Consider the following 57671-nt stretch of genomic DNA (forward strand, 5'->3'; position numbering starts at 1 on the left):
GATCCGCCGTACCAGGGACGGCTTTCAACTCGGTCGCGGGTTGCTCGAACTCGGCTCGGCCTATGTCTCCAGTGTCAATCTGGTCGCCGAGTTCTACGACGTCGCCCGCAAGGTCCCGCTCGACCTGGGCGCGACCGTCCAACTCGCCGTGCTCGACGACGACCTGCAAGCCGTCTACCTGGCCTATCAGGACTGCGGCAGCGGCCTGCGGCTGGGACTGGCCGGCAGCATCGGCCGACGGGTACCGGCGAACTGCAGCGCCTGCGGCAAGATACTGCTGGCCCTGCTGCCGCCCGCAGAGCTCGACCGGCGCCTGACGGACCGGCCCACACTGCCACGACTGACACAGAAGTCGGTCACTTCACGCGCTCACCTGATGCGCGAGATCTGCGCGGCGAGGGACAGCGACCATGCCATGGACGAGGAAGAAGCGGTGCCCGGGCTCTCCTGCGTCGCCTCCGGTTTCGCGACAAGCCATGCGGATGGTGGCTATGTCGCGGTCAGTATCACCACGGCCATGGACACTCTGGACGATCAGAAGCGTCGAACGGTGATTACCACGTTGGACTCTCTCGTGGGCGAACTGAAGGCACGCCTGTAGGTACCTGCGCGCAGCACGCGGTCGAACACCACCACGAGGTCATGATGGAGCACCTCGAAGCGGCGATCACACGGCCGCAGCCACCGAAACGCCGCAGCCGCAGCCAGACCGCACCAACTATTGGCTACGGCTGGGCCGCCCCGACCTCACCGTTTCGGTCGGGGTGGGGCCGGTCCCCGTGCCGTGGGCGAAAGTGCCATCTGGGCAGCATGCCGGTGAGTTGGCACGTCACCGCAGGTCGGGCACTGTCCAGTGGCGGGTTTGGGCGGGAATGCCCGTCGCGCAGTTCGTCGCTTTCGGTGATGTACCGGCGGAGGGCGAGAAGCAGCAACGGAGACCCGGCGGTGAGTGTGTTTCATCCTTGCGTTGTACCTGTTCAGCAGCGGTGTCAGTGCCGGTCCACCGGGATATCGGTCGGTATTGCGCACGCTGACCGAGAACTGCGGCATCTGCCGGGCCTGTGCATGCAGCGCCTTCCCACCAGTTCGGCCTTGACCCGGACTCGGCAGCGGCGGGGCGTCAAGCCGTTCCAGGCCCTGGTCGAGGGCAGCCGCGTATGTCAGGACCGTTGACGCATGCCTTGTGTAGGCATACCTTGACGCCCTCTTGAGGGGCTCGATGGCTCGCTTCGTTGAGCCCCGGCGATGCCTGTTGCATCCCTCTTCCTTTCTTTCTCCCTCCTGGCCATGGAGCCACGAGCTCGGAGATCACCTCACATAGAGGAGTGACGTCATGTCACCGTCATCCCTTCCCCTGAACAGCAGCGAGGACGAGACCACAGCCGATCCGGAGGCTGAGATCCGCAAGTTGCGCAGAGTCGCGTACGCGAGTCTCGTCGGAACCGCCATCGAGTGGTACGACTTCTTCATCTACGGCCTTGCCGTGGTCCTGGTCTTCGCCCCGCAGTTCTTCCCAAGCTCGGCCCCCTCGGCCGGGGCTCTGGCGGCGTTCGCGACCTTCGCAGTCGGGTTCGCGGCCCGCCCTCTCGGCGGTATCGTCGTGGGTCACCTCGGCGACCGCGTCGGTCGCAAGAAGATGCTCGTGGCTAGCCTGCTCATGATGGGCGTCAGCACGACCTTGATCGGAATGCTGCCCACCTACGCCACGGCGGGTGCCCTCGCACCGATTCTCCTCATCCTGCTGCGCCTCGTCCAAGGAGTCGCGGTCGGCGGTGAATGGGGCGGGGCGGTGCTCATCTCCGTGGAACACTCGCCTGAGGGCAAGCGCGGCTTCTACGGCAGCTTCACTCAGGTGGGGTTGTCCGTGGGCCTGATCACGTCGAACCTCGTGTTCCTGACCCTTTCGCTGACGACCACGCGGGAGCAGTTCGCTGCATGGGGCTGGCGGATCCCGTTCCTGTTCAGCGGGGTTCTGGTGCTGGTCGGCCTCTATATCCGATCCCAGGTGGAGGAGAGCCCCGAGTTCGCTGCGCGCCGGAACACCGCGCGAACCCTGCGTCTGCCGATCGTCGCTGTTCTGCGCACGTACTGGCGTCAGGTCTTGCTGATCACCGCGATGTTCTCCGGGCTGACGGCGATGGGCTACATTGCGGCGGTGTACTCGGTCAGCTACGGCACGACCCGGCTGGGCCTGAGCTCGACGTTCATGCTCGTCGTGGTACTGGCTGCGGCGGTCATCGAGCTCCCGGCGGTGCTGTATTTCTCGGCAGCTTCCGACCGGCGCGGCCGATCCCATGTGATCATCTGGGGATCGGCTGCGTCCGTGTTGGTCGGTCTGTTCTTCGTGCCTGTCCTCGCCACGGGAGCGACGGTACTGGTCGCGCTCGCAGTGGTGTTGGGACGGCTGGTCCTCACGCCGCTGAGCGGACCATCGGCGGCGATGGCCGCAGAGAGCTTCCCGGTCGAGATGCGCTACAGCGGTGCGTCGATTGGTTACCAGCTTGGCTCGATAGCCGGCGGTGCGCTGGCGCCCCTCGTTGCGACGCTGCTGGTCGCATCGCCGGCCGGCACGTGGGGCGTGTCGATCTACCTCGTCGTGCTGATGGCAGTCTCCGGCCTGGGCGCATATGGTCTCGGCCGGATCGGCGCGCGCTCTGCGTCGACGTCTGGGACCGTCGCTTCAGCGCCTGCGCCATAGGCAGCTCTCGTGCCTGGCGCCGCACACGCGGAGCCAGGCACGACTGCACGGCGTTCTTCAGGTGGGTAGCCAGTATGGCCAGACCCTTTCCGGACTGCGGGGTCGTCGACCAGCAGCGGTAGTAGGCGAGTTCACCGGTACTGCGGTTGCGGCGGATCACCGCTGATGGCTGCCCGGGCGGGGTTTGGGCAGGTCGATGGCGGCCCAGTCGTAGAAGCGGTGCGAAGCCCCAACCATCCTACCTCAGCACGGAATTGAGCTGAGGTGTATTCGCTTCCGCGGTCGCTGTGCGTGATGCAGCCAGGTTCCAGGCTGCCGCGGCCGTGGGCCATCCGCAGCGCGTCCTCTGGGTTGCATGTGACCCCGAGGTGCGGCCTCGTACCAGAACATGGTGGCGTGCACCCGTCGTTCACCCAAGGCGCGCAATTCGCGCTATTTCCTATGGGTTTTAGCAGTATCAGTCGCGACATGCTTCGGAGAGCCTCGTTCCCGCACCGGTGTAAGGAGCCGGTACTGAGAGGGAGAACCATGCACGACACGCGCAACAGGTCAGTCCCCGGCCACCGCCGCACGCTGCCCAGACGACGCCGGTTCCTCGGACTGGTCACGGCCGGGGCGGCCGCGGTCGGCGCGGCCGGGATCGGCCGGGCGGCCTTGGCCACGGACCCGGCCACAGCGCCGCGGACGTTCCGCTCGCAGCGGGACATCAACAGCCGCAAGCGGGCCATCGCGAGAATCCTGAACGCCGCAGACCCGACGGCCGTCGCGGCCTGGATCACCGGCGCGGGGTCCGCGCCCGACTCCATCAATATGGAGCTGGACACCCAGGTCAACGGCTTGGCCGACGCCGCGGCGGCAGGCACGGGCACCGCCCGCGACGCGGTGCTCGTCTCCTGGGTGCGCACCGCGGCGACGCAGCGCACGATATGGGACCGCAAGTACGAGTTCCTGCGCACCGATTCGGGGGGCGCCGGAACCTTCGGCATCGTCACTGACGAGGTGAGGGCCAAGTACGCCGCCCAGCTGGGCTCGGCCGAGCAGTGGGACCCGGACAACGACTCCCACCGTGAGGTGTGGACATCCCTGACCTCCGAGGAACGCCAGATCGAGATACTCCGCACGTCGACGGCGCCGGGTGTCTCGCGCCATCATCTGGGCTCAGACGCGGACTTCTTCGGCACGAATCCCCAGGACTGGACGGACGACGGCCCGCAGGCCGCCAGCTACAGGTGGCTGCGTGCGAACGCGGCCCACCACGGCTTCCTCCAGACCTACACGGCGGAGTCGACAAAGACCAAGCCCGCGATCAGCGAGGAGCGCTGGCACTGGTCGTACGCGCCGGCCTCCCAGGCAGTCCTGGACTTCGTCGGTGCGAACCAGGACCTGATCGCCGACTCGCTGGACAAGCTGTGGAGCTATGACCCGACGCGGTTCACATACATCAAGGCGAACTGGCGCGACTACATGTTCCACGTGAACGAGAAGGCATACTTCGGCTGAGCCGGGATATGACAGGGCAGCCTGGCCAGGGGCGTGACCGCGGGCCGCTCTCCCCGCCGACTTGGGAGCGTTCGGTACACCGAGGCCACCGGCCCACGCCACCCTGACCGTCTCCTCGGGAACTCCGCGACCTTCTTGGTGTGCAGTGACACCGACACCCTCCCCAGAGGCAACGTCGGCCTTTCATGACCACAACGGGAAGTGAAGGCCGACGTCACGCCGGACAAAGACTTTGCCAACCGTCCACCCGGGTGAGCGAGTCCGATGTTTGTGCCGGCCGCGACCGTGGCGAAGGACATCCCTTGGAGTGCCCGGATGGCGTCGGTCGTGAGCTTGCCGGAAGCGCTGGAGGCTGATGCCCAGGTCCGGGTCGAAGCACTGACTCCCAGGTATCTCGGTCGCATGACGGATGTTGCTCGACGGCCCAACCACCATGCTGAAGCATCGATCCTGCGGTGCCTGCCACATCAGTCGAGGAATCGTTCATCCGTCATGTCGCTCGCAGTTGAGTGGTATGCGCCGTGGAATGCCCAAGGGGGAGATCTTGAATCCCAACGGCCGGATCAGTTCGCGGGTTAAGAGAGTAGGAGGATATCTGGCTCTGGCCGCGGCTCTTGCGGGAACATTGCTCTTCCTTATGGCGGAGGTGGAGCTGAATTCGGATTACGGCCCTCCAGCCGACGCCTATCGCTCGATCGCTGTTGGACAGACATGCGCGACGAAGCTTGGACCAGAATATGACGTCTCGTGCGGACGTGCGGGACTAGGAGACATGCGGTACACCTGCCCCAAAGGAACCTTCGGGAGATGCCCGGAAACGACGGCTATCACGGTGAGAAACGTTGGAGGATCCGATGTACACGTCAGCGTCATCAGCGGTCCTCGTCAGGGGCAACGAAACACTGGAGGACTCTCCCGGCTGCGGCCTGGGGACACAGTGACCCTGACTCCCGCCGCCGGAGATCTCTATCTCTTCGATATAACCATGCAGGCGGTAGGCGCAAGAGGCGGTGCGATAGAGGTAGTCAATATCTTCTGACTTCCACTCAGGAATCTCCCTATGGCTGGGCGGCGTAGCGGCTCGGCTGGGGTGGAGCGCCAGCAAGGCAAAGTCGCGACTCGTGTACTGACAACTCCGTTCGGAGTGGAAGATCGCTGAACCCTCGGAGGCGCGTCGCCTGTCCCGGAATCCGGGACAGCGGCGTGAACAGCGGCGCGCCGGAGCCGTAGACTCTGCGGCACCACGACCACTTCCGCCATCGAGGAGGTGGGCCCGCCGCAGTAAGTCCGGCACGTGCTGAGGCAGGCTCCTGACGGCTCGTCGGCCTGCGGAAAACCGATAAGCCGGCCGCCCAAGAACTCAAAGTGGCCCCGTCATCTGCGGGTACAGCTACTGCGTGAGTAAGTGCCGCACAGCCCTCACCGCTTCGCACCGATCACTGACCTCGAACTTTCGTGACGGTCCGTCGGTTCTTTGGCGGGCCGTCACGAAGATTCGAGGCTAAGGAGAAGAGTGCGCCGAAACAGGAACCCAGGACCGACCCGCGCCCGTGACACCAGCTCGCGGGCAATGCGACGGACAGCCAACTGGCCGGTTCCGTGGCGCAGTGTGTTCCTATGCACATCCTCGAGAGCCAGTTGACTCTTGCCGTGATCCAATCAGCCTGCAAAACTTATGGAAGGGTCGTGGTCCCCTTCCGGAGGAAGGGCCCCCCGCATTGACTTCCCGCCGGCCGAGGCCCCGGCGGACCCCCCACGCGATTCAAAACGTTCCCCCCAACCCCGATGGAACCCCCAGCCTCCCCCACCATTATCCGGCTTTTTCTCGTCCGTCTTTTCTTGTTCACACCGTGTTAACACAGAATTGATGGATCAGGAGCGTCACCACGTCCCCTCGCCGCGGTGCTCGCCCGCACACCTGAGCCAATCGCACGGCCCGTCCGGTCCGTCGCGGCTGTGAGAGGAAAACTCATGAAGTTAGACAATGCAGACCTTGAACTCTTGCTGCTGATACGTCACTTCGAGCGCGCGTTACTGGAACTCTTCGAAGCCGGCCAACTGAACGGCACCACCCACACCTGCCTCGGCCAGGAGTACATCCCCGTGGCCCTGCGCACGCTGCTGGCCGAAGAGGACTACGTCTTCAGTAACCACCGCGGCCACGGGCACTACTTGGCGCGGTTCGGAGAACCGCACGGGCTGCTAGCCGAAATCATGGGCCGCGAGGGCGCGGTCTGCCACGGCGTCGGCGGCAGCCAGCACATCCTGCGGGACCGCTACCTGTCCACGGGTGTCCAGGGCGAGAGCATGCCGGTCGCCGTCGGCGCCGCGCTGCACCTCAAACGCACGGGCTCGACCGGGCTCGCGGCCGTGTTCGTGGGCGACGGGACCTGGGGGGAGGGCTCGGTCTACGAGGCACTCAACATGGCCGCGTTGTGGCAGGTGCCGCTGCTGGTCCTGGTGGAGAACAACGGCATCGCCCAATCCACCCCGACCACGACGCAGTTGGCGGGCAGCATCGCCGACCGCGCCGCGGCCTTCGGAGTGCGCCACCACCTCGTACGGTTCCAGGACCTCGATGAGATCAGGACCGTACTGGGCCCGTCCATCGCCCGAGTTCGCGAGGCCGGTGAACCCCTCGTGGTCGAGTTCCTGACCTCGCGTGTGGGGCCGCACAGCAAAGGCGACGACACGCGACCCGCCGAAGAAGTGGAGCGGGCCGCCGCCCGCGACTGGTACCGCCGGTACGCGGCCGCCATCCCCGACCGATTCGGGGCCTGCGACAAGCGCCAGCGTGAACTGGTCGAGCAGATCGTGCACGAAGTGGCGTCCCGGCCACTGTCCACCTGGGATGAGCGATGCCTGTCACCGAACGCGTAGTGGAGAACCTCAACCACGCCCTGCACGGCCTCTTCGAGCGGGACGGGAGCGTTTACCTCCTCGGCGAGGACATCAAGGACCCTTATGGGGGCGCCTTCAAAGTCACCCGCGGGCTCTCCGAGCGCTACGGCGACCGGGTACTCGCCACCCCGCTCAGCGAAGGCGGCATCGTGGGCGTGGCCGCCGGACTCGCGCTCACCGGCGACAAGGCCATCGTGGAAATCATGTTCGGCGACTTCATCGCGCTGGCCTTCGACCAGATCCTGAACTTCGCCAGCAAGTCGGTTTCCATGTACGGCCGCCGAGTGCCCCTGCGCCTTGTGGTCCGGTGCCCCACCGGAGGCAACCGCGGCTATGGCCCGACCCACAGCCAGAGCCCCCAGAAGCACTTCGTGGGTATCCCAGGCCTGTCTTTGTACGAACTGTCCCCGTTCCATGAGAACGACGCGGTTCTGGAGCGTATGTTCCGCAGCGCGGAACCCTGTGTGCTCTTCGAGGACAAGGTGCTGTACACCCGGCGCATGTACCGGGACGGTGTGGTCGACGACCTCTTCCGGTTCGACTACGCCGATCCCGACCGCGAGTTCGCGCGGGTGCACATCGGGGACCCGGACGACGCCGACGTCGTCCTGATCGCGCCGGGCGGGCTCGTCGACCGCGCGCTCGCCGCCATGCGCGGGCTGCTGCTGGACCAGGAAATCACCTGCCAACTCGTCGTCCCCTCCCGGCTCTATCCCTTCGACCCCGACCCTCTGTTGCCCATGCTGGCGGCCGCGGGCCGGGTCTGCGTCATCGAGGAGAGCACGGCCGGCGGAACCTGGGGCAGCGAGATCGCGCAGGCCGTGCACAGTCGGCTGTGGGGCAAACTCGCGGCGCCGGTGCGGCTGGTGCACTCGGCGGACAGCGTCATCCCCAGCGCCGCCCATCTCGAACGCGACGTCCTGGTGCAGAGCGACACCATCTACCACGCGGTGCAGGAGATGTTCGTTGGCTGAGATCGCCATACCCAAGCTGAACAACAATGACAGTTCCTACCTCCTCCTCGAGTGGCTCTTCGACGACGGCGACGAGGTGCCCGCCGACGCGGCCGTCGCTGTACTGGAGACGTCCAAGGCCACCGAGGACCTGATCGCACCGAGCGCCGGCGTGCTCGAGCGCCTCGTGCCCGCCGGTACCGAGTGCGCGTGCGGCGAACTGATCGGCCGACTGCTCCCCGCCGCTTCCGAGAGCGCTCCCGCCGAGCCTGCCGTGGCGCGCGCAGCAACGGCGGAGAGCACGGCGATCCCCGGCACGGCGACGGATGCCGGGAAGGTGTCCGTGCTCGTGACCGCCCCCGCCCGTGCGCTGATGGACCGACTTGGCCTGGACGAGGCGGCGTTGGCGGAGCTGGACACGAAGGTCGTCAAGCGGGCCGACATCGAGAGGCTGGCCGGGACACGCGGGGCGAGCGCGGTGAGAGATGCCGCCACGCCCTCCCATCGCGAACCCGCCCCCGACCCCGAACCCGGCCTGCACGAGCTGAGCCCGAACCAGCGCGCCGTATGGACCGTCGTCAGCGAGTCGCAGCGCACCGTCCCCGCCGCGTTCACCGTCGTGCACGTCGACATGGGACCCGTCGAGGCGAGCGCGGCTCGGCTCGGCGCCATGGCCGGCGCCCCCGAGTACGTCATCGCCGCCATGGCCCGGCTACGCACCGACTTCCCCCTGTTCTTCGCCGCCCCGGCGCACCCCGGCACCGTGCGGCCGGCCGACTCCGCGCACATCGCGGTGACCATCGACGTCGGCAAGGGGCTGTTCACCCCGGTCGTCCGCGATGCCGAGCGGCTGACGGTCGCCGACATCGCCGACGTGATGATGGAGTTCCGCATCAAGGCGATCCGCGACGGCTTCCGCGGCTCCGACCTCTCCGGCGGTACCGCGCTGCTCGCGCTGAACAACGATGCCGAGGTGGTCGTGGCGACGCCCCTCGTCTTCCCCGGCCACACCTGCGCGGCGTCGCTCGCCGACACCCGTGACGAACTGGTGGCCGACGAGAGCGGCGGAGTGCGGGTGCGGCGGGTGGCCGCGCTCGGCCTCGCCTACGACCACCGGGTGATCAACGGCCGGGACTCCGTGCGTTTCCTCCACGCCCTGCGGCAGCGCCTCGAACAGCCTGAAGGACTGACCGCCACGCCCAGCGACGCCGGCTGACAGGCGCGGTGCAGGGCGCGCCGTACGCCCGCCGGGGACCTGAAGGCCAAGCCAGGAAGAGGATTGATGTCCACGCTCGACTCACAGCGCGACCGGGACCCGCTGACCGCGACCGGGACCGAGGCGGCCCTCGTCGTGGTATCCGCCGACACCGCACGGGGACTCGACGCCGCGACCACCGACCTCGCCCGACGCCTGAGGCGGCTCCCGTCCGGTGAACTGGCTGACGCGGCCTACACCCTCGCCATCAGCCGCAGGGCCCGTGCCCACCGGCGTGCCGTGCTGTGCACCAACCCGGAGAAGGCAGCCCGGCAGCTCGCGGACGCCTCGTCCGACGGCGACGGCACCCGCCGCCCGCTCGTCTTCGCGCTCCCCGCCGTCATCCCGGACGCCGCCCGGCTCGCGACCGACGCCATCACCACCGACCCACGGTTCGCCCGCTACCACCGGGCCTGCCGCCGCGCCGGCGCCCTCAAGCACGGCGACGCCGGCGCCGTCTTCGCCTACGCGTACGCGACGGCCCGGCTCTGGCAGCACTGGGGCCTTCAGCCGGACGCCCTGCACGCGGCAGGCGTCGGGCAGGCCGTCGCCGCCTGCCTCGGCGGCACGCTGAGCCTGGCCGACGCGATCGCCCTGCTCGGCTCCGCCTCGCCGGGCCAGCAGGAGCCCACCGCCCCGCGTCGCCGCCGCACGCCGCGCTTCCCGGTCGAGCCGTTCGGCACGCGGACCGACGCCGTCATCCTGACACCGGGCGCGGAGGGCCCGCTCCACACCCTCCGGCGTGCCTGGCTGGCCGGTGCCGACATCGACTGGCAGAGCGTGTACGAGGGCCAGGACCGCCGGCGTGTCAGGCTCCCCGGACAGTCGGACGAGACACGCCGGAACGACGCGGCCGAGCCTCCCCGGCACAACGAGACCGAGGCCGACCAGGACCGTGCGGCCGAGGTACGTGAGGGAGGCGGGGACAGCAGGACCGAGGCTCACCGGGAGCCCGCGGCGGAGCCGCGCGAGGGTGACACGGGCGAACTCCCCACCGTCCCCTGGGCCTTGGCGGCCGGCTCCGCGGGTGCGTTGCGGCAGCGGGCGGCCGAGGTGAAAGCCGCCGTCGAGGCGCAGCCCGGACGTTCGGCTCCGGACATCGCCCGGTCGTTGGCGGCCGAGGCCGCCGACGTCGCTCCGGCGGGGCATCGGGCCGTGGTGGTCGGTGGGGACCGTGCGGATCTCCTGCGGGGCCTCACCGCGCTCGCGGCGGGCCGGCCGGCCCCCGGCGTGGTCCGTGGCGCGGCGTCCGTGACCGACAGCCGACTCGTCTTCGTCTTCCCGGGCCAGGGCGCCCAGTGGCGGGGCATGGCCGCCGATCTGATGGAGTCCTCCCCGGCCTTCCGTGCGGAGGCGGACCGGTGTGCAGAGGCGTTCGCACCGCATCTCGGCTGGTCGCTCACCGACGTGCTGCGCGACCGGCCGGGTGCGGCCCCCCTGGAGCGGACGGATGTGGTGCAGCCGGTGCTGTTCACCGTCTCGGCGGCGCTGCACGCCCTGCTGGACTCGTGGGGAGTGCGTCCGGCGGCGGTCCTCGGGCACAGCCTCGGCGAGATGGTCGCCGCCTACGTCAGCGGCGCCCTGTCGCTGGCGGACGCGGCCGTGGTGTGCGCGTGCATGAGCAAGGCCCAGGCGGCCCTGTCCGGCACCGGCGCCATGGCTTCCGTCGAGCTCCCGCTGGACGCCGTGCGCGAGCGGCTGGCCGACTACGGCGGCCGGGTCGGGCTGGCCTCGGTCAACGGCGTGGAGTGGGCCGTCGTGTCCGGCGATCGCGACGACGTGGCCCGCCTGGTTGCGGAGCTCACCGCCGACGGCGTACGGGCCCGTACCGTCAACGTGGACCTGGCCGCCCACTCCGCGCACCTCGAAGCCGTCCGGGACCGCATGCTGCGCGATCTCGCTCCGATCACGCCCCGCCCCGTCCGGCTGCCCATGCGCTCCTCGATGACGGGCGAGCCGCTGACCGGCACGGAACTGAACAACGCCTACTGGTACGGCAATCTGCGCCACACCGTCGAATTCGCCCGCACGGTTGGGGCCATGGTGGACGACGGCTACCGAGCCTTCGTCGAAGTGAGCCCCCATCCGGCCCTGACCATGGGCGTCTCCGGTGTCCTGGAGGCCGCCGGGGCCGAGACGGAGAGCATCGTCGTGGGCACGCTGCGGCGCGGCCAGGACGGCCGGGGCGCGCTGCTGTCGGCCGTGGCCGAGCTCTACGTACGCGGCCTGCCGGTGGACTGGACGGCGGTATTCGACGGCAGTCGTCCGGCGGCCGGGCCGGTCGGGCGGGCCGACACGCAGGCAAGGGCGGCGCGGAGGGACGCACTCGAGGACGCCGGGCAGGCCGACGCGGGCGCGTCGCCGACGCGGGCCGACTCCGCCGGTGCAGCGGCGCCCGACGCCGCCCCCGCCATCATGGCGACGCACGAACCCACCGCTCCCGCGAACCCGGGCGACGCCGCACCTCCTGCGGACCCGGACGAGCCCGGCGACGGCCTCCGGGCCCGTCTGGCCGGGCTTCCGCGGTCCGCCGCCGAGCGTGAGGTCCTGGAACTGGTCGCCGCGCATACGGCCGCGCTGCTGGGCGTGGACTCGCTCCACGAGGTGACCCCGGACTGGGCGAGCGCCTCCCTGGGCACCCTGGGCTTCACTTCGCTGCTGGCGGTGGAGCTGCGCGGCAAGCTCGCGCAGGAGACGGGGCTGCGGCTGGCCCGCACCCTGGTGTTCGACCACCCCACCCCGCAGGGGCTGGCGCGTTTCCTCGCCGGCGAGTTGCTCGGCGCCGCCTCCGAGGAACGGCCCGCGCGGCCGGAACGTTCCACCGCCGAAAGCGGCGGCAACGAGACTGTCGCCATCGTCGGAATGGCCGCCCAGCTGCCCGGCGCCGCGGATCTGGACGCGTACTGGGACCTGCTGAGCACCGGCAGCGAGGCGATCTCCCAGTTCACCGACGAGCAGCTGGCCGCCGCCGGGGTGCCGCAGGAGCTCATCCGCGACCCCCGCTATGTGAAGGCTTTCGGTGCGATGCCGGAGGCGGAGCTGTTCGACGCCGCCTTCTTCGGGATGACCCCGGCCGAGGCGGAGGTGACCGACCCGCAGCAGCGGCTGTTCCTCCACGCCTGCCACACGGCGCTGGAGCACGCCGGGTACGACCCCGCTCGCCACCCCGGCGCGATCGGCGTCTTCGGCGGGTCCGCCAACAACACCTACCTCCAGGACAACGTGCTGACCGGCACCGACCGGACCGCGACGTCCGACTACTTCCGCGTCCTGGTCGGGAACGACAAGGACTACCTGGCCACCCGCGTCGCCTACAAGCTGAACCTGAAAGGCCCCGGCTGCACCGTCCAGACCGCCTGCTCCACCTCGCTGGTCGCCCTGCACCTGGCCTGCCAGGCGCTGCGGGCGGGCGATTGCGACCTCGCCCTGGCGGGAGGGGTGTCCGTGCGCACACCCCAGACCAAGGGCCACCTGTACGAGGAAGGCTCGATCCTCTCGGCCGACGGCCACGTCCGCGTCTTCGACGCCGCCGCGAGCGGCACCGTCTTCGGCAGCGGCGTCGGCGTCCTGGCGCTGAAGCGGCTGTCCGACGCGGTGGTCGACGGCGACACCATCCACGCGGTGGTCCTCGGCACCGCCACCAACAACGACGGTGCGGAGAAGGTCAGTTACGCCGCGCCCGCTCGCGACGGCCAGGCCGCCGTCATCGCCCGCGCGCAGGAGGCGGCAGGCATCGACGCCGGGTCGATCAGCTACCTGGAGGCCCACGGCACCGGCACCAGGCTCGGCGACCCGGTCGAGGTGTCGGCGCTGGACCAGGCGTTCCGGCGTACCACCGACAGGACGGGCTACTGCGCCATCGGCTCAGTGAAGCCGAACATCGGCCATCTGGACGCCGCCGCGGGCGCAGCCGGCGTGATCAAGGTGGCGCTGATGATGCGCCACCGGACGATCGTGCCGAGCATCAACTACGAGACTCCCAACCCGGCGATCGACTTCGACAGCACCCCGTTCCGCGTCGCCACCGGACTCGCACCCTGGCTCCTGGACGGGGTGCCGCGCCGGGCCGGCGTCAGCTCCTTCGGCATCGGGGGAACCAACGCCCACACGGTGCTGGAGGAACCGCCGGTGCGGGCGCCGTCCGGGCCGTCCCGCCCCGAGCAACTGCTGCTGCTGTCGGCCGCGACGCCGACCGCCCTGGCCCAGGTCACCGCCCGGCTCGCCGCGCACCTGCGACGCCACCCCGAGGTGCCGCTCGCGGACGTCGCCCACACCCTCGCGACCGGTCGCGCCGGCCACCACCACCGGCGGGCGCTGCTGTGCCGGGACACCGCGGACGCCGTACGCCTCCTGGAGGATCCGCTGCCCGCCGCACAGGCCGGGTACACCGCCCCCTCCGTGGCGTTCGCCTTCCCCGGCGGTGACCTCGATCCCGAGGGTCGGCTCGCCGCCGAAGTCGCCGCCGCGGAGCCCGGGTTCGCCGAGCGCTACGAGGCGTGCGCCGCCGCCGGTCCGGGCGGCCGTGCGTTCGCCTTCCCATACGCGCTGGCCGGGCTCTGGCAGGACTGGGGACTGCACCCCGAGGCCCTGTTCGCCGACGGCGACGGGGAGTTGGTGGCCGCCGTGCTGGCCGGTGCGCTCCGGCTGGAGGAGGCGCTCGGCGCGCTCGCGGAGGGCATCACGCCGCCGTCGGGGGGCACTCCCCGGCTACCCGTCCTGCCGTTGGCCGAGGCCGGCGCGGACTCCCGACGGGTGGTGCTGGCCGCGCGGGCGGAATCCCCGCTGATCGCGGTGCGGGACGCATGGCTGGCGGGCGCGGACGTCGACTGGGCACGCTTCTACGCCGGCCAGCGGCGGCATCGTGTGCCGCTGCCGACGTATCCGTTCGAGGGACGGCGGTACTGGCTGGAGGCACCCGCCCGCCCTTCAGCGTCCACCGCGGGTGAAGCCCCGGCCGAGGCGCCGCCCGGCGACAACGCCACTGCCCTCCCCCGCCTGCTCCCCGACCCGGACCGCCCGGACCCCTTCGCGCAGATGGCTGCCTTCACCGGCGTCGAGCCGTATCTGACGGACCACGTCATCGGCGGCGCCCCCGTCCTGCCCGCCGCGGTGCATCTGGAACTCGGCCGCGCTGCGGCCGAGTCGGTCTCCGGTGGCCGGCAGACCGTGACGATCCGCGACGCCGACTTCCAGCGGATGCTGTCCTTCCCGTCCGGCCCCCGCACCGTGGGCGTCCGCCTGGAGCGGCACGGTGACACGGCCCTGCGCTACACCGTGACGGCATCGGACGGCGCGGACGAGGAGACGTACGCATGCGGCGAGGTCGTCCTGGCCGAGACCGCGTTGCCCCGACCCCGGCCGCTCGACCTCGCCGCCCTGCGCCACCGCTGCGAAAGCACTGTCGAACCCGCCGCCTGCTACGGCTTGTTGGCCGAGCGGGGCGTCCAGCACGGGCCCGGCCTGCGCGCGCTGCGGGAGTTCGCGCACCGCGCGGGCGAGGAGGCGCTGGCCGTCCTTGACGTGCCGCAGGCCGAGACAGGGCCGGACTTCGCCGGGCCGGGCACCACGGTGCTGCATCCGGCACTGCTCGACGGCGCCCTCCAGGCGGCGGTGTGCCTGCTCGCCGCGTCCGGCGCGGACGGCGGCGCGGCCCATCTGCCGCTGCGGCTCGGCGCCCTCCACCTGTACGGCGCCCTGGACGGCCGGTGCACCGCGCACGTCACCCGGTCCGCCGGGGCGGGCGGCCAGGTCGTACGGCTCGATGTGACCCTGGCGGGCGAGGACGGCACCATCGTCGCGCACCTGTCCGACCTCGTCCTGCGCCGAGTGCCGGCCACCACGGAGCACGCCCCTGTCTTCCTGCGCGGCCACTGGTCTCCCGCGCCGCTCGCCGCGGGCGGCACCGGCAGCGGCCCGTTGCTGCTGCTCGCCGACGGCGAGGGGACGCGGGAGGCGCTGGGCCGGGCGCTGCGGGACGTCGGCGAGCACGACACCCCGGTGATCCTGGTGAGGCCGGGCTCCGGCTTCCGCCGTGTCGACGGCCGCACCTACGAAGCGGATCCGGCGCGGCCGGGCGACTTCGCCGAGCTGCTGGCCGCGCTGACCGCCGACGGCGTGCCGCCCCGCCGCATCCTGCACGCCTGGACCCACGCCGCGCAGCCGTCCGAGGGGTACGGCGGCGACCTCCTCGACCTGGGCGTCGGCTCGCTGTTCCACCTCACCAAGGCGCTGCTGGCACGCCGGCCCGTGGAGCGGACGCCGCTGCTGTTCGTCCACCCTGAGTCGGTGCCCGCGCACGAGGCGGTCGCCGCGTTCGCCCGCACGGCGCGGCTGGAGAACCCGACACTGGCCTACCGTGCGGCGGGCGTCGCACGGGAGGACCTCGCCGCGCAGCTGCCCGCGCTGCTGCGGGAGTTCGGCGCGGAAGGCGGCCGGGAGGCCGAGGTCCGCTACGAGGAAGGCGCCCGGCTGGCGCGCGGCTATCAGGCGGTCGACCCGGCCGCCGAGGCCGTCGGCGGGCCGGTACTGCGCGACGGTGGCGTCTACCTGATCACTGGTGGAACCGGCGGCCTGGGGCTGCTCGTCGCCGAGCACCTCGCCGCCCGCGTGCGCGCCCATCTCTACCTCGTCGGCCGGTTCGAGCCGGACGCGCGCGCCCGCGCCCGGATCGCGGCCCTGGCGGCGTCCGGCGGGTCCGCCCGCCATCTGCGGGCGGACGTCTCCCGCGAGGACGACGTGCGAACCGTCCTGGCGGCCGTGGAGGCCGGGCACGGCACGCTGCACGGCGTCGTCCACTCCGCCGGGGTGCTGCGGGACTCGTTCCTGCTGACCAAGGAACAGGGGGACCTGTGGGCCGTCCTGGCCCCCAAGGTCCAGGGAACCGTCCACCTCGACCGGCTGACGGCGCGCCACCCCCTGGACTTCTTCGCTGCCTTCTCGTCGGTCGCCGCGCCGCTGGGCAACGTCGGCCAGGCCGACTATGCCTACGCCAACGCCTTCCTGGACGCCTGCATGGCCGTGCGCCAGAAGCTCGTGGCCGAGGGGCGGCGCAGCGGCGTGTCCGTGTCGATCGGCTGGCCGCTGTGGCAGGAGGGCGGTATGCGGGCCGACGCGGAGTCGACGGCCGTCCTGGAGCGGCGGCTCGGCTCCGCCGCGTTGCCCACGGCGGTCGGTCTCGCGGCGTTCGAGACCGCGCTCGGGCTGGGTGGCGGGCCCCTGGTGGTCGCGCTCGGGGAACCGGAGACCGTGGCGGCGGCCCTGTCGCCTGCGGCCGGGCCCGCACCGCGTCCCGAGGGGCCGGTCCCCCTCGCCGCGCCGGAGCCGGACCTGCGGCGGACGGCCGAGGACCTGCTGCGCGCGATCCTTGCCACCGAGACCGGGCTCGACCCGGCCATCCTCGACCCCGAGACCCCGCTGGACCGCTACGGCATCGACTCCATCCTGATCGTCAAGCTCAACAGCGCGGTGGAGAAGACCTTCGGGGAAACGTCCAAGACCCTCTTCTTCGAGTACACGACCCTCGCCGACCTCGCCGGCTACTTCGCCGAGCAGCACGCGGGACGGCTCCGGGAGCTGGCCGACGCCACCAGGGGCGAACCGGCCCCCGGCACGGCGGAAGCACCCGTCGATGTCACGGCGGACGAGCACGCCGCCTACCCCCGCGCGTCCGCCGAGGCCCTTGTGGACGGGAGCCCCGCCCCCGGAGCCCACCCCGACGACGCCATCGCAGTGATCGGCCTCAGCGGGCGCTACCCCAAGGCCGCCGACCTGGACGAGTTCTGGCGGAACCTGGAGCAGGGCCGCGACTGCGTCACCGAGATCCCGCGGGACCGGTGGGACCACGACCGCTTCTTCCAGGACGGCTCGCCGGTCCCCGGCCGTGCCTACGCCAAGTGGGGCGGCTTCCTCGACGACGTCGACCGCTTCGACCCGCTGTTCTTCGGCATCTCGCCGCGCGAGGCCGAAGTGATGGACCCGCAGGAGCGGCTGTTCCTGGAGACCGCGTGGCACGCCGTCGAGGACGCCGGGTACCGGCCCGCCGACCTCGCGGGCAGCCCGGTCGGGGTCTTCGTGGGCGCGATGTACGCCGAGTACCAGCTCTACGGCGCCGACCGCGTCCTGCGCGGCGAGGGCCCGGTCCCGGCCTCGCTGCACGCCTCCATCGCCAACCGGGTGTCGTACGTGCTGAACCTGTCCGGGCCGAGCCTGGCGGTCGACACCATGTGCTCCTCCTCGCTCACGGCGATCCACCTGGCCTGCCGGAGCCTGCGCGACGGCGAGAGCGAGCTCGCGATCGCGGGCGGGGTGAACCTCTCGCTCCATCCGCACAAGTACGTCTACCTCAGCCAGGGCCGGTTCGTGTCGACCGACGGCCGCTGCCGGTCCTTCGGCGCGGGCGGCACCGGCTACGTGCCCGGCGAGGGCGTCGGCGCGGTCCTGCTCAAGCCGCTACGCCGGGCCCTCGCGGACCGCGACCACGTCCACGGCGTCATCCTCGGCGCCGCCGTCAACCACGGCGGCCGTACCAACGGCTACACGGTGCCCAGCCCCAACGCCCAGCAGCGGGTCATCGAGCGCGCTCTGGAGCAGGCCGGCACCGACCCGCACGACATCGGCTATGTCGAGGCCCACGGCACCGGCACCGCGCTCGGCGACCCGATCGAGATCACCGGGCTGCGCAAGGCGTTCGGGTCCTTCGAAGAGGGGCGGTACTGCCCCATCGGCTCGCTGAAGTCGAACATCGGCCATCTGGAGGCGGCAGCGGGCGTCGCGGGGCTGACCAAGGTGCTGCTCCAGTTCCGGCACGGGCGGCTCGTGCCGTCGCTGCACTCCGCGGAACTCAACCCGAACATCGACTTCGCGCACTCCCCGCTACGCGTGCAGCGGGAGCTCACCGACTGGCCTCGGTCGTCCGGCCCGCGCCGGGCCGCCCTGAGCTCCTTCGGCGCGGGCGGCTCCAACGCGCACCTGGTGCTGGCCGAGGCGCCGTACGCCGAACCGGCCCCGGCGGTCCCGGCGGCCGGGCAGCGCACCCCGGAACCGCTGCTGTACGTGCTGTCGGCGCAGGACGAGAAGCGGCTGCGCGAGTACGCCGGACGTGTCGGCCGGTTCCTGCGCACCGCGCACGTGGATCTCGCGGACGTCGCCCACACCCTCCGGTGCGGCCGCGAGCCCATGGCCGAGCGGCTGGCCGTGGTCAGCGCCGACGGTGCGGCCGTGGCCGACGCGCTGGTCGCGTTCGCCGAGGGCGCGCCCACCCCGGCGTGGCTGTGGCACGGCTCCGCGCCCGAGCCGGGGCCAAAGACCGGCCGCGCCGAGGCCGCGGCCGGTCAGTGGCTGGCCGGGGCCGACCCGATCGGCGCCGCGCCCGTGCGCGCCGACGGCCGCCCGCCGCGTCGGATCCCGGTGCCCGGCTACCCCTTCGCCCGTGAGCGCTACTGGCTGGGCGGCCTCGACGAACCGGCCGGCACGGCGGTCCTGCACCCGCTGCTGGACGCCAACGAGTCCACCCTGGCCGAGACCCGCTTCCGCACCACCCTGCGCCGCACGTCCGCCCTGCTGCGCGACCACGAGGTGGCCGGTCGGCGCCCGCTGGCCGGGACCGCGCTGCTGGAGATGGCCCGCGCGGCCGTCGAGCAGGCGGCCGGCGAGGCGCCCGGCGGGTTGCGGAACGTGGTGTGGGGACGGCCGGTCGAGGTCGTGGACGACAGTCTCGACGTGTACGTCGCCCTACGCCCGGACGGATCCGAGCCCGGCACCGTCGCCTTCGAGGTGTTCAGCGGCGACCGCGTCGCCCACGTCCGCGGCGTCGCGCTCACCGGGCCCTCCGCACCGGCCCAGGGCGCCGTCGACCTCGCCGGGCTGCGCAAGCGCTGTGCCGTATCGCGCACCGCCGCCGAGGTCCGGCGTGACTACACACGGGCGGGCTTCCGCTACGGCCCGTCCTTCGACGTGCTGCGCGAGGTGCGCACCGGCACGGACGAGGTGCTGGTGGAGGTCCGGCTACCCGAGGGGAGCCCGTCCGCTGGTTTCACCCTGCATCCGGCCCTGCTGGACGGCCTGCTGCGGGCCGTTCACTGGCTCAACCGGCACACCGCGCCCGAGCCCGGCGACCTGGTCGTGCCGTTCTCCCTTGGACGGATCGACATCCTCCGGCCGCTGCCGCCGGTCTGCTTCGCCCACGCGGTCCCGGCCGCCGGCTCCGGCCTCCGTGCGGCCGCCGTGCAGCGGTTCGACATCGTTGTCGTCGACGAGCAGGGCGCCGAACTGGTCCGGATCCGCGACTTCGCGGGCCGGGTGCTGCCCGCCGCCGACGCACCGGCGCCGGGCGAGGCGCCCCGGTTCTACGCCTACGACTGGGAGCCCCGGCCCGCCGACGGGCCGCGCGCCCATGCCCCGGGCAGCGCGCTGCTGGTGCTCGCGGACGACCCGGAACCGGCCCGGCTGCTGGCCCGCTCCGGCCGGTGGGCACGTGTGGTGCGGGTCGAGGCGGGCGGCCGGTTCCACGCCGACGGCCTGGACGCGTACACCATCGACCCGCTCGACGCCGGGCACTACCGGCGGCTGCTGGCCGAACTCGGTGACGGCGGGCTGGACGTCGTACACCTGTGGGACCTGGACGACGACCGGCGCGAACCCATCCGGCTGGACACGGCGTTGAACACCGGCCTGTTCCCGGTGCTGCACCTGTTGCAGGCCGCTCGGGGCCTTGAGGGCGGCATCCGGGTGGTCTACGGCCACGGCGCGCCGACCGGTGAGCCGAGTCCCGAGCGGGAGGCCACAGCCGGGCTGTGCCGCATCGCCGAGGCGATGCCCGGCTCATGGCTGCGCACGGTGCGCCACGACGGCGGCGTGCCGGGGGCCGAACGGCTGGTGCGCACGCTGCTCGACGAGTTCGCGACACCGGCCCGCACCGCCCAGGTGCGCTACGACGAGGACGGCCGACGGCTGGTGCGCGTGGTGCGCTCCGCCACGCCCGCGCGGGCCGGTACGGACGCCGTGCCGCTGAAGGACCGTGGGGTCTATCTGCTCACCGGCGGCACCGGCGGGATCGGGCTGGTCTTCGCCCGGTACCTGGCCGAGCGGCACCGCGCCCGGCTGGTGCTGCTGGCCCGCTCCCCGCTGAGCGGAGCGGCACGGGCCGAGGTGGAGCGACTGACGGCGCTCGGCGCCGAGGTGCTCGCGGTCCAGGGCGATGTCGCGGTGCGCGAGGACGTACAGCGGGCGCTGGACCGGTGCACGGAGCGCTTCGGACGGCTGGACGGGGTGTTCCACGCGGCCGGCGTGTACGACTCGGCCCCGGTCGCCGAGGCGGACCGCGAGCGGTTCGAGCGGGTGCTGGCGGCCAAGACCCACGGCACCGTCAACCTCGACGAGCTCACCCGGGACGAGCGGCTCGACCTGTTCGTGGTGTTCTCGTCCATCTCCAGCATCCTCGGCGACTTCGGCGCCGGCAGCTACTCCGTCGCCAACTCCTTCCTGGACGCCTACGCGGTCCGGCGCGAGCAGTGGGTACGGGAGGGGCGGCGCCACGGGCGCACCCTGTCCCTCGGCTGGCCGCTGTGGACCGTCGGTGGCGTGGACTCGGCGCTCGGCGAGGCCGAGGTGTGCCAGTACAGCGCCAGCACCGGGATACGGCCGGTGACCGCGGAGCAAGGGATCGAGGCGTTCGAGCGGGCCTGGGAGTACGGGGCGCCGCTGCTGATACCGGCCGGTGGGGACCGGGAGGTGATCGAGCGGACGCTGGGGGTCGTGCCCACCACCGCGGCACCGATCGCACAAGCACCCCACGCCGTGTCGGCGGGATCGGTGGCACCGGCGGAACCGGCCGGGGCCATGGCCGGCCTCTCCCGGCTGCGCCGCCGGCTCCTCGACCATGTCCGGGCCCGGCTCGCCGAGATCCTCAAGCTCCCCATGGGCCGGCTCGACAGCGGCGCCACGCTGGACTCATACGGTCTCGACTCGGTCCTGATCATGGAGGCCAACACCCTGCTCGGGCGGGACTTCCCCGGGCTGCCCGGCACACTCTTCTTCGAGTACCGCACGGTTGGCGAGGTCACCGACTTCCTGCTGCGGGAACACCCGGACGCGGTGACCCGGCTGTTCGGCCCGCAGCCAGAGGTGGCACCCGCGCCGGATCCCGCCCCCACGCCGGACACGGCACCGGGGCAGGCGCTCCCCTCCCCCGTGTCCCGGCCGCGGCCGGTCACCGCCCACGTCGTCCCGGTACCGGACCCAGCCGATGAGGACATCGCGATCATCGGCATCAGCGGCCGCTACCCCAAGGCCCGCGACCTGGACGAGTTCTGGGAGAACCTGCGCAGCGGCCGGGACTGCGTCACCGAGGTGCCCGCCGACCGCTGGGACGCCGACGCCCTGTTCGACGCGGACCCGGCCGCACCGGGCCGCAGCTACAGCCGCTGGGGCGGGTTCCTGGACGATGTCGACACCTTCGACTCGCTGTTCTTCCGCATCTCCCCGATGCAGGCCAAGACCATGGACCCCCAGGAGCGGCTCTTCCTGGAGACCGCCTGGGCGGCCCTGGAGGACGCCGGGTACCCGCTGGACGCCCTGCCCCGGCCGCGCTTCTCGGCCGAGGGCCGCGACGTCGGCGTGTTCGTCGGGGTGATGTGGGGCGACTACGCGGTGCTGGCCGTCGAGGAGTCCTTCCGCGGCCATCACGTCACCGTCCCGGCCAACCGCTCCTCGATCGCCAACCACGTGTCCCACTTCGGGGACTTCCGGGGACCGAGCATGGTGGTGGACACCGCCTGCTCCTCGTCCCTGGTCGCCCTCCACCTGGCCTGTGAGAGCATCCGCCGGGGCGCGTGCGCGTACGCCGTCGCGGGCGGGGTGAACATCTCCGCGCACCCGGCCAAGTACGTCCACCTCAGCCGGATGAACATGCTCGCCAAAGACGGCCGGTGCCGCTCCTTCGGCGCCGGGGGCACCGGCTACGTGCCCGGCGAGGGCGTCGGCGCGGTCCTGTTGAAGCGGCTGTCGCAGGCCGAGGCCGACGGCGACAGCATCCACGCCGTCATCAAGGCCGGCGCGGTCAACCAGGGTGGGCGCACCAGCGGCCTGACCGTGCCCAACCCGCGCGCCCAGCAGGCCCTGGTCGAGGAGGCCCTGGCCCGGGCCGGCCTCGACGCCCGTACCATCGGCTACGTCGAGGCCCACGGCACCGGCACCGAACTCGGCGACCCCATCGAGCACACCGCCCTGGAACGGGCGTTCCGGACCCACACCGAGGATGTGGGCTTCTGCGCCCTGGGCTCCGCGAAGTCCGCGATCGGCCATCTGGAGGGCGCGGCGGGCATCGCGGGCGTCACCAAGGCGATCCTCCAGCTACGGCACGGGCAGTTCGTCCCGTCGCTGCACGCCGACCACCTCAACCCCGTGATCGACTTCGCGCGCTCCCCGTTCCGGGTGCAGCGCGAACTCGCCGACTGGGCCCGGCCGCAGGACGGCGGACCCCGCCGGGCCGCGGTCAGCTCCTTCGGCGTGGGCGGCACCAACGCCCACGTCATCCTCGAGGAGTACCTCGGCGCACCGGACCGCTCCCCCACGCCGGACCGGCCCCGCGCCGAGCTGCTGCCCCTGTCCGCCCGCACCGAGGACCGGCTCCGGGCCCACGTGGCACAGCTCGCCGCGTTCCTGCGCCGCGAGCGCGACGCGGGCCGGGCCCCGGCGCTCGCGGATGTGGCGCACACCCTCCACGCGGGCCGGCAGGCCATGGCCGAACGGCTGGCGGTGACCGTGTACGACGTGGACGAGGCCGTGGAGACGCTCGACGCGTTCGCCCGCGGCGAGCCGGACCACCGGGTGGTACGGGGCGGCACGAGGACGAACGAAGCCCTCGGCGACCTGCTCACCTCGGTCCGCGAGGGCCGGGATCTGGCGTTGGCTCTCGCCCGGTCCGGCGACGTGGACCGCCTCGGCCGCCTGTGGGCCTCGGGCCTCGCCCTGGACCCGGAGGTCCTCCAGCAGGTCCGGCCGCACCGGGCCCGCCGGATCTCCCTGCCGACGTATCCCTTCACTCCGGAACGGCACTGGATCGCTCGGCCGGATACCGCCCCCGGCACGGCGGCTGCCGTCGAACACCCCCGTGCGGGCACCGCCCCCGCACCGGCCGTCCACAGCCTCGACCCCGCCGACCCGGTGCTGCGCGATCACGTGGTCCAAGGCCGCAGCATCCTGCCCGGAGTCGCCCACCTGGACCTCGCCCTATCCGCGGCGCCCGCCGCCCAACGCCCCCGCGTGCTGCGGGACGTCCGCTGGCTGACCCCCATCGTGGTGGACGGCGGGCCCGTTCGGCTCATCCTGCGCACCGAGGGCGACGGGTTCGAGATCCGCGGCGAGGACGGCGCGGTCCTGCACTCCCAGGGCCTCCTGGCGGACGCCGAGACGCTCACCGCAGACCCGGACGCACTGTCCGTCGAGGCCGTCCGCACACGCTGCCGGACCGCCGTCGCCGGGACCGAACTGTACCGGCGACTCGCCGACCGCGGCCTGCGCTACGGCCCGTACTTCCGCGCCGTGGACATGGTGTGGACGGGCGCGGGCGAGGCGCTCGCGCGGCTGGCCCTGCCCACCGACCACCGGGACGGGGCCATCCGCCACGCCCTGCACCCCGGCGTCGCGGACGCCGCGCTGCACACGGTCGGGGCCCTGCTCGCCCCCGACGACGGCGTGCTGCTGCCCTTCGCCGTCGAGCGGGTGGAGCTGCTGCGCCCGGCCCCGGCGGACGGCTGGTCACACGTGAGCGCGCGAGGCGGACACCGCTACGACGTCACGCTGCTGGACGCGGCGGGCCGGGTGTGCGTGCGCTTCCTCGACCTCGCCTGCCGACCGGTGCGGGAGCCGGTCCGTCAGGAGGACGGCGGATACGAGCAGTTCGGCTACCGGCCCCACTGGATACCGGCCCCCGCCGCAGACGGCGAGTCCTCCGCCGGCCGCCGGGAGACGGTCCTGGTCGCCGCGCCCGAGTCGGCCCGCACGCCGGCCCTGGCCTACGGGCAGGCCCACCGCGACCGGGGCGACGAGGTCCGCCACCTGTGGCCGGCGGAGGGCGCGCACGCCGAGGGCCCCGCGCCCGGCCTCATCTACTTCCTCGGCGCCGCCGACGACGTCCCCGCGGGCGGCGAGGCCCGCCGGGCGCGGGAGGAGGTCGCCGCGCTGCACCGCCTGGTGCGGACCCTCCTTCAGGCGCACGGCCGACTGGACGGCGTACGGCTGAAGGTGGTCACCACGGACGCCTTCCCGCTCGACGCGGACGAGGAGTCCCGGCCCTGGGCGGCCGGTCTGTGGGGCTACTGCTCGGTGCTGGACAAGGAGTTCCCGGCGCTCAAGGTCGCCTACGTCGACGTCCGGGGCGCAGAGGCCGCCGACGCTGTCGCCCGGGTGATCGCCGAGCCGTTCCCGGTGCGGGCACAGGCGGTGTCCCTGCGCGGCGGGGTGCGCCGTGCCCGGCGCCTGGAACCCGTCGAACTGCCCCCGGCCGGGGCAGGCATCCGCTTCCGCGACCACGGCGTCTACCTCATCCTCGGCGGCCTGGGCACGGTCGGCTACGACACCGCCCTGCACCTGGCCCGCACCCACCGGGCCAAGCTGGTCCTGATGGGCCGCAGCGAGCCCGGGGAGCAGTACCGGGCGCGGCTCGCCGAGCTCGAGCGGGCGGGCGGCGAGGCGCTCTACCTCGCCTGCGACGCGACCGACCCGGCGGCCCTGAAGGACGCCGTGGCCCGCGCCACTCGGCGGTTCGGGCCGCTGCACGGCGCGATCAACTCGGCGATGGTGCTGGGCGCCACGCCGGTGCGCGACCTCGACGAGACGGCCCTGCACGAGGTCCTCGCCGCCAAGGCCGACGCGGGCTGGAACCTGGCCCGGGCGGTGTGGGACCAACCGCTGGACTTCCTGCTCCAGTACTCCTCCGGTGTCTCCTTCGCGGGCAACTCCGGCCAGGCCGGGTACGCGGCGGGCTGCGCCGTCGCCGACGCGCTGGCCCATCACCTGGCACGCACCGCGCCCTTCCCTGTGCGCGTCCTCAACTGGGGCTACTGGCACTCGGGGGGCGACCAGGAGCGGGAGGCGGCCCTGGGCCGGCTCGTCGCGGCCGGCATCCGGCCGATCGGCGCCGCCGAGGGCATGGAGACCGTGACCCGCTTCCTCGCCTCCGGGCTGTCCCAACTCCTCGCCACCCGCGCCTCCGGGACCATCCTGGAAGCGCTCGGCGTCGACTGGGACACACGGGCCCGGGTACGCCCCGCGCAGCTTCCGGCCCACGCCGTGCCGCCGCTGCGGATCGACTCGGCCGACCGGGCGCACATCGACGGACAGCGCACCGCCTCGCGGGCCCTGGAGCGCCTGGGCCGGCTGCTCCTGCTGGGCGCCTTCCAGCGCGCGGGCCTGCTGCGCCACACCGGCGAACGCCGCTCGGCGGCGCAGCTGCACCGCGAGCTGCGCGTCGTCCCCGGCCACGACCGGCTCTTCGAGGTACTCCTGGACATGCTCGCCCAGGGCGGTCTCGTACGGCGGGACGGCGACGAGGTGGTCGCGCTGGCGGGGGTGGAGGATCCCGAGGCGCGGCAGGCCGCCGCCGAACCCGAGGCCGCACGGGCGGCACTGCCGGCCGAGACCCCGTGGACCACCGCCGTGGCCGACCTGCTGCTGCGCTGCACACGGGAGCTGACCCGCGTGCTCGCCGGTACGACCGCTGCGACGGAAGTGCTGTTCCCCGACGGTTCCCTGGACGCGGTGACCGCCGTCTACCGGGGCGATCCGATCACCGACCGGCTCAACAGCCGGCTGGCCGCCGTGGTGCGCGCGTACGTCGAGGAGCGGACGGGCGGCGTGCCGGTCCGGATCCTTGAGATCGGCGCGGGCACCGGAAGCACCAGCCGGGAGGTCCTGGCGGCGCTCGCCCCCTTCGCCGGGCGGGTCCAGTACACCTACACGGACATCTCCGCGGGCTTCGTGCGGCATGGGCGGAAGTTGTTCGCAGACGCCCACCCGTACGCCGACTTCCGCGTGCTCGACATCGAGGGCGACCTCCGGGCGCAGGGATTCGCCCCGGACTCCTACGACATCGTGTTCGGCACGAACGTCTTCCACGCCACCCGGCGCATCCACCGCACCCTCGCCCAGGCCAAGCTGCTGCTGCGCCCGAACGGACTGCTGCTGGCCAACGAGGGCACGCGGGCCGACCACGTGATGGCCCTCATCTTCGGCCTGACGGACGGCTGGTGGGCGTACGAGGACCCCGAGCACCGCATCCCTGGCACCCCGTTGCTCGGCGAGCGGTCCTGGCGTGACGTCCTGCACGACTGCGGTTTCCAGGGTGTCGTCACCCACGGGCTGCCGCAGGACGGCGAGGTCGCCCAGAGCCTGATCGTCGCCGAGAGCGACGGGGTGATCGTGGAGGCCGACGCGGTACCGCCCGTCGCGGAGCCGCCCGTCGCGGAGCCGCCCGTCGCGGAGCCGCCCGTCCGGGCCGCCGAACCGGCACCGGCCGAGGCGTCGGCCGAGGATCGGTACGCCGCCGCCGAGGAGTTCGTACGGCAGGTCTTCGGGCGGGTGCTGGAGATGGCTCCGGACCTGCTCGACCCGGACGCGACCTTCGAGAACTACGGCGTCGACTCCCTCGTGGCGCTCCAGCTGAACAAGGCCCTGGAGCAGCACGTGGGCGGGGTCCCGGCGACGCTGCTGTTCGAGCAGATCACCATCGGACGGCTCGCCCGCTGGCTGCTCGCACAGCGGCCGGAGGCGCTGAGCCGGGTGGCGCCGGCGACGGCGCCCGACGCGCCGGATCCCGTGCGCGAGGAGCCACCGGCACCGGAGGAGCGGACGGCCCGACCAGTGACGGAGGCCGCGCCCGAGGGGCCCGCACCGGCGGCAGGGGACGGCGCCGAACTGGAGCAGATGGTCGGCGCGCTGTCCGACGCGCAGGTCGCCGACCTGCTGCGGCTGCTGGACCCGCGGGGGCGGGCGGCGGCGAACGGCCGGGTGACAGCGGAATGACCACGCGAACTGCAGGAACGACACGCACGGCCCGGCAGGTGCCGTGCCGCAGGCGGGAGAACTGACATGGATGACAAGCGCAAGGCGTTGCTCAGGCTCCTGAAGGAGGCGGGCGTCGGGCCCCGGCCCGTGGCCGGGATCGCCGTCATCGGGCTCGCCGGCCGCTACCCGCGCGCCGCGACCCCCGAGGAACTGTGGACCAGGGTGCGCGACGGCGAGAACTGCGTCGGGGAGTTCCCGCCCGGACACGGGCGCGGCGAGCCCCGGCCCGCCGAGGGGCCGGACGGCCGCCGCTGGTGGGCCGCGCTGATCGACGACGCCGACGCATTCGACCCGTTGTTCTTCGGCATCGCCCCCGTAGAGGCGGAGAGCATGGATCCGCAGGAGCGGGTCTTCCTGGAGACCGTGTGGGCCACCCTCGAGGACGCCGGGTACCCGCCGCGCCGCCTCGCCGGGCAGAGCAACCCGGTCGGCGTGTTCGTCGGCGTGATGAACAGCGACTACGAGTGGATGGCCGGCCGGGCCGCCGCGCTCGGCGCCGACAACCGCGCCCGCTCCAGCCACTGGTCCATCGCCAACCGGGTCTCCTACGTGCTCGACTTCCACGGCCCCAGCCTCGCGGTCAACAGCGCCTGCTCCGCCTCCCTCACCACCATTCACCTGGCGTGCGAGAGCCTGCGCGCCGGGGAGTGCGCAGTGGCGCTCGCCGGCGGCGTCAACCTCATCCTGGACACCTCGCACCTGCTCACCCTGGCCGACAACGGGATGACCTCGCCGGGCGACCGGTGCCGCAGCTTCGGCCGGGGCGCGGACGGCTTCGTGGACGGCGAGGGCGTCGGCGCTGTCCTGCTGAAGCCCCTGGAACGGGCGGTGGCCGACGGCGACCGGATCTACGGCGTCATCCGGGGCTCCGCCGTCAACGCCGGCGGCAAGACCGGCGGTTACACCGTCCCCAGCCAGCGCGCGCAGGCCGAGGTGATCTCCGCCTCCCTGCGCCGGGGCGGTATCGACCCGCGCACCGTCGGCTTCGTCGAGGCCCACGGCACCGGCACCCCGCTGGGTGACCCGATCGAGATCTCCGGCCTCGCCGAGGCCTTCCGCACCCGCGTCGACGACAGTCTCGCCCAAGGGCTGGAGCGGGTCGCGGTCGGCTCCGCAAAGTCGAACATCGGCCATCTGGAGTCCGCCGCCGGCATCGCGGGCCTGACCAAGGTGCTGATGCAGTTGCGGCACGAGACGATCGCGCCGTCGCTGCACTCGGCCGAGCTCAACCCCGACATCGACTTCAGCGGCCTGCCGTTCTACATGCCGCAGCGGCCGGAGCCATGGCCGCGCCCGGTCGTCGTCCGCGCCGACGGGACGCGCGTGGAACTGCCGCGCCGGGCCGGTATCAGCTCCTTCGGCGGCGGCGGCGCGAACGCGCACCTGGTCGTGGAGGAGTACCGCGCCGGCGCGCCGCCCGCCCCGGCGGCGACGCGGTCCGGTCCGGAGCTGATCGTGCTGTCCGCACGCGACGACGAGCGGCTGTGCGAGTCCGCCGCCCGGCTCACCGCCTTCCTGGAAGAGGCCGCCGCCACCGCGCTGTCCGCCAGGCCGGACCCGGAGGTCGAGGCCGTCTGCCTGCGGCTGGCCGCCGAGGTGCTCCAGGTCGAACCCGACGACCTGGATCCGGTCACCCCGTTCGGGGAGTACGGATTCCGGGCGGCCGAGCTGACGCTGTTCGCCAAGAAGCTCGACAGCGAGTTCGAAGGGCGGCTGGGCCCTCAGCCGCTGTCCGGCGACACCACCGTGCGGGCGGCCGCCGGGCTGCTGTCCGGGCACGGAGCCCCGGCGGCGGACGCCTCGCTGGGCAACCTCGCCCACACGCTCCAGACCGGGCGGGAGGCGATGGAGTCCCGGCTCGCGTTCGTCGCCGTCGAGCTGGGCGAGGTGCGGGAGGCGCTACGGGCGTACGCCGACGGCAACTCGGTGCCGGGGATGGCCACCGGGCGGGTGGGCCCCGTACGGCGCTCCGCGCCGGAGCGGGACCGGGTGGAGCATGCGCTGGACGAACGGGACCTGCGGACGCTGGGCGAGTGCTGGGTCGGGGGCGCGGACGTGGACTGGGCGCGGCTGCGCGGCGAGGGCGGTGTCCGCCGGATCGGCCTGCCGACGTACCCGTTCACCCGGAAGCGGTACTGGCTGCCGGAGGTGCCGGCCCGGGGCGCGCAACAGGCCTCCGGTGCCGGGCAGATGGCCTCGGGCGCCGTGGGAGGCGCCTCCACTGCCGGACAGGTCACGTCGATCGCCGTAGGACACGCCTCCCCCGCCGGGGAGGTGGCCGTCGGCGCGACGCACCACGCTCCGGTCTCGGGGCAGTTGGCCCCGAACGCCCAGGGACATGGCTTTGGAGCCGCGCAGTCGGCGGCGGACACCGAGGGACGCGCCGTCGGCGACGGGCGGTTGGTCTCCGGCGCGGTGCCGCCCGCCGACGCCGCCGTGCCGGCTCCCTCCGGCATGGTCTGCTACCGCCCCACCTGGCTGCCCGAGCCGCGCCCCGCCGGGGTGCTCGGCGGGCGCGGCACGGACCGGGCGCGGGTGCTGATCCTCGGCTCGGCCGACTCCGCGCGGCTGGTGAAGGACATCGCCGGACGGCACCGCGACGACGACCTCCGGGTCGTCGACCTGGACCGGGACGACCTGGGCCGGGCGCTGGCCGAGACCGGCCCGGTGGACCGGGTCTACCACCTCGGCGGCATCCGGCTGGCCGTCGGGGCGGGAACACTGGCGGAAGAGGTCCGGCGCGGTGTGCTGGCCCTGTTCCAGGTCGCCCGGCACCCGGGCGGCGGCGCGGGACACCGGGTCGAGCTGACCGTCGTCACCAACGACGCCGCCTCGGCCTCCGGCAGTCCAGTCGCCAACCCGTTCGCCGCCGGACTGCACGGCCTGACCCGGGTACTGCCCAAGGAGCGGCCCGAAATCAGGGCGGTCTGCCTGGACTTCGCCCGCGAGGAGACCACCGGGGACGCCGACTGGGAGCGGCTGCTGGACGCCGTACTCGACGAGCCGTGCGACTCCTCCGGACGGACCGTGCTGCTGCGCGAGGGCGCGCGGCACATCCTCGCGCTCCAGCCGGTCGACCTGCCCGAGCCGCGGCAGCCACCGTTCCGGGAGCGGGGCGTGTACGTCATCGTCGGCGGCACGGGCGGCATCGGCCGCGAGCTGACCCTCCACCTCGCCGAGCAGTACCGGGCTCGGGTGATCTGGATCAGCCGCTCCCCGCTCGACACGGAGCAGCGGGCCTGCGCCGACCGGGCTGGGCTGCTCGGCGGCGAGGTGCTGCACCTGCGCGCCGACTGCTGCGACCCGGCCGCCCTGCGCCGGGCCACCGCCGAAGTCAAGGCCCGCTATGGGACCGTCCACGGCGTCGTGCACGCCGGGATGACCTTCGCGCCGGGCCCGCTGGCCGCGCTCGACGAGCCGGCGTTCCGTGCCGCGCTCGCGGTGAAGACGGACGGCAGCGTGGCGATCGACGAGGTGTTCGGCGGCGAACCGCTCGACTTCGTGATGTTCTTCTCCTCCGTCGGCGCCTTCGCCGGCACCGCGGGCAACGGCGCCTACAGCTGCGCCGCCGCCCTCCAGGACGCCTACGCCCTGCACCTCGACGCCGTACGCCCCTACCCGGTGCGGGTCGTCGACTGGGGCTACTGGGGCGCCATCGGCTCCGGCGCCCGGCCCGGCCTGCGCGAGATCTTCCAGAACCTCGGCATCGGCGAACTGACCGTGGCCGAGGGCCTGTCCGCCGTCCACCGCGTCCTGGGCAACCCCGTCCCGCAGGTGATGCCGATCAACGCCCGCGACTACACTCTCGCCGCCCTCGGTGCCGCCTACGCGCCCCCCGCCGAACCCGCGGCGCTGCCCTCCCTGGCCCACGCCGCGGACGCGCTGCGCCGCCCGCGCACCGGCCCCCTCGACGCCATCGACCGCGTGCTCGCCGCCCACGGCCGACTGGCCGAGGTGTGCCGCCCCGCCGTGCTCGGCGTCTTCCGCCGCATGGGCTCCCTGCGGCACTCCGGCGACAGCCACGACCGGCACGGGCTGCCCGAGCTGCTGGGCATCCAGCCCACGTACCGGCGGCTGTACGACGCACTGCTGAACATGCTGCACCGCGCCGGGTACGTCGCCTTCGACGGCGACCGGGTCCGCCTGCTGCCGGGCGCGCCGGACCAGCGGTCGTACGGCCCCGAGGAACTGGAGGCAGAGTTCGACCGGATCGCCGCCGCCCACCCCGACCTGGTGGCCACGGTCACCCTGACCCGGCTGTTCCTGCGCGCCTACCCGGAGATCCTGCGCGGCGAGGCCCGCGCCACCGAGATCATGTTCCCGGGCTCATCGCTGGCGCTGGTCGAGGGCTTCTACAAGGCCAATGCGCTCACCGACTCCTTCAACGAACTGGTCCGCGACACGGTCCGCGCCCACCTGGACCAGCGGCTCGCACAGCTGGCCCAGGGCGAGCGGCTGCGCGTCCTCGAGCTGGGCGCCGGCACCGGCGCCACCACCGAGACGGTCCTGCCGGCTCTCGCTCCCTACGCCGACCGGGTCAGCTACTGCTTCACCGACATCTCGCCCCGCTTCCTCGAACACGCCCGGGAGCGGCTGGCCGGCACCTACACCACCCCGGACTTCCTCGACTTCCGGGTGCTCGACCTGGAACGCGGCGTCGAGGCGCAGGGGTTCACCCCGGGGTCGTACGACCTGGTGCTCGCCACCAACGTGGTGCACGCCACCCGCGACCTGCGCGCCACCCTCGGCAAGGCCAAGAGCCTGCTGAGGCCGCGCGGTTGGATGGTCCTCAACGAACTCACCGAAGTCTGGGACGCCACCACGGTCGTGGGCGGGCTGCTCGACGGCTGGTGGCTCTTCGACGACCCGGACCTGCGGCTGCCCGACTCGCCGCTGGCCGCCCCGGCCACCTGGGAGCGGCTGCTGCGAGAGCAGGGCTTCGGCGAGGTGGTGGTCGTCGACGGCGGCGGTTCGCAGCGGCCGGCCGTCGCGTCCCGCCGCGCCGGCAACGGCCACGGCGTGTTCGATCACGAGCACGTCGCCGACGTCATCGACGCGGCCGTCATCAGGGAGGACGAGCACCCGGCAGCGGTCGGCGCCGGACCGGTCGGGCAGCGGTCGGGGAGCCGCGGCCAGCACGTGATCGTCGCGGCGAACGGGAGGACGGCCGCGCCCGTCGGCGTCGCCTCCGCCGCCACCTCCGACGGCGGCACGCCCGGATCCGCCGCGGACGCCCCCACGTACGCCGCGGCCGGGCCCTCTGCCTCCGTGGCAGCCCCGGTGCCCGGCCCCGCCCCGGCCGGGCACTCCGCCGCCGAGCAGTTGCGGGCGAGGCTCGGCGTGATCGTGGCGCGGGCTCTCAAGATCGACGAGGACCTCGACCCCGACCGGCCGCTGGCCGACTACGGGTTCGACTCGCTCACCGGGATGAAGATCGTCTCCGGGATCGCGGAGGAGTTCGACGTCACGGTGGCGCTGGGCGACTTCTACGAGCACCCGACGCTGCGCGAGCTGGCCGCGCACTACGCGGAGCAGGGGGTGTTCGGGCCGCTGTCCGACGCCACGCCCGAGCCGGTGGCCGACGTCACGCCGGATCCGGCGCCCGCCCTCACCCTCGCCCCGACTGCCGCCGTCACTCCCTACCCAGCGTTCGACGGTCCAAAGGCCGACGGGCCGCAACCCGTCGGGCCCGAGCCGGTGGTCCGGCCGACCGCGCCCCTCGACTCCCCCTTGTCCGAGGGCCAGCGCGCCCTGTGGATCGTGGACCGGGTCGCTCCGGGCAACGCCGCCTACCATGTGCCGCTGGCGCTCTGGCTCGACCCGGCGACCCGCGTCGACGTCCTGCGCGGCGCGGTACAAAACCTGGTCGACCGGCACGAGGCGCTGCGCACCACCGTGGCTCTCAACGGCCGGCGCCCGGTGCAGCGCGTGGCCGCCTCGCAGGAGGTTCACATCCGGCACGAGCGCCGCGACAGCGCCGACGAGGAGGCGCTGCGCGAGCGGATGCGGCAGGACCGCGCCCGGCCCTTCGACCTGGCGCGCGGACCGCTGCTGCGGGTCACTCTCTACGACCTCCCCGACGGCCGCCGCGCCCTGCTCATCACCGTCCACCACATCGTCTTCGACGGCGTCTCCATCGGCGTCGTGCTGCGGGAACTACAGGAGGCGTATCGCGCCCGCGCGGCCGGCCCGGTGTGGTCGCCGCGCCCGGTGACCGCCCGCTTCACCGACTTCGTCGCCTGGCAACGGGAGCTGCTGGCCGGCCCGGAGGGCGCCCGGCTGCGCGCCTACTGGCTGGACCGGGTGGCCGGTCAGGTGCCCGAGCTGTCCCTGCCCACCGACCGGCCCCGCCCGGCCGAGCCCCGCTTCCGGGGGGCCAGCGTGGAGCGGCGGATCGGTGCGGAACTGGTGGCCCGCGCCCGCGCGTTCGCCGCCGCCGAGCGGGTGTCACTGTTCAGCGTCATGCTGGCCGGCTACTTCGCCGTGCTGCGCCACCACAACGACCAGGACCGCATCGTGATCGGCACCCCCACGGCCGGCCGCACCGGCAGCCGGTTCGAGGAGGTGCTCGGCTGTTTCATCAACATGGTCGTCATCGACGAACGGGTGGCGCCGGACCGGGCGTTCCGCTCGGTCGCCGTCGACGTGCACCGGGACACTCTCGCCGCGTTGCAGCACGGCGACTACCCGCTGATCACCCTCGTCGAGCAGCTCCGCCGGGAGGGCCGGCTCACCGCGCCCGGCCTGTTCCGGGCCGCCTTCTACTACCAGAACTGGACCCGTCCGCAGGACACGTCCGGGCTCGTCCACGGCATGGTCGGCGGCGTGCACCAGGAAGGCGAGTTCGACCTCACCCTCGAAGTCGTCGAGGGTGAAGGTGACTTCCTCCTCACCGTCAAGTACGACCTCGAACTCTTCGAGCCCGACACGGCCGCGCGCTTCGCCGACGAGTACCTCACCGTCCTCACCGGCCTCCTCGACGACCCCGCCCGGCCCATCTCCTCGGTGTGGGCGGGGCAGTCGGCGGACCGCACGGTCGTCGGCAGCCTGGCCGGCCTCACGGTCCGCCCCGCCCCGCGGATCGAGCCCGACGACGCGCTGCTCGCCCAGATCGAGGCGGCGCTGACCCGGCTGCCCGGGGTTCGGCAGGCGGCGGTCGTGGCGGACGGCGGGGCGCTGCGCGGCTTCTGCGCATGCGACCCGGCCGATGCCCCGGACCTGGATCTGGTCCGCCAGCTGATACCGGCCCACCTGCGCCTCGACACGGTCGTCGCGGTGCGGGAGCTGCCCTGCACGGCGGCCGACACTGTGGACCGGGACGCGCCGGCCGCCCTCGACGCCGGTACAGCGGCTCCTGTGACGAAGACGGCCCCCCCGGCGGCACTGGAGACCATCCCCGCACCGGAGACCGGCCTGGCGGCGCAGGGCGTGCCCCCGGCCGACCTCCTCGCCGGACTCGCCGACCGCCTGGCCGAGGAGGTGACCGAACTGGTCGCGTCGGCCGCGGAACTGCCGCCGGAGAAGATCGAACCGGACACCCCCTTCGGCCAGTTCAAGCTCGACTCCATCCGCTTCACCGAGCTGAGCCTCGCCCTCTCCGACCTCGTCGGCGCCGAGGTGCTGCCGACGGCGTTCTACCGCTTCCCGACCCTGTCGGCATTGGTGAACCACCTGGCCGACGCGCACACCGACACCCTGGCCGCCCGCTACGGCCACCAGAACGGCCGTTCCCCCCGCCTCGGATCGGCCGCGCCCCGGACCCCCGCGGAGGAGAGCGCCCCGGACGACCCGTCCCACCCAGTGTGCGCGAGCGACGTGGCCATCGTGGGCATGGCCGCGAGACTCCCGCAGTCGCCGGACCTGGACACCTTCTGGGACCACCTTCTCGCCGGGCACGACCTGATCGAGGAGATCCCGGCGGAGCGCTGGGACTGGCACGCGTACGACGGTGACGCGTCCCGGTCGCGCTGGGGCGGTTTCGTGCCGGACGTCGACAAATTCGACGCGGCCTTCTTCGGGATCTCGCCGCGTGAGGCGCAGCTGATGGACCCGCAGCAGCGGCTGCTGCTGGAGACCGTGTGGGCCGCCCTGGAGAACGCGGCCATCCGGCCGTCGACACTCGCGGGCCGCAGGGTCGGCGTCTTCATCGGGGTCACCAACTCCGACTACGTCGACGTCCAGCGCGCCTCCGTCCAGGGCACCGACGGACACAGCATCACCGGCGCGGCCCTGTCCATCATCCCCAACCGCATCTCCTACCTGCTGGACCTGCGCGGACCGAGCATCGCCGTCGACACGGCCTGCTCGGGCTCCCTCACCGCGATCCACCACGCCGTCCGCGCGCTACGCGAGGGCGAGTGCGACCTCGCCATCGCCGGCGGCGTCAGCCTCATCCTCAGCCCCCACCTCTACGTCGCACTGAGCAAGGGCGAAATGCTCAGCCCGGACGGCCGCTGCAAGACCTTCGACGCACGCGCCAACGGCTACGTACGCGGCGAGGGCGTCGGCATCGCCGTACTGAAGAAACTCCCCGACGCCCTCACCGACGCCGACCCGGTGCAGGCAGTGATCAAAGCAACCGCCGTCAACCACGGCGGCCGCACCACCTCACTGACCGCACCGAACCCGGGCGCCCAGACCGATCTCCTCCTCGAGGCCTACCAAGCCGCCGACGTCGACCCGGCCACGATCGGATACATCGAGGCGCACGGCACCGGCACCGCACTCGGCGACCCCATCGAGATCTCCGGACTGAAGGACGCCTTCACCGAGCTGTACCGGGAAACCGGACAACCGGTACCGGACAATCCCACCTGCGGCATCGGCTCAGTCAAGACCAACATCGGCCACCTGGAGGCAGCCGCCGGCATCGCCGGACTCCTCAAAACCGTCCTGGCCCTGCGCCACCACACCATCCCGGCCGGCCTGCACTTCCAGCAGCAGAACCCCTACCTGGAACTGGCCGGTTCACCGCTGCACATCGTGGCGGACACCACCGAATGGCCCCGGCCCATGGACCGCAAGGGGCAACCCGCGCCGCGCCGAGCGGGGGTGAGCTCGTTCGGCTTCGGCGGCGCCAACGCCCATGTCGTTCTGGAAGAGCCACCCGCACCCGCACCCACCGAAGCGGCGGACGGGCAGCCGGAGCTGCTGGTGCTGTCCGCGCGCACCCGGCCGGCCCTCACCGCCTACGCCGAACGCCTCACCGACCTGCTCCGGCAGGACACCCCGAGCCTCGCCGACATCGCCTACACCCTCCACGTCGGCCGTGATCCGATGCCCGAGCGGCTGACAGTCATCGCCACCGACCGCGCCCAGGCGCTCAAGCTGCTGACCGCCTTCACCAATGGCAGCTCTCCGATCGGCGTCCACCACGGCCGCGCCGGCCGGCGCACGGCTCGCTCCACGGACGCCGCCCAGCGGCGGCAGCACGTCGAGACCCTGGCCTCCGGCAATGACCTCGACGCCCTCGCCAAGCTGTGGATCGCGGGCGAGGAGGTCGAGTGGGAGCTGTTGCACCGCGGCGCCGCCCGGCGCCGGGTGGAGCTACCGGCGTACCCCTTCGAGCGCGCCCGGCACTGGGTCGACACCGCCCCGGCACCGGTCGGCGACTCGGCCCCGGCCGCCGCGCCCGCCGGACCTCACCCGCTGCTCGACGCCAACGTCTCCACCTTCGCCGGCCAGGAATTCGTCAAGCGCCTCACCGGCCAGGAGTTCTACATCCGCGACCACGTGGCCGGCGGCGCGCCGATCCTGCCCGGCGTGGTCGCGCTGGAGCTGGCCCGCGCGGCCGGCGAGCTGTCCCACGCGGACGGCGCCCCGGCCGACCGGGTGGAGGAGCTGTCTTGGGCGGCGCCGGTCCCGGTCACCGGGGACGGGGTGACCCTGCGGATCCGGCTGACGCGGCAGGGCGAGCGGACCGGGTTCGAGATCGTCGCCGTGGACGATGGTGCGGGCGGCGCCGGAGTCGAACGGCCGCACGCCCGAGGCGTCCTGGCCCCGCGCCGGACGGAGCCCGAGCGAATGGACCCGGCCCTTGTCCGCGCCCGCTGCCCGCAGGAGCTGTCCGGCGACGAGTGCTACCGCCGCTTCCAGGAGATCGGCTTCGCCTACGGCTCGTCCTTCCAGGTCGTCCGGCACATGGCGGTCGGTGACGGCGAGGCGCTCGCCCGACTGGAGCTCCCGGCCCACCTGCACGCGGACGCCGACGCCCTCCGCTTCCACCCCTCGCTGCTGGACGCGGCGCTCCAGACCGCCGGCAGCGTCCTCTCCGGCCCCGCCGCCCCCGCCGGGCCCGGCTATCTTCCGTACTCGGTCGGCGCCGCGGAACTCACCGTGCCCGCACTGCCGGAGAGCTGCCTGGCCTACGCGCGCAGGATCGACGACGACGCGTCACCCGACATCAAGGTCTTCGAGGTCCGCCTACTGGCCGACGACGGGGCGGTCCTGGCCCGCATCGACCGCTTCACGCTCCGCGCGGTCCGCACCACCAGCGACCCGGCGGCCGAACCGCTGACGTGCTTCGAACCGCACTGGGAGGAAGAGGTCCACGACGGGACCGCACCGCAGAAGACCGCGGTGACCGGGCTCGTGGTGCTGCTCGACGGCACCCGCGCCGGCATGGGCAGCGACGCCGATGCCGCACCGGCCGAGGACACTGCCACCGGCGCCGCGTCGGCCGAGGGCACCGGTATCGGGACCGTGCTGGCCGGCGCCACCGGCGCCGAGGTGATCCACGTGGACCTCTCTACCAGTCCCGACCTGGAGCGCCTGGTGGACGACATGGCGGGCCGCGCCACCGGACGCCTGAGCATCGTCCACCTCGCCTCCCACGGCACCGACCTGGACACGGCCCTCGACACCGGCTTCCACACCGCCCTCACCTTCACCCGCGCCTGGATCACCCGCCGCGCCGGCCGCGCCCGCTACCTCTACGTCCATCCCACCGGCACCCCCGCCGAGCCGGCCCACGCGGCCATGAGCGGGTTCGCCCGCGCGGTCCGCGCCGAACAGCCCGGCCTGCTGATGAGCGTCGTGGCGCATCCGCCGCAGGCCGACCTGGCCCGGCTCGTCCGGGCCGAACTGGGCGCGCCCCACGCGCCCGTGGCAGTGCGCACCGACGGCCGGCACCGGTCGCTGCCGGCCTGGCGGACGGCGCCCCTGCCCCCGGCCCCGGACCCCTCGCCCTTCGCGGCGCCCGGCGCCCATCTGGTCACCGGCGGTACCGGAGGCATCGGCCTGCACCTCGCCGAATGGCTGGCGGCACACGGCGGCGACGCCGGGATCGTGCTCGTCTCCCGCTCCGAGCCGTCGCCCGAGGCGCAAGAGCGCATCGCCCGGCTCACGGCCGAGGGCGCGCGGATCCTGCACGTCACCGCCGACGTGACCCGCCGCGAGGACGTCGCCGGCCTGGTCCGCACCGCACGCGAGCGGTACGGCCGGATCGCCGGGGTGCTGCACGCGGCCGGCGTCCTCGACGACGGCCTGCTCCTGCACAAGAGCCGCGTCCGGGCCGAGGCGGTGCTCGCCCCCAAGGTGCTGGGCGCACGGTGGCTGGACGAGGAGACCACGGACGAACCGCTCGGCTACTTCGTGACGTTCTCCTCGACCGCCGCCGTCCTGGGCAGCGCCGGGCAGAGCGACTACGCCTTCGCCAACGGCTTCCTGGACCACTTCGCGCTCCGGCGCGAGGAGCTGCGGCACGACGGCGTGCGCAGCGGCCGTACCCTCTCCGTGAACTGGCCGCTGTGGGCCGACGGCGGGATGACCCTCGACGCATCCAGCCAACGGGCCATGCGTCGCGAACTCGGTTTCAGCCCGCTGCCCGCCGCCGTCGCCCTGGACAGCCTGGAACGCGCCCTCGCCACCGGGGCGCCCCGGCTGCTGCTGGCCACCGGGGACGCCACCGCCATCGCGCGAACCCTCACGGCCGCTCCCCCGGGGCCACCCGCGGCGGCCCCCACGGCCCCCACGCCGGTCACCGACGCACCTGCGGCCGGCAACCTGCGTCCCCGGACCGAGCGCTTCCTGCGCGATCTGCTCGCCGCCGAGCTGAAGATGCCTGCCGAGGACATCGTCCCGGACGAGCCGTTCGAGAGCTACGGCATCGACTCCCTGCTGGTGATGAGCCTGACCCGGGAGCTGGAACGGCACTTCGGAACCCTGTCCAAGACGCTTTTCTTCGAGTACTTCACGGTGGCCGAACTGGCCGACTACTTCCTGACCGAGCACGCCGACCGGCTCCCGGAGGCGCTGGGGGACACGGCAGCGACCGACGACACGGCTTCGGCGACCGAGGAGACCGCCCCGGCGGCCCTTCCGGAACCCCGGCAGGCCCCGGACCCGGACGACGACGACGTCGTCATCATCGGCGTCAGCGGCCGCTACCCCCAAGCCGACGACCTCGGCGCGTTCTGGCACAACCTGCGCGACGGCGTCGACTGCGTCGAGGAGATCCCGCGCGAGCGGTGGGACCACACCCGCTACTTCGACCCCGACCCACAGACCCCCGGCAAGGCGTACGCCAAGTGGGGCGGATTCCTGCGCGACGTCGACCGGTTCGACCCGATGTTCTTCCGTATGTCGCAGATGGAGGCCGAGCACATCGACCCGCAGGAGCGGGTCTTCCTGGAGACGGTCTGGCACCTGCTGGAGAACGCGGGCGTCACCCGTGAACGCCTGTCGGGGACCCGCACCGGCGTGTTCGTCGGCATGATGTACGGCCACTACCAGCTCTACGGCGTCGCGGAGGCGCTGCGTGGCGAGGGCGTGGCCACCTCCTCCTCCTACGCCTCCGTCGCCAACCGGGTGTCGTACTTCTTCGACTTCGACGGGCCGAGCGTCGCCCTGGACACCATGTGCTCCTCCGCGCTCGTGGCCATCCACCTGGCGGCCCAGGCGATCCGCTCCGGCGACTGCGAGGTCGCGGTGGCCGGCGGGGTCAACATCTCCAGCCACCCGGTCAAGTACCTCCAGCTCAGCCACGGCGGCTTCCTGTCGACCGACGGGCGCTGCCGCAGCTTCGGCGAGGGCGGCGACGGCTACGTGCCCGCCGAAGGCACCGGCGCGGTCCTGCTCAAGCGCCGCTCGGCCGCCGAGGCCGACGGGGACCGGATCCTCGCCGTGGTCAAGGCGTCCACCGTCAACCACGGCGGCGCCAGCAAGGGCTACAGCGTGCCCAACGCGCGGGCCCAGGGGCGGCTGATCGCCGACGCGCTGGGCCGGGCCGGCTGGACGCCGGGGGAACTGGACTACATCGAGGCGCACGGCACCGGCACCGCGCTCGGCGACCCGGTGGAGGTCACCGGCCTGCTGCGGGCCTTCCGCGGCCACGACCTGAACGGGCGGAAGATCCCGATCGGCTCCGTGAAGTCGAACATCGGGCACGCCGAGTCGGCCGCCGGCATGGCCGCCGTCACCAAGGTGCTGCTCCAGTTGCGGCACGGCCTGCTCGCACCGTCCCTGCACGCCGAACGCCTCAACCCGAACACCGACTTCGATACGGCGCCGCTGTGCGTCCAGCGCGAACTTGCCCAGTGGACCCCGCGCCTCGACGCGGCGGGCCGCCCGCTGCCGAGGACCGCGGCCGTCAGCTCCTTCGGCGCCGGCGGCACCAACGCCCATGTCCTGCTGGAGGAATACATGCCCTCGCCCTCAGGCCCGCGGGGCTCCGTGCGCGCGCCCTACGTGTTCGTCCTCTCGGCCCGCGACCGCGAACGGCTCGACACATACACCGGCCGGATGGCGGACTTCCTGCGGGCCGACGGCGCGGACACCGCCCCGGCGGCCCTGGCCCACACCCTCCAGTACGGGCGCGAGGCCATGGCCCACCGGCTGGCCGTGACCTTCTCCGACCTCGCTCAACTGCGGGAGCGCCTCGACGCGTACCTGGCAGGCGGCCAGGACCTGCCGGGCGTGTGGACGGGCGCCGTCCGGCGCGGCTCCGAGCCGCCGCGGCCCGAGGGCGTGGAACCGGCGGACCTCGCCGCCGCATGGGCGGCGGGCGCGGCCGTCGACTGGAGCGGACTGTACGACGGACCGCCGCCGGCTCGGGCCGAACTGCCCGGCTACCCGTTCGCACGGGAGCGCTGCTGGTACGGCGCCCCGTCCGACGCCCTCGGCGCGGCCGACTCCGCCACCCGGCTCGAACTCCTCGCAGCACCCCAGGAACGGAAGATGGACGACAACAGCACGCCGGCCGAGCCGGCATTGGCGGCGCCGGACCAGGCGACCCCGGCTCAGGCGGCTTCGAAGACCCCCACCCAGGACCTCCTGCGCACCCTGCTGGCCCGCCGCCTGGGCCGCACCCCGGAGGCCCTGGACCCGACCCTCGGCTACTACGAACTGGGGCTGGACTCGGTCAACATCACAGACCTCCTCGGCGCGCTCGAAGAGACCGTCGGGCAGAAGCTGGAGCCCACGCTCCTCTTCGAGTACACGACCATCCGCGACCTGTCCGCGTACCTGGACGCACACCACCCGGGCGCCCTCGCCGCACCCCCGGCCCCGCCGCAGGGCGAGGAACCGAGCATGGCGGGCCTGGACCGGCTGCTGTCCCGCGCGCTGCTGGTCCGGGTGAGCGGGCAGCTGGGCGCCTTCCCCGATGGAACCGCCGAGACGCTCGACTCCCTCGCCGCCCGAGTCCTGCCCAAGTACGGCCGCTGGACGGAGGAGGCGGTGACCCTGTGGCAGGACGCCGGTCTCGTCCGCCGCACCGGCGCGTCGGTGGAACTGCTCCCGGCCGGCCAGGACGCCCGCACCGGTGCCGACACCGCCGCCTGGCAGGCGGCACGCGCCCCCTACGCGGCCGACACGCACTGGAACACCCAGCTGTCCCTCGCAGAGGAGTGCCTGGCGCACCTCCCCGACATCCTCACCGGAAGGATCGCGGCCACCGAGGTGCTCTTCCCTGGCGGATCTCTGGAGAAGCTGTCCGGCGTCTATCAGGGCAACCCCGTGGCGGACCGGCTCAACGAGGTGCTCGCCGAGGCTGCCGCCGAGACGGTACGGGAGCGCGTCGCCGCCGCCCCCGCCCCCGTGCGCTTCGCCGAGGTCGGCGCCGGCACCGGCGGCACCACCGCCTCCGTACTCCCGCTCCTGGACGCGTACTCCGCGCACGTCGAGTACTGGTTCACCGACCTCTCCCTCGGCTTCCTCACCCCGGCCGAGGAGCGTTTCGGACCCGGCCGCCCCTACCTGCGCTACGGCCGCTGGGACGTGGAGCGCCCCGGCGCCGCCCCGGACCCCGAGGGCGATCAGTACGACGTCGTCATCGCCACCAACGTCCTCCACGCCACCCGCAACATCCGCCAGGTCCTGCGCAACCTGCGCGCCGCCCTGCGCCCCGGCGGACTGCTCCTCATCAACGAGGCCACCCACAAGACGGCCACCCTCACCCTCACGTTCGGCCTGCTGGACGGCTGGTGGCGCTACGAGGACGAGCACGAGCGGATCCCCGGCTCCCCCATGCTCTCCGCCGAGCGCTGGGAGCAGATCCTGAAGGAGGAGGGCTTCCCCGTCGTACGGCGCCCGCTGCGGCAGGACGGCGCGCTCGGCGAGGTGTTCGTCGCCGGGGACGACGTACCTGCGCGGCCGTCGGGGTCGTACGGTGCCGATGCCGCGGCACGGCCCGGCTCCGCCCCGCCGTCCGGCGCCCGACTGCTGGTCAAGACCTGGCAACCGGCCGAGCCCGGCCCCGCGGACCCCCTCCCGACGTCGGTCGCCGTCCTCGCCACCGCGTCGACCCGTGCCCTCGCGGACCGGCTCGCCGCCGTCCTGCCGGGGGCCGGGATCCTGGACGCCGACCGGCTGGGCGACGGCCCCGAGCCGGGGCAGTACAACGCCTGCGTCGACCTGACCGGCTGCGCGCCGTTCGGGCCCGCTGAGGGCGACGATCCGGCCCGCTGGCTGCCCTGGGTGCAGCGGTTCGTGGCGCAGGCCGAGGACCGGGCCGCCCTGCTCGGCGTCACTCGGGGCCTGGAGACACCCGAGCCCACCGAGGCGGCGCCGGTCAACCTCACAGGCGCGGTCCGGGCCGGTCTCTACCGCATGCTCCAGAGCGAGTACGCGCGAGTGCGCTCCCGGCACGTGGACCTCGATCCGCTGGACGACGACGCGACGGCGGCCGAGCAGATCCTCGCCGAACTCCGGGATCCCGGCGAGAGCCCCGAGGTACGCCACCGCGCGGGACGCCGGTACCGGGCACAGTTGCGGGAGGCATCGGCCGCAGCCGGAGCGGGCGCGGGTGACCTGCCGCCGTTCCCCGCCGACCAGGCGCTGCTCATCACCGGCGGCACCGGCGGCCTCGGCCTCGCCTTCGCCCGGCATGCGAGGGAGCGCTGGGGAGTGCGCCGGCTGATCCTCACCGGCCGCACCCCGATGCCGGAGCGGGCCGACTGGGAAGCCCACCTCGGCGGTCCGCTCGGCCGCAGGCTGCGTGCGCTGCTCGACTTGGAACGGGCCGGAGTCCGGCTGCGTGTCCTGTCGCTCCCGCTGGACGGGGCCGAGCCCGGCGCCCTCTCCGCCGCCCTGCGCGCGGCCGAGGCCGAGATGGGCCCGGTCGGCGGGGTCATCCACTGCGCGGGCCGCACCGACCGCGACCACCTGGCGTTCGTGAGCAAGCCCGTCGAGGCGGTCCGCGCCGTGCTCGACCCCAAGGTCACCGGACTGGACACGTTGGTCCGCCACTTCGCGGGCCGCTCGCTGCGGTTCTTCGCGGTCTGCTCCTCGGCGGCGGCCGTGGTCCCCACCGTGGCTGTCGGCCAGAGCGACTACGCCATGGCCAACACCTACGCCGACTACCTGGCCGCGTCCCGCCCGTACGGCCTGCCGCTGCTGAGCGTGCAGTGGCCGGTCTGGCGCGGCGTCGGCATGATCGGCGCCGACGAGGCGGAGCTCGGCCCGGGATATCTGCGCACCGGGCTCGGCAGCGTCACGGAGGCGGAGGGCGTCGCTCTGCTGGACCACGTGCTCGCGTCGGGCGTTGGACCCGTGGTGCTTCCGGTGGTGGTGCGTGAACCGGCTGCCTGGCGGCCGGAGTCGCTGCTGCGGCGACGGGCCGGGGAACCGGCGGAGCAGCTGTCCGCGGCGTCCGCCGGTGCGGGGCATACCGCCGTCGCAAGCCGGACGGCCGGGGCCGGACGGACCGGTGCCGCTGATGCAGCCGTCGAGGCCGCCACGGCCTGGGTGATCGACCTCCTGGCCAAGCAACTGCGTTTCGACGCCGCCCGGCTCGCCGTCGACGTGCCGATCCAGGACTACGGCACCGACTCGATCGTCTCGGTCCAGCTGCTGCGGGAGATCGGAGAGCGGCTCGGGACCGACCTGGATCCCTCCGCGTTCATCGAACACCCCACGGTGGAGTCCTTCGTGGGCTGGCTGGCGGAGCAGCACCCGGCGGAACTGGCGGCGGCCTTCGGCACGCCGGGCCCCGCGGTCTCCGGCACCCCGGCAGGGAGCTCACCGGCCCCGGCTTCCGCGCCGACACCGGTCGCCACCTCAGCCCCGGCCCCCGCGCCCGCGCCGGTCGCCACAGTAACCCCCGCGCCTGCGCCCGACCGGGTGTCCACGCGGCCGCCGGCCCCCGCCCCCGTCGGCGCGCGCACGAGCCACGTCCCCGACCCGACCGACATCGCCGTGATCGGCATGTCCTGCCGCTTCCCCGGCGCCCCCGACCTCACCGCCTACTGGGAGCTCGTCAGCGAGGGCCGCTCCGCCATCGCCCCGGTCCCCGCGGACCGCTGGGGCGGGGCTGACGGGCTGCTCGCCGGGCTCGTCGAGCGCAGCGGCTTCGACCCGGAGTTCTTCCTGCTCTCCGAGGCGGAGGGCGCGGCTCTGGACCCGCAGGCCCAGGTGCTGCTGGAGGAGACGCTCTTCGCGCTCGCCGACGCCGGCTACGGGCCGGCCGACCTCAAGGGCCGGGACGTCGGCGTCTACATCGGCGCCCGCACCCGGCACCTACCCGACCTGGAGACGCTGCGCCGCACCAGGAACCCGATCATGGCGGTGGGCCCGAACTACCTCGCCGCCAACGTCTCCCAGTTCTTCGACCTGCGCGGTCCGAGCGTGGTCGTCGACACCGCCTGCTCCTCGGCGCTGGTGGCGATGCACTCCGCGATCCAGGCACTGCGGGAGGGCGACGCGGAAGCGGCCGTGGTGGGCGGCGTGACCCTGATGGCCGACGACGCCGGACACCGGCTCTTCGAGCACCGGGGCCTTCTCACCCCAGACCCGGCGTTCCACGTCTTCGACCGCCGTGCCAGGGGTGTCGTCCTGGCCGAAGGCGCCGGGATCGTCGTACTCAAGCCCCTGGCCCGCGCCCTGGCGGACGGCGACCGGGTGCAGGCCGTGATCAAGGGCAGCGCGGTCAACAACGACGGCCGCACCGCAGGACCAGCCGCACCGGACCTGGCCGCGCAGCGCGCGGTGATGGCCAAGGCGCTGACCCGCAGCGGCAAGCGCCCGGATGAGGTGACCCACATCGAGGCGAACGCCGCGGGCTCGCCGGTGCACGACCTGACCGAGCTGAAGGCGATCCGGTCGGTGTACCGGGAGACCTCACAGACGCCGTGCAGCCTCGGCTCGATCAAGCCGAACATCGGCCATCCGCAGTGCGCGGAGGGCATCGCCGGGCTCATCAAGATCGTCCTGATGCTGCGTCACCGGCGTGTCGTGCCGTTCCTGTCCGGTCAGCAGCCGCCGGAGCACTTCGACCCGGCGGCGACGCCCTTCACCTTCCCCCGCCGCCTCCAGACCTGGCCGGACGCCCCGCTCGTCGCGGCGGTCAGCTCGTTCGCGGACGGCGGCACCAACGCCCATGTGATCGTTGAGGGTTGGGCGGGCGCGGACACCGGCCGCCCGCCACTGGAGCGGCCGGTCCTGTCCCGCCGCCCGCTCCCGGCCGCACCGGCGCCGGAACCGGCCGCGGCCACGGCGGCCACTCCTGCCGCCCCGGCCTCGGTCCCGGTGGCCGTCATCGGCATGGCCGGGCGGTATCCGGGTGCGGACGACCTGGACGCCTTCTGGCGCAACCTCGCCGAAGGCCGGGACACGGTGACCCAGGTGCCCGCCGACCGCTGGTCGTGGCAGGAGGTCGCCGGTGACCCGGAGCGGCCGGTGTCCCGATGGGGCGGCTTCCTGAACGACGTGGACAGCTTCGACTCCGACTTCTTCCGCGTCTCCCGGCCCGAGGCGGAGGTCACCGACCCGCAGGAGCGACTCTTCCTGGAAACCTCCTGGGCGGCGATCGAGGACGCCGGGCACACCCCGGACACCCTGGCCGCCCCGCGCGGCCCGGAACAGCGCCGTGCCGTCGGGGTGTTCGTCGGCGTCACGCACAAGGACTACGCCCTGTTGAGCAGCGAGGCCCGGCCGGTGGACGGCAGCCCGCTGCCGATCGGGCTGAACCAGGGCCAGATCGCCAACCGGGTCTCGTTCTTCTGCGACTTCCACGGCCCGAGCATGGCGGTGGACACGCTCTGCGCGTCCTCGCTCACCGCCGTGCACCTCGCGGTGGAGAGCATCGCACGGGGCGAGAGCGAGGTGGCCATCGCCGGCGGTGTGAACCTCTCGCTGCACCCCGCGAAGTACGAGACCGCCCACGCCGTCGGCATGCACTCCAGCGACGGTCGCTGCCGGTCCTTCGGGGCGGGCGGCGACGGACACGTCTCGGCCGAGGGCGTCGGGGCCGTCGTCCTCAAGCCGCTGGCACAGGCCGAGCGGGACGGCGACCAGGTCTACGCCGTCATCAGGTCGAGCGCCGTCAGCCACGTCGGCACCGGCAGCGGCATCACCGTGCCCAGCCCGGTCGCCCAGGCGGCGGTCGTCTCCGAGGCGCTGCGGCGGGCTGGGGCCGACGGCCGCACCATCGGGTGCGTCGAGGCGCACAGCACCGGCACCTCGTTCGGGGACCCCATCGAGGTCCGGGGCCTGGAGCGGGCGTTCCGCCGGGACACCGACGACACCGGCTTCTGCGCGCTGGGCTCGGTGAAGTCGAACATCGGCCACGCCGAGTCGGCGGCCGGCATCGCCGGGCTGACCAAGCTCGTGCTCCAGCTCCACCGCCGCACCCTCGTACCGACCCTGCACTCCGACACCGTCAACCCGTTGCTCGACCTGGAGTCGACGCCGTTCCGGCTCCAGCACCGCACCGAGCCGTGGCCCGCGCCCGCGCCCGGCGGTCCCCGGCGCGGCGGAGTCAGCTCCGTCGGCGCCACCGGAGTCAACGCGCATGTGGTGGTGGAGGAGTACGTCCCGGCCACGCGCCCGACCCGGCCCGCCGACGGACCGGTCGTCGTCCCGCTGTCGGCCCGCACCTCCGACCGGCTGCGCGCCATGGCCCGGCGGCTGCTCGCCTTCCTCGAGGCTCGCTCCGCCGCCCCGGCCCTGGCCGACCTGGCACACACCTTGCAGACCGGGCGTCTCGCCCTGCCGGAGCGGGTGGCCTTCGTGGTCTCGCACCTCGACGAACTGCGCCGGAGGCTGGCGGAGTACGCCGACGGCCGGGAGAGCGGGTCGGTAGGCGTGGCCCCGGCGGCGCCGGAGACCGTGGAGGGGTGGCTCCTTCGGCGGGCCCTGCCGGAACTCGCCGGGCACTGGGCTGCCGGGGGCGACCTCGACTGGGGACGGCTGTGGACGGGGAAGCGGCCGCGCCGGGTGTCGCTGCCGCCGTATCCGTTCCAGCGGGAACGCCACCGGCGTCCGGGTGCGGTGCCTCGGGGAGCGGCCGTGCCGTCGGCCGGTGAAGCACCTGCCGCGGAGCCGGCGGTCGCGGCCCCGTCGCCGACCGCTCCCCCGGTGCCGGTTCCGGGCGGGTACGAGCCATCGGGCCAGGTGTCCTCGGCTCCGGCACCCGCGGCCCCGGCCCGCTACAGCACCGCGCCGCCCACGCCTTCGGCCCGAACCGCCGCCCCCGCCCGCTCCGAGGTCCGCGAACTCCTCATCGAGAAGCTCGCCCAGGTCCTGCGGGTTCCTCCGTACCGCCTCCGCACCGGCGCCTCGTTCGCCGACCTGGGCGTGGACTCCATCACCGGCATGTCCTTCGCGACCGGGCTCGGTGAGGCGCTCGGCATCTCCCTGAACGCCACCCTCCTCTACGAGTTCCCGACGATCGACAGCCTGGCCGACCACCTCGCGGGCCTCGTCGCCCCCGAACCGGCGCCGACGGACCCCGCGCCCGCGCCGGGCGACCTCCTGGCCGACCTCGAAGCCCGGTTCCACGCCGGCGAACTCTCCGCCCACGACGTCCTTGACCTCCTGGACGCCGGCTCGACCCACGGAGCACAGCGATGACCGACACCGACTTCCGGTCTCTCCTGGACCAGTACGTGCACGGGAGCCTCGACCGCGAGGCCGTCCGGCACCGACTGGAGGCGGCCCGGCCCGCGCGGGCCGACGCCGTCCCGGTCCGGCCCGCGACCGCGGCTCCCCTGCCCGACCGGTCCGCCACGCTGGACATCGCCGTGATCGGCATGGCCGGGCAGTTCCCGGGTGCCGCCGACGTGGCGGAGCTGTGGCGCAACCTGACGGCGAGCCGGGTCGCCGTGGGCGAGCTGCCCGACCGCTACCTGGCCCCGGACGGCCGGGGCTACCGCTGGGGCGGCGCCCTACCGGATCGCGACGCCTTCGACGCCGGGTTCTTCGGCATCACCGCCATCGAGGCCGACTCCATGAACCCGCACCAGCGGCTGCTGCTCCAGGAGAGCTGGCACGCCCTGGAGGACGCCGGTTACGACCCGACGGCACTGCGCGGCTCGCCCACGGGCGTGTTCGTCGGCGCCGAGCCGGCCCAGTACCTGCACGAGACGCTCAGCGGTGCCTCCGACGCCATCGTCGCCTCCCGACTCTCCTACCACCTCGATCTGCGGGGCCCGGCCCTCGCGGTCGACACCGCCTGCGCCTCCGGCCTTGTCGCCGTCGACCTCGCCTGCCGCAGCCTGCGCGACGGGGAGACGTCGCTCGCCCTGGCCGGCGGCGTCCACGCGAGCCTGGACCACCGCTCGCTGAAGGTCATGGAGGAAGCCGGCATGCTCTCGGCGTCCGGCCGGTGCCGCACCTTCGACGCCGCCGCGGACGGCACCGTCATCTCCGAGGCCGTCGCCGTGCTGGTCCTCAAACGCCTCGCCGACGCCGACCGCGACGGCGACCACATCTACGGTGTGATCCGTGCCAGCGGCACCAACCAGGACGGCGCGAGCAACGGCATCACGGCCCCCAACGGCGCGGCTCAGGAACAGCTCATCACCGACGTCTACCGCCGCTACGGTATCGACCCGGAGCGCATCACCTACGTCGAGGCGCACGGCACCGCCACTCCCCTCGGCGACCCGGTCGAGGCAGGCGCCTTGGTGCGCGCCTTCTGCCGGTTCACCACCCGCCGCGCCTACTGCGCCGTGGGCAGCGCCAAGGCCCACCTCGGCCACGCCGCCGCGGCCTCCGGCCCGGTCGGGCTGATCAAGGTCCTGCTGTCCCTGCGCCACGGCCGACTCGTCGGACTGCCCGGATTCGACCGCCTCAACCCGCTCATCGCCCTGGGCGACTCGCCCTTCGTACTGGACGACGCCCGTCCCTGGCCGGCCGAGCCCGGCCGCCCCCGCATGGCCGCCGTCAGCTCCTTCGGCCACAGCGGCACCAACGCTCACCTGGTGATCGAGGAACACGTCCCCGCGCCCGCCCCGGACGCCGCCGTGCCCGACCGCCACTTGGTCCCGCTGTCGGCCCGCACCCCGGACCGCCTACGCGCGTACGCCGCCCGGCTCGCCGCTTTCCTGGAGGACGCGGCGACCGAAGCGCCGGCCTCAGCTCCTGCCCCGGTTTCCGCCGCCGGGAACGGTATGTCCCCGGACCGCCTGCGCCAGCTGCTGGCCGACGTCCTGGAGGTGGAGCCCGGTCAGATCGCCGAGGACGAGCCCTTCTCCGCCCTCGGCGTGGACCCCGGGCATCTGGCCCGCCTCGAAGCGCTGCTGGAGGCGGAGCCCGGCACCGTCCATCGGGCCCGCTCCCTCACCGAGTTGGCCCGGCTGCTCGCTCCCGGCGCGCCGGAGCCGGACGCCGCCGTACCGGACAGGCCGGACCTCGCGACCGTGGCCCACACCCTGCGCCACGGCCGTGAGGCGATGGATACGCGGGCCGCGTTCGTCGTACGGGATCTCGACGAACTGATCGCCGGGCTGAAGGCGGTGGCGGCGGGCGAGACCGGCATCCCCGGCTGCTACCAGGGCGAGGCGTCCGAGTCCGGGGCGCTCGTCGGCCTGCTCGCGGGCGACGAGGACCTGGCCCAGACGGTCGGCCGGTGGCTGGCGCACGGGAAGCTCGACAAGGCCGCCGAACTGTGGGCGCACGGCGTGCCCCTGGACGGGAGCACCCTGCACCCGACCGGCGGCGCACCCCGGAAGGTCCCCCTTCCCGGCTACCCGTTCGCCCGGGAGTACCACGGCAAGGACCGCCTGACCCGGGCCGCAGCAGCGGCCGGGCCCCGCACGACCGCACCGGCCCCGGCCACCACGGCCGCGCCCGCCCCTGTCCCGGACGTGGCCGCCTCGGCGGTGTCCGCCGCGGCGTCTGTCGCCACGTCCCCTTCGGCCGAGGCGCCCCTGCCTTCCCCGTCCCCGCAGCCGACGCCCGAACCGCCCCTCCCCGCCCCTGTGGTGACACCGGAGCACCTGGAGCAGGCCATGCGCCTGTGGATCAGCGAGCTCATCTCGGACACCATCGGCGTCCCCGCGGCGGACATCGCCCCGGACGAACCGCTGGACACGTACGGCGTCGACTCGCTGGCCCGCACCCGGATGAACCACCAGCTGGCCCTGCTCATCCCCGACGCCTCCCGCACGCTGCTGTTCGAGTTCGCGACAGTGGCCGAACTGGCGGCCCATCTGGCCACGGAATTCCCGGCGGAGTCACGGCAGCTGACCGACACGCCTCCCCTCGCCCAGCCCCAACCCCCGCCCCCTGCCCCGGTGCCGCAGGCACCCCCCGCCCCCGTGGCGGCCGAGGAGCCGTCCGCCTCCGCTGCCGAGGTTTCCGCCGAGGACGCCGCCGACGTCCTGGACGGCGTCGCCGTCATCGGCGTCAGCGCCCGTTTCCCCGGCGCCGAGGACCTGGACGGCTTCTGGGCGAACCTGGTCGCCGGCCACACGGCCGCCGCCGAGATCCCGCCCAGCCGCTGGGACTGGCGCGAGTACTACGACCCGGCCCCCACAGGCCCCGACCGCTTCCGCAAGAGCCACTCCAAGTGGGGCGCGTTCCTGGACCGGATCGAGGAGTTCGACCCCCTGTTCTTCGGCGTGCCACCGCAGGAAGCCCGCAACATCGACCCGCAGGAGCGGCTCTTCCTCCAGGAGTGCTGGAAGGCGATGGAGGACGCGGGCTGCTCTCCGACGACCCTGCCGGACCGGGTCCGGCGCCGCACCGGGGTGTTCGCCGGCGGCTCCAAGCACGGCTTCGAGCGGCACGGCGACGAGGCGGGGCTGGAGCTGCCCCGGACGTCCTTCGGCGCGCTGGTCAACCGTGTCTCGTACCAGTTGGACCTGGGCGGGCCCAGCCAGCCGGTGGACACCGCCTGCTCATCCGCCCTGGTCGCGATCCACGATGCCTGCGCGAGCATCCGGCGCGGCGAGTGCGACCTGGCCCTCGCAGGCGGCGTCAACCTCTACCTCCACCACTCCACGTACTCCGAACTCGCCGTCGCCCAGATGCTGTCGGACCGCCCGGACTGCGCCGCCTTCGGCAGCGAGGCCAACGGCATCCTGCCCGGCGAGGGCGTCGGCGCGGCGGTGCTCAAGTCATACCGCCAGGCGGTGCGCGACGGCGACCACGTGTACGCCGTCATCCGCGGCACCGCGGTCAACCACAGCGGACGCGGGAGCAGCTTCACCGCCCCCAGCCCGCAGCGGCAGGCGGAGGTCATCCGGGCCGCGCTCGACCAGGCCGACATCGACCCGCGCACGATCGGCTATGTGGAGACCGCGGTGAACGGGTCGGTGATCGGCGACGCCGTCGAGATGACCGGCCTGACCCAGGTCTTCGGCGGGCGCACCGGCGCGTCGGGCCGCTATCTGCTCGGCACGGTGAAGCCGAACGTCGGCCACGGCGAGGCGTCATCGGGCATGTCCCAGCTGATCAAGGTGCTGTTCGCGCTCAAACACCGGGTGCTGCCGACCACCCTTCTGCCCCGCGACCTCAACCCAGCCATCGACTTCGCCCGGCTGCCCTTCGAGGTGCCGCGCGCGGCCGTCGAGTGGACGCCGGTCGTCGTGGACGGCGTGCCCGCCCCGCTGCGCGCCGGAATCAACGGCGTGGGCGCCGGCGGGGTCAACGCCCACCTGGTCCTGGAGGAACCGCCCGCACCCGCCCCGCTCGGGACGGCCGTCTCGCGCACACCGGCTGTGTTCCCGCTGTCGGTCCGCACCCCGGACCGGCTCGCCGCCTACGTCGACCGCTGGCTGGACTTCCTCGACACCCACCCGGACCTGGACCTCGCCGCCGTCGCCCACACCCTGCGGACCGGCCGCGAGGCGATGCGCCACCGGCTCGCCGTGGTCGCCTCCGACCTGGCCGAGCTGCGCCGCTCCCTGCGCCGCTGGGCCGACGGCGACACGGGCGTGGACGGGGTGTACACCGGTGACGCGAAGTCCCCGGCCCCCGCACCGCCCGGTACCGACCCGGCCGCCCTGGCCCGGGCCTGGGTTTCCGGTGCGGCCGTCGACTGGCCCGCCCACCCTGCCGGGCGAGCCCCGGTCCACGTGCCCGGGCTGCCCACCTATCCCTTCGAGCCGCGCCGCTGCTGGGCCGACGCCCCGGCGCCCGCGGCCCCGGCCGGGCCACCGACCGGTCCCGCACGGGTCGACGTACCCGAGCCCCCCGCGCGCCTGTTCTCCTCCTTCGCGCCCTTCCCCGAGCGCGTCCCCGGCTTCTCCGCCAGCCGGGTGCTCCTCGGCCTGAGCCGTGACCCGAAGGAGGAGGACCTCGTCCTGGAACGGCAGCGCGAGCTGCGGGCCGCGCTCCTGCGCGACGTGCCGCTGGACCGGATGGGCGCCGCGCTGGTCCTGGGCTGCGGGCGCGGCGACGACGTCGTCGACCTGGCCGCCCGCCATCCGCGCCTGCTGGTGCACGGTGTCACCGCCGACAAGGCCCGCGCCGAGGCCGCCTCCCTGCGCATCGAGGAGCGCGGTCTGGCCGGGCACGCCGCCGTCTTCCACGCCCCCGGCCCGCACAACCCGCTCCCGGCGACCTACGACCTGGCTCTCGGCATCGAGGCCGTGTGCCGCGTCGAGGACAAGGACGCGCTGCTGGCCGGGCTGGACGCGGCCCTGGTCGACGGCGCCCCCGTGCTGCTCGCCGACTACGTGGCCCGGCTGCGCGGCGACATCGTCGACCGCGACCTCGGCTTCCACGTGCCGTCCGCCCGGCGGTGGGCGAGCACCCTGGCCCGCCACCGCCTGGCCGTCGAGGAGATCGTGGACCTGTCTCCGCAGATCGCCCGCTTCCTGGATGACCCCGAGGTGGAACGCAACACCGTCGGACTGCCCGCCGCCGTCCGGGCCGCCTGGCGCAGCTTCTCCCACCAGGCGGTCTCGCTGGAGCACGGCTGGCTCGCCTACTGCCTGTTCCGGTTGCGCAAGGACGCCCGCAGCGCCGAGGCGGAGCTCCTGGACCTGAACGCGCGACGCATCACAGAACCCGTCCGGTAACCGCAGCGTCCGGGACGCCATCGGATAAGGAGAGAGAACATCACATGTCCGTAGTGAAGGACTCCCTGGAGGAGATCGTCATCCGGGTGCTCGGCCCCTCCCGGGAGGAGCTCGCCGGAGCCACCCTCCAGGACCTCGGGCTGAACTCGGTCAACGCGGTACTGCTCGTCGAGGAGATCAACAGCAGGTTCGACCACGACTTCCCCACCAGTCTGGTCTTCGAGTTCGGCGACATCGGCGCGCTCGCCGCACACATCGAAGCGCGCCTCACGTCCGCCGCGCCAACCACCCGCACCGCGCCCGCCGCCTCCACCGCAACCGCCGCTCCCGCGCGGACGGCGCCTGCGGTGTCGTACGCCCCCCTCCAGGACGACGTGGCCATCGTCGGCATGTCCTGCCGGGCGGCCGGGGCGAACGGGCCGGAGGAGCTGTGGGATGTCGTCCGGAACGGCCAGGACTGCCTGGCGGAGATGACAGACCCCGGCTGGATCGGGCTGTTCCGCGAGCACTTCCCCGGCGCGGCGCTGCCGCGCTACGGTGCCATGGCCGACACCGACGCGTTCGACGCGGCCTTCTTCCGCATCTCCCCGCGCGAGGCGGCCGGCATGGACCCGGCCCAGCGGCTGCTGCTGGAAGAGAGCTACCGGGCCTTGGAGGACGCCGCTCTGGACCCGGGCGCGCTGCGCGGACGCCAGGTGGCGGTAGTCATCGGTTCCACCGGGCTGCCGCCGCAGGCCGACTACTCGGCGCACGCCACCATGGGCGCCGACAGCAGCATCATGGCCGCCCGCCTCGCCTACCACTTGGACACCAGCGGCCCCGCCCTCGCGCTGGACACCGCCTGCTCGTCCTCCCTGGTCGCGCTCGACATAGCCCGCCGGATGCTTCAGTCCGGAGAGGCCGAACTGGCCCTCGCCGGCGGCGTCCAGGTCTTCAGCCACCCCGGCTTCTTCGTCGCGATGGAGAGTCTGGGAACCACCTCGCCGACCCGCCGGTGCAGCCCCTTCGACCAGGCGGCCGACGGCATGCTGCTCGGCGAGGGCGTCGGCGTCCTCGTCCTCAAGCGGCTGGCCGACGCCGTCCGCGACCGCGACCGCATCCTCGGGGTCATCCGGGGCAGCGGCACCAACCAGGACGGCCGCACTGCCGGTATCACCGCGCCCAGCTACCTCGCCCAGAGCCGCCTGATGCAGGACGTGTACCGCAGGAACGGCATCGAGCCGACGGACATCCAGTACGTGGAGGCCCACGGCACCGGCACCAAGCTGGGCGACCCGGTGGAGATCCACGGCCTCACCGACGCGTTCACCGCCTTCACCGACCGCACGGCGTTCTGCGCGATCGGCTCCGTCAAGGCCAACATCGGCCACACCACCGGCGCAGCCGGCGTCCTCGGCGTCATCAAGGTGCTGCTCGCCCTGAGGCACCGCACGCTGCCGCCGGCCGCCAACTTCCGCCAGGCCAACCAGCACATCAACTTCGCGGGCAGCGCGGTCCGCGTCACCACCGAGCCCGCCCCCTGGCCGCGCAACGCCTCCGGGTCCCGGCTCGCCGCCGTCAGTGCCTTCGGCTACAGCGGCACCAACGCCCACCTGGTCATCGAGGAGTACGCCGAGCCCGAGCCACCGGCCGTCCCGGCCCCGCCTCGCCGCCCGCAGCTGATCCCGCTCTCCGCCCGCGACGAGACCCAGCTGCACGCCACGGCGACGGCCCTGGTGGCCGAGCTGCGCAGCCGGGGCCTCACCGACCGGGACCTCACCGACGTCGCCTGGACCCTGCAGATCGGCCGCGAGGCCATGGAGGAGCGCCTCGCCGTGATCGCCGGGTCGATGGCGGAGTGCATCGAGCGGCTCGCCGCCTTCGCCGACGGCGGCGAGACCGGCGTACCCGGACTGTTCCGGGGACGGGTGCCGGACCCGGAGCGGACCGGTGTGCCCGCCGAGGATGGCTACGGCGTCGGCGTCGATGAGCTGGCGGCCGGCTGGTGCGAGGGGCGGCCGGTGGACTGGGCCCGCCTGCACACCGGAACCCGGCCGCGCCGACTGCGGCTGCCCGGGCACTCCTTCGAGCGGACGCGGTTCCCGCGCCGCACCGACTTCACGGGCTGGGGCGCGGCCGCCTCCGCCGCGGTGTCAACGGCCGCCGTCGCACCGCAGACCTCCCCCTCCGCAGCCCAGCCCGCCGCCGCGCCCGCCGTGCCGTCGGTGCTTGCGGAGCTGGACACCGCCACCGCCGCCTTCCTGCGGGCCAACCCCGACTCCACCAGCCTGACCGCCGCCGGCCGGGTGCAGGAGACAGCCGGCCGGATGCAGGAGCTGTGCCGCCACATGCTGCTGGCGACCTTCCAGCGCATGGGTGTGTTCACCGCGCCCTGCCAGCGGTACCGGGAAGGAGAACTGGCCTCCCGCCTGGAGGTCGTGTCCGAGCACGCGATCCTCTTCGGCGCGCTGCTCGGCATCCTCACCGACGCGGGCTTCCTGCGGGTGGACGGCGAGGAGCTGGTGACGACCGACGTCATCGAGGCGGCCGCCGTCCACACCGACGAGGCCGCCCTGGAGCGGCGGCGCGAGGAGCTGGCAGCCGCCCACCCGGAGGGCAAGGGCTTCCTGAACCTCGTCGCCACCTGCCTGGACGCCTACCCGGACGTGCTGGCCGGGCGGCGCAAGGCCCAGGAGGTGCTCTTCGCCGGGGGCTCCTTCGACGCGGTCGGGGACGTCTACCACAGCGACCAGGACACCAACTCCCTGATCGCCACGCTGGTCGCGGAGTACGTCCGGGTCCGTCTGGAGCGCGACCCGCAGGCCACGGTATCGATCCTGGAAGTGGGTGCCGGCACCGGCAGCACCAGCGCCCGCGTCCTGCCCGCGCTGGACCCGTACGCCTCCCGTGTCCGCTACGTCTACACCGATATCTCCCGCAGCTTCACCCAGTTCGGCTCCCGCCAGTACGGCACGACGTACCCGTTCACCGAGTTCGCACCGCTGGATGTGGAACGGCCGCCCGCCGAACAGGACTTCACGCCGGAGACGTTCGACCTGGTCCTCGCCAACAACGTGCTGCACGCCACCAGCCGTATCGACCGCTCCCTCACCCACATCAGGCAGGCGCTGCGGCCGGGCGGCCTGTTCGTCCTCATGGAGGCCACGCTCGCGCAGGACGCCTACACGCTCACCTTCGGCCTGACGTCGGGGTGGTGGACGTTCGAGGACGACTGCCGGCTGCCGGGCTCGCCGCTGCTGACCGCGCCGATGTGGCGCATCACGCTGGAGCACAACGGCTTCGGCGGCGTGCGCGCGCTCTCGCTGCTGCCGTTCAGGGAGGACCAGGCGCCGGAGTCGGTGATCCTGGCCGAGAAGACGGCCGGGGCCCCGGCGGACGCCTCCGCGGCGGCCCCGGCCTGCGCACCGGTCCCGGCCCCTGACAAGGCCGTCGGCGCGGCCTCGGCGCCTGACGACACCCCCGGCGAAACCCCCGCCCCCGAAGCCACCGGAGAAGCCTCCCCGGAATCCGCCGCCCCCGGCGGCATCGAAGGCATGGTCGCCGCCGCCTGGCAGGACGTCCTGGGCCTGCGCTCCATCGCTCCCGACGACGACTTCCAGCGCCTGGGCGGCGACTCG

10 protein-coding genes (2 of these 10 cut by a window edge) are annotated in these 57671 nt (G+C 73.3%); all 10 read left to right on the top strand.

Annotated elements, in window-relative coordinates; translation table 11 throughout:
• Positions 1–601 carry the 3' portion of an IclR family transcriptional regulator gene (locus JK363_RS28625; RefSeq protein WP_201879198.1) on the top strand. The gene continues 182 nt to the left of window position 1, outside the view, so the window shows 601 of its 783 coding nt (coding positions 183–783); its start codon lies off the left edge, out of view; it ends in the stop codon at positions 599–601.
• Positions 602–1333: 732 nt separating this feature from the next.
• Positions 1334–2698, top strand: coding sequence for an MFS transporter (locus tag JK363_RS28630; RefSeq protein ID WP_201879200.1), 1365 nt, complete (start codon positions 1334–1336; stop codon positions 2696–2698).
• A 528-nt stretch (positions 2699–3226) separates the two neighbouring features.
• A complete protein-coding gene (locus JK363_RS28635; RefSeq protein WP_201879202.1) occupies positions 3227–4198 on the top strand; it encodes a D-alanyl-D-alanine carboxypeptidase family protein in 972 nt (323 codons plus the stop codon).
• Between the two features lie 1971 nt (positions 4199–6169).
• A complete protein-coding gene (locus JK363_RS28640; protein ID WP_201879204.1) occupies positions 6170–7078 on the top strand; it encodes a thiamine pyrophosphate-dependent dehydrogenase E1 component subunit alpha in 909 nt (302 codons plus the stop codon).
• On the top strand, positions 7057–8073 hold the full coding sequence (locus JK363_RS28645) for an alpha-ketoacid dehydrogenase subunit beta (protein ID WP_201879206.1): 1017 nt from the start codon (positions 7057–7059) through the stop codon (positions 8071–8073). Before JK363_RS28640 ends, JK363_RS28645 begins: the two co-directional genes overlap by 22 nt.
• A complete protein-coding gene (locus JK363_RS28650) occupies positions 8066–9268 on the top strand; it encodes a 2-oxo acid dehydrogenase subunit E2 (RefSeq protein ID WP_201879208.1) in 1203 nt (400 codons plus the stop codon). The genes JK363_RS28645 and JK363_RS28650 overlap by 8 nt, the downstream gene beginning before the upstream one ends.
• Positions 9269–9334: 66 nt before the next feature.
• Positions 9335–27325 carry a type I polyketide synthase gene (locus JK363_RS28655; RefSeq protein ID WP_201879210.1) on the top strand — a complete coding sequence of 5997 codons (17991 nt, stop codon included), beginning with the start codon at positions 9335–9337 and terminating at the stop codon, positions 27323–27325.
• Positions 27326–27391: 66 nt separating this feature from the next.
• Positions 27392–48655 carry an SDR family NAD(P)-dependent oxidoreductase gene (locus JK363_RS28660; protein ID WP_201879212.1) on the top strand — a complete coding sequence of 7088 codons (21264 nt, stop codon included), beginning with the start codon at positions 27392–27394 and terminating at the stop codon, positions 48653–48655.
• Positions 48652–54054: a beta-ketoacyl synthase N-terminal-like domain-containing protein gene (locus tag JK363_RS28665; RefSeq protein ID WP_201879214.1), complete on the top strand. Its 5403-nt coding sequence runs from the start codon at positions 48652–48654 to the stop codon at positions 54052–54054. Before JK363_RS28660 ends, JK363_RS28665 begins: the two co-directional genes overlap by 4 nt.
• A gap of 44 nt (positions 54055–54098) precedes the next feature.
• On the top strand, positions 54099–57671 hold the 5' portion of the coding sequence (locus JK363_RS43915) for a beta-ketoacyl synthase N-terminal-like domain-containing protein (RefSeq protein ID WP_201879216.1). The gene runs 174 nt beyond the window's last position; only the first 3573 of its 3747 coding nucleotides appear in the window; its start codon is at positions 54099–54101; its stop codon lies off the right edge, out of view.

The organism is Streptomyces coffeae (assembly GCF_016741875.1).
In the GTDB taxonomy this organism is placed as follows: domain Bacteria; phylum Actinomycetota; class Actinomycetes; order Streptomycetales; family Streptomycetaceae; genus Streptomyces; species Streptomyces coffeae.

Excerpts from the sequence above, each read along its gene's own strand:
- JK363_RS28660 (WP_201879212.1), top strand. The coding sequence starts at position 27,392 with ATGGATGACAAGCGCAAGGCGTTGCTCAGGCTCCTGAAGGAGGCGGGC.
- JK363_RS28635 (WP_201879202.1), top strand. The coding sequence starts at position 3,227 with ATGCACGACACGCGCAACAGGTCAGTCCCCGGCCACCGCCGCACGCTG.
- JK363_RS28630 (WP_201879200.1), top strand. The coding sequence starts at position 1,334 with ATGTCACCGTCATCCCTTCCCCTGAACAGCAGCGAGGACGAGACCACA.
- JK363_RS28665 (WP_201879214.1), top strand. The coding sequence starts at position 48,652 with ATGACCGACACCGACTTCCGGTCTCTCCTGGACCAGTACGTGCACGGG.
- JK363_RS28640 (WP_201879204.1), top strand. The coding sequence starts at position 6,170 with ATGAAGTTAGACAATGCAGACCTTGAACTCTTGCTGCTGATACGTCAC.
- JK363_RS28655 (WP_201879210.1), top strand. The coding sequence starts at position 9,335 with ATGTCCACGCTCGACTCACAGCGCGACCGGGACCCGCTGACCGCGACC.
- JK363_RS28645 (WP_201879206.1), top strand. The coding sequence starts at position 7,057 with ATGCCTGTCACCGAACGCGTAGTGGAGAACCTCAACCACGCCCTGCAC.